Below are 56,372 nucleotides of genomic sequence, written 5' to 3'. Positions count from 1 at the left end.
GGGAGCGGGATGAATCGCGGCTCCTTGCCGACCCGGTATGGGCCGAGGAGGCCACGGAGGCCGAGGCCCGCGCCCTCGACCAGCTTCTTGCCGAGCGGGAACCGGCAGCTCTGGCGCTCGCCGTGCTCCGCCTGTGGCAGGGGCAGCGCTCAGCGCCCGAGGAACTGCTCTCCGTGATGCCGCGCAACCCGCAAGGCCAGAGCTTCGGCCCGAGCCGCTGGTTCCGCCTGTCCATCGGACGGGATCGCAACGCCAATCCGAAGTGGTTGATGCCGAAAATCTGCGATGCGGGGGGCGTGACCCGCAAGGAGATCGGCGCCATCCGCATCGGTGACGAGGAAACCTTCGTGGAGATCGCTCTGGAGGCGGTCGAACACTTCCTTGCCACCCTCGGCCCCGATCGCGAGATCGCCGACGGGATCATCCTGGAAGCGACGGATGGTGTGCCGGATATGCCCGCGCCGCGTCCGCGGACCTTCGCCGGCAAGCCGGGCCGTCAGGGCGACAAGCCCTACGCCAAGGACCGCCCGTATAACGACGAGCGCCCGCGGGGTGAAAGCGACAAACCCTACGGCAAAAAGCCCTTCCCGCGGGAGCGCAGCTTCAACGATGAGGGCACGGGCGAGCGCAAGTTCAGCAAGAAGCCTGCCGGCGAAGACCGCGGGCCGCGCAGCTTCGCCAAGCCCCGCTTCGCCGATAAGGATCGCCCCGAAAAACCCTACGGCGGCAAATCCTTCGGGGGGCAATCCTACAGCGACAAACCCCTGAGCGACGGTGAGGTGCGCAAGCCCCGCAGCGCTGCACCCAGTGATCGGGAGCGTCCGCGCGGTGAGGCGAAATACACCCCGAAGCGCGCCAAGCCGGCCTATGGTGCGCCAAAGGGCAAGCAGCGGAACGGCTGATTTGATGACGGGAGGGCCTTCGGGCCCTCCTTCTTCTTTTGGGGTGCTGTCAGGCGCCAGCGACCCGCCAGATGACGTTGCCCACGTCATCGGCCAGCAGCAGGGACTTCCCATCCGGTCCGATGGCGACGCCGACGGGACGCCCGAAGGAGAACTTTTCGTCCTGCGACAGAAATCCCGTCAGCAGATCGCGCGGTTCGCCGCTGGGTTTTCCGTTCTCAAATGGCACGAAGATCAGTCTGTAACCACTTAATTTTGCGCGATTCCATGAGCCGTGCTGCCCAATAACCATTCCGGCGGAAAATCCCGGCAAGGTCCCCTTCGGCACCCAACAGAGCCCGAGCGAGGCCGTATGGCCGCCGAGCGCGTAATCCGGCCGGATGGCCCGGGCGACCGCAGCCGCATCCTGCGGCACGCGATCGTCCACAACCTGCCCCCAATAGCAGTAGGGCCAGCCATAGAAGCCGCCTTCCCGAACGGAGGTGAGGTAATCGGGCGGTGTCTCATCTCCCAATCCGTCACGCTCGTTCACCACTGTCCAGAGCGCGCCCGTCTCCGGCTCCCACGCCATCCCCACGGGGTTACGGAGACCGGAGGCAAAGACCCGCGCGCTGCCGCTGGCAAGGTCAACTTCCCAGATCGCCGCGCGGCCCTCCTCCACCGCCATTCCTTCGTCGCCGATGTTGGAGAGGGAGCCGACACCGCAGTAGAGCTGCTTGCCGTCGGCGGAGAGCAGGAGGCTCCGCGTCCAGTGACCGCCCGGCTTGAACTCCACAATGCGCCGCCCGGCGCCTTCCAGCCGCCGCTGACCGCGCTGATAGGGAAAGGCAACGATCCCATCGGTATTCCCGAGGTAGAAGGTGTCCTCTGTCGCCGCCATGCCGAAGGGCTGTCGCTGTCCTTCGACAAAGACCTCCCGCACCTCCGCCACGCCATCGCCGTCCTCATCCCGCCAAAGGCTGATGCGGTTCGCGCTCCTTCCCACCGCGCCCGCACGGTGCATCGTGGCCTGCATCGCCCGGTCCATCAAGCCTTGCGGGGCGCGCGGTTCCTGCAACGCTTCGGCTACCAGCACATCGCCATTGGGCAACACCTCGATCCACCGGGGGTGGGCAAGACCGGTGGCAAAGGCATTGACCGCGAGCCCTGCTGCGGGCGTCGGCGTCCCGCCCGGTTCCCATCCTTTGGCCGTCGGCATCTTCAGGGTCATCAATCCCTGTTTCCGGGCGGTGGGGATGCGGGGGGCAGTACCCGTCGCCTGTGTTTCGGGTGTGTCGCGGCGCCGCGCCCAGACCATCGCGCCGCCGACTGCGGCGACCAGCCGTGCCATCATGTCCATCATCGTCCCCCGGTTCTTCAGTCTCGGCGACCCTAGCCGCACCGCCCGCGTCAAGGCCAGTCGCATTTGTCATGATCCCGCGTGGCCCACGACATATCGCTGTCGTGTGTGGACGGAATGCTGCGGATGCATGGTGATTGCCCGCGACAGGCCCGCGCCTGTCTGCTAGGAGACCGCGGCAGCACACCGGACAGAGATCCGGCGCATGGGGACAGAGCATGACCGACCATTCGTATCTCCATGGGCGGGTCGCCAGGGAGCGACCCGCGAAGCGAGCGCTGCGCGCCGCGGCTGTCACCGCCCTCCTCGCCTTAACAGGCACGAGCGGCTGGCTCTGGATGAGCGGACTTGGCGGCGTCGCTTTCCAGCTTCTCGGACAGAGGGGGGCGGAGGAGACGGAAGGGTCGATCTGGCTTCCCGCCTACAGTGCCGCGGTGCAGGGTGTTCAGGTTGCCGGTCTCCGGGACAACCTCTCCGGCCTGACCTTCAACGTTGAGACGGGAACGCTCTTCGGTGTGGTAAACCGCCCGGCTGAGGTGGTGGAGCTGTCACGCACAGGGGCGCTTTTGCGCCGCATACCTCTGAAAGGCATCGATGACCCGGAGGGTATCGCGTATATCGAGGGCACGCGGTTCGCACTGGCGGAGGAAGCCCGGCAGCGGATCGTGTTGTTTGACCTTCCCGCAGAGGCCACCGAACTCGACCTGTCGGGCGCAGCAGGAACCGTGCTGAACCTCGGCCTTTTCGGAAACATGGGGATCGAAGGGCTTCACTGGGATGCGGTGAACCGGCGCCTGCTGGTGACACAGGAAATGCTGCCCGTGCGGGTGCTGGAAATCACCGGGCTGGAGCAGGCGGCCGCAGGCGAAGCGCTGGCTGTCGATATCCGGGAGTGGAAGCCCGGCCACAGCTTTGGCCATGCGGCAGGCGATCTCTCATCGATCACGCAGGACGAGAGGACCGGCAATCTACTCCTGCTGAGCGAGATGAGCGGCACGCTCTCCGAATACCGGCGGGATGGAACGCCGGTCTCCGTCATGCCGCTGTGGAAGGGCTGGCACGGTCTCGCAGAAACCATCCCGCAGGCGGAAGGCGTCGCCGTAGGGCCGGAGGGGGAGATTTACCTCACCTCCGAACCCAACCTGTTCTATCGCTTCGACCGCGGCCCCCGCCAGACGCAGGTCGCGGCCCGGGAGGATTAGGCGCTCACTCTGCCGGCACGTCCAGCCAGACTTCCGGGTTCAGGGCGGTGGCAGGACGCTTGCCCCGAAGCGCTGTGATCACATGGCGGGCGGCGCCTTCCGCGACGCGCCGCAGCGCCTCCTCCGTCGTCGCACCCAGATGCGGGGTGAAGATGACGTTCGGAAAGGCCGCAAGAGGTCCGGTCGGCGCGCCATGCTCATAGACGTCAAGCGCCGCCGCACCAAGGTGCCCGGAGGCCAGCGCCGCCGTCAGCGCCACCTCATCTACCAGCCCCGCCCGCCCCGTGTTCACAAGAATCGCGCCGGACTTCACCAGCGCCAGCCGCTCCGCATTCATCAGATGCCGCGTCTCCGGGCGAAGGGGCGTGTGCAGCGAGATGGCATCCGCAAGCGGCAGCGCATCCTCCAGCCGCTCCACCCGTTCGAACGGAGGCTGAACATCCCCGCGCGGCGAATAGACCATCACCCGCATCCCGAAGGCCGTGGCCAGCATCTGCCCGAGCCCGCTACCGATCGCCCCCCAGCCGACGATCAGCGCAGTCTTGCCGGACAGTTCGCTGAACGACGCGGACTCCCGGAAACCTGTCACCCCGGCCCGCTCGGAGCGATCCGCCGCCGGGATGCGCCGCGCCGCCGCGAGCAGCAGGCCAAGCGCCAGTTCCGATACGGAGCGCGCATTTTCGCCCGGCGTATTGCAGACCAGAACGGATTGCGCCGCCGCTGCCGCCTTGTCTACCGCGTCATGTCCCGTGCCGTGGACGACAACCACGCGAAGCCGCTGCCCGCCCGCGAACGCCGCCGCCGACAGGCCATGGTCACGGGTAATGACGGCATCGCAATCGGAGATGAGCGGCAGGATCGTCGCCAGCCGGGTGTCCGGCGCAAGAACCGGCGTGATGCCCTCCTCCACAAGAAGGCGTTGGCCCGCGGCGTGGATCGGCTGAAGGATCAGGCATTTCATGGGGAATATCCCGCTCAAGGTTTCGCTAGGCCAGCGCGGGTGACCGGCGCGGCCACCCTCCTTTCCCGGAGAGCGGCGCGAATGGCAAGAGGGCGTGCGGTCAGTTGAAGCAGGTCATCTCCGCCTCGGCCTGCGCCCGTCGCAACTCTGCCACAAGCGAGGTCGTCGGTGCATTGCCGCGAAACACCGCGGCACGCTCCCCCGTGGTCTGACGCATGCGCAACACGGTTTCCGCCTCCACATAACGGTCATAGGGAACGATCTGGGCAATCTCGTCGATGGAGCAGGAGCACTTCTCCAGCGCTACCTGCGTCTGACCGTTCGTTGCCATGCAGGCGAAGACATACTCCGCCCGGGCATTGGTCGGGTAATCATTCACGACCGGCGCCGCTCCGGCCGTCAAAGCCAGCGCGAGCGGCGCGAGAATAAAGGACGGGCGCATCTGTCACTCCCCCATGAGATGCATCGTGTCATGATAACCCTCATCCCCATCCGGTGTATCCGCCGAAAGGCTGAGAAGCCGCGTCGGCGCATCGCTCGGATAGGTGATGGTCAGCGTCAGATCCCCGAAGCTGCCCATATGCGCGCGGTTGGGGTCGCTGGCGAAAGGAGTGACGACGGCGGTGACGCGACCATCCACGACCTCTCCCGCAGGGGCCGCGACCAGCGCGTCCCGTATCCGGTTGCGGATATAGAAGGGACTGCCTCCCGTCGCCTCAGCCATCGCATGCACCACGCCTTCCAGATAGTAGAGCAGCACCGGGTTCGCTCCCTGCGCCGGAAAGGCCGCGATGGGCCGGGTCTTGCCGTCCCTCTCTTCGAACAGCGACAGCACGGGGCCATGCTCCCCCGGATCGGACTGCAGCCAGACATGCGTGTCGGTCAGGTTGTTCTTCGGCGCGCTCGGCGGCAGGGTCCGGCTGTGGCTGTAGTTGAGCAACACACCACTCTGTGCCCCCGCGAAGCCTCCCGGCGCCATGACGGCATCCGACAGGACGCCAGCCTGCAATGGCAACGAAAGAACGGCTGCGGCAACGGCGCCGGCAACCATACGGGCGATTGTTTGCACGAGACAGAGCCTCATTCATCCTCCAGCGTCAGCACGAATCCCCGCCCCCGCATCGTCCGAAGCGCGAGTCCGTATTCGGTGAAATTTCCCAGTTTTCGTCTCAGATATCCCAGATAGACATCCACGACATTCTCCGTCGAACCGCCCAACGGCGCCCAGAGCGCGTCGAAGATCTCCGCCCTTTTCAGCACGTCGCCGGGGCGGGCCAGCAGATAGGCCAGCAACTCCCCCTCCCGCTCCGTCAGCAGCACGGAGCGGGCAGCCCCGGTCACGGTGCGCGTGGCACCGTCATAGGACAGTCCCGCGAGGCGCATCGGCTCCACCCGCGGCGCGGCCCGGACAAGCTGCACTTCCAGCCGCGCCAGCAGCTCACTCATCTGGAACGGCTTCACCACGTAATCCTGCGCGCCGGCGGACAGCCCTTCCGCCCGCTCTTCCACACGCGAAAGTGCAGAGAGCATGATGGCTGGCAGCCGGTGACCGCGCGCCCGCATGTCGCTCAGCAGCGCGGCACCGCTGTCATGGCCGAGCATCATGTCGATGATCGCCGCGTCGTAATCCGCCCCACCGAGCCTGTCCATCGCGGCCTCCGGCGTTTCCGCCCAGTCGGTGGCATGACCCGCGGCGCCCAGCCCGCGCGCCAGCAGCGAAGCGATATCGGCATCGTCCTCGACGATCAGGATGCGCGTCATGTCTCCTCCTTCCAGAGCGGCAGGGTCAGGCAGAGACGCGTCCCTTGCTCCTCCGTCGCGGGCAGGAGTTCGAGCCCGCCGCCCTGAGCCTCTGCCACCCAGGCTGCAAGTGCAAGCCCCACACCGAAGCCGGGCGCTTCGCCCGCGCGCGCGAAACGGTCAAAAAGGTGCGCCCGCATCTGTGGCGGCATACCGGGCCCGTCGTCGGTCAGGGTGAGCGCCGCCATCTGCCCCGCCTCCGCCCCGCGGATCGTCAGCGTCGCCCCACGTCCGGCATATTTCACAGCGTTTTCCACGATGCCGGAGATGACCTGCCGCAGCCAATCCGGGTCGGCGGTAACGACAAGGGACGGGACATCGGTGACGATCGCCAACCCTCCCCGTTGCGCCAGAGGCTGAAGATCGGCAACAGCCATCGCCACCACGCGAGACAGATCAACCTGCTCCTGTCGCAGCTCAAGCTGACCGCTCTCCGAACGCGCGATCCGAAGCAGATCCTCGATCCGGCGGAAAAGACGCAACGCCCGGGCTTCTATCGTGGCAAAGGCGGCGCGGGTCTCCGCATCGCCCCGCTGCGCGCCCAGTTCCGCCTCCCCCAGAATGACGGTGAGCGGCGTGCGCAGCTCATGGCTCACGTCGGTAAAGAAACGCCGGCGCTGCCGGTCAGCCGCCTCAAGCCGCTCATTGGCGCGGGAAAGCTCGGCCGTCCGTTCCTCCACCAGCTGGCCAAGCCGCTCCCGGTCGCGCAGGAGGGCGCCGCGCCGCCGGTCAAGCCGCGCGGCCATCTGCCGAAGCCGCGCGAACAGCAGGCCCAGCTCGTCATGGCCGTAACCTTCGCCGACCGCCCCGCCGGCCACCAGCCGCTCCGCCGCGCGGCTGGCGCTCTGCAGCCGACTGAACAGCGGCCGGAGGATGGCGAGATAAAGCACACCGAGCACCAGAGGGGCCGCGATGCCGATGGCGATGGCGGCCCGCCGCATCCCCCGCCGTGCGGCCTCCATCTGGGTGAGGGCCTCGTCGCGACGCTCCGCCTCCCGCACGATCTGCTGGCCGATGATCGCGGGGGCCGAGGCCGCGTAAAGCTGGGCCGCCGTTACGCTGGCCGCACCGCTGGCAGATGACGTCATGCTCCGCGACAACTGTCCGAATTGCGCACGGAGCCGCGCGGGCACATGGCCCTGCGTCCGCTCCGCGGCTTCGGCCTCCGATTGCGCCGCCGCGATGTCCTCCTCCGTCAGCCGGTCAAGCGCATCGAGCGAGGCGATGACCCCCGCATCACCGGCCGGAGCGCCGGATATCAACGACAGCGTCCACTCGTTCACCCGGCCGGAATAGGTCGCATAGGCCTCAAGTCGCCGCTGTGCCGCCATGGCCTCCGCCGCAAGCCGCGCCGTCCGGTCCAGACCATAGAGCGCGACCCCCGCCGCGGCGACAGTGAGCAGTGCGAGCGTTGCAGCAGCAAGCGCCAACCGCGAAGACAGGTTGAGTCGGTAACGGCGCGGCAGGCGTTTCACTCCGGCAGGTGGGCCGCGATGAGTCGGCCGAGCGCAAAGGCCCGCTGCTCGAGGATGACAGGCGTCTCACAGACATAGGTCAGGGATTGCTGCCGGTCACGAAAAACCCGCGTCGCCCAGTCGATCTGGGTCTCCAGCGCGTCGAGCCGGTCGAAATCCTTGGGTTCCGCGGCATTTACGGTGTCGAACTCATTGCGCCGGGCGTTGATCTCGCGATCCAGATCCTCCTGCTTGTGGGCATAGCGGGTGATACCGCTCATCACACGGTCCCGCGTGGTGTCGATATCCCGGAACGTGGCCACCATGAGTGCCGTCAAATCCGTCGCCGAGCGGCCCGGGGCAAAGCTGTCTATCGCCTCGCCTGCCTCCTTCAGATCGGTCCGGCGCAAAGAAATGACCCGGGCGAGATCCCGGATCTCCGCGCTCTGTGACCGTTCCGTCGCCGCGGCATCCGGCACCGGGCCGGACCAGACCTGGCCGAGCGACAGATGCGGCACCCGGCGCTGGATGCAAGGCCAATCCGGGTCCACCGGTCCCGCGGCCAGCGCGGGCGTGCCCGCAAGACAGATGACGGTGGCGATCCAGCGGATCATGCTCCCCCCTTTCCCCGGCCACGCCAAAGACCTTTGGCCGGATCATACATGAAAACGGTCGCGCCGAAGAACGCCGCGAAGCAGCCCAGCACCACCCAGAAAGACAGCGGGTCGAACCGGCCGTAAAGCGCAAATCGGATCAGTTCGACGGCATGGCTGAACGGGTTCAGCGCGCAGATATCGTGCAGCAGAACACTCGCATCCCGCATCCGCCAAAGCGGGTAAAGCGCGGTCGAAGCGAAGAACATGGGGAAGATAACGAAGTTCATCACACCCGCGAAATTCTCCAACTGCCGGATGGTGGATGAGATGAGCAACCCCAGAGATCCCAGCATCAGACCTGCAAGGATCAGCGCGGGAAACACCGCGACATAACCCCACACCGGCGGTTCGATCCCCCAGAACCAGGCAATGAGCAGAAAGGCATAGACCTGAAGCGTCGCCACAAGGACCGAGGCGAAAAGTTTCGATCCGAGCAGGAACCACCGCGGATAGGGGCTGACCAGCAGCGTCCGCATCGCCCCCGTTTCCCGGTCATACACCATGGAAAGCGACGACTGCATCCCGGCGAACAGAAGGATCATTCCGCAAAGACCCGGCGTGACGTATTCCTCATAAAGAACATAGGTCTGGTAGGGCGGCGTGATGGAGAGCCCGAGCACCGACCGGAAGCCCGCCGCAAAGATGAACAGCCAGACCAGCGGGCGCACCAGCGCGGCAAAGAACCGCTCGCGTTGATGGAAGAAGCGCAGGAACTCCCGCCGCGCGATACCACGGAAAGCGACGCCCGAACCGGGGCGGAGAAGGCGCGGTCTCCGCATCCGCCGCGATGGGGCATGGCGCTCCTCAACCGTGGTCATGCCGCTGATCCTTGGTTGGCGTTCACGCCGTCTCTCCCGTGAGGGCAAGGAACGCCGGTGTCAGCCCGCCCTCGCCGATACGCCCTGCAAGACCGTCGGCCAGCACGCGCCCCTTGTGGAGAATGACCACGTGATCCTCCGGCGCGATCTCCTCGAACACATGGGTGGCCCACAGGGTCGAAACCCCCTCCTCCCGGATCAGCCGCCGCACCAGCGCGAGAACCTCCGCGCGGGAGCGGACATCCAGCCCCGCCGTCGCCTCATCCAGAAGCAGCAGCTCGGGCCCGTGCAGCAGCGCACGCGCGATTTCCGCCCGTCGCTGCTGACCTCCCGAGAGTGTGCCCGCCCGCTGCCCCTCCTTGTCCTGCAGAACGACAAGGCGCAACACATCGGCGATCCGCGCCGCAGCGGTCTTCCCGCCCATCCCGTGCAAAGCGGCGTGATAGGTGAGGTTTTGCCGCAGCGTCAGATCAAGGTCGAGCGCCCGGCTCTGAAACACCACGCCCAGCCGCGCCAGCGCCTCTCCCGCATCGCGGCGCGCATCATGGCCAGCCACTTCGATCACGCCGGAGTTTGAATCGTAAAGCCTTGTTATAAGCGAGAAAAGCGTGGTCTTTCCCGCGCCGTTCACCCCCAGAAGGGCCGTGAAACTCCCACGGGGCACGGTAAAGCTCACATCCTCCAGCGCGACCACTCTGCCGAAGCGATGGCTTACCCCCCGGATGGAAAGCGCGGGCGGCAGGCCGGTCGCGCCACTTTGCACCCTGCCGCCCACACCCTTACTCCTTCCGGCGGTTCGTCACGTTGTAGGACGCGTCGAGCTTGATGTCATACTGCCCGTCCGCGCACATGACGTCGTCGAGATCGAAGATCCCGTTTTCCACCTCGACGTTGTCATGATCCACCTCACAGCTCATCGACTTCAATACCTCGTCGATGCGGGTGAGCTGCTCCGGCGTCGCCTTGTCATCGGCCAGCGCGGGGCCCGCCATCATCAGGATGCCGGCTGCAATCAGGATAGGTTTCATTGTCATACTCCTCCCTCAAAAAAAACTCAGCGAATAGTAAATACGGCTTTTTGCGACTCTCCGGTCGATCCCGGAATATGCAGTTCGTACTTGCCCGGAAGCACCGCGATGAAGGACACTTCCGCAGTGCCCGCCTTGTCGAACTCGATGGAATGAACGCCCATCGGCCGAATTTCGATGCCGTTGATGACGATCTCGTTGATCCAGATCGCGCGGAAGAAATCTCCTCCCGACAGCGCCAATTCCTGCGATCCGTCGGCGTTGATCTTCATCTTGTAGTAGCCGCCCGATTTCAGTTCGATCGGCCCCTCGGCCACCGGTTTGCCCGCGGCCAGCGTCAGATCGGGAAGCTGCGACCGGTTGGCCTTGCCCATCAGGCCGGCGAAACCATAGTCGAACTGCTGCGCTGCGACGGGCGCCCCGAGCACCGCAGCGATGAGCGCCGCACCGGCGATCCATTGTTTCATTGCATCCTCCCTTACTACTCAGATTTGACTGCCACGACACCCCAGGGCTGTTCGCCCACCTGCACCGATTTCACCACCTTGCGGTTGGCGACATCGATGACCGAGATGTCGTTGGAATTACCGTTCGTGCTGTAGAGCCATTTGTGGTCGGGCGAGAACCCAAGCTGCCAGACCCGTTGACCGACCAGCAGATAGTCCTCCACCTCCCATGTCTCACCGTTCACCACCGCCACCCGGTTGGCGGGGCCAAGAGCGACGAAGATGGTCTTGTCGTCTGGGGTGAGGCGCAGGCCGACGGGTTGCAGGGCTTCCGGCAGCACGCCCGGCACGGCGAAGGTGATCGTATGGACAACCTCCGACTTCGCCGGGTCAATGACGCTTACCGTGCCGCCGATCTCTGCGGTGACGTAGAGCATCGAGCCATCCGAATTGAACTGTGCGAAACGCGGACGGCTGTCCACCAGCACGTTCTCATAAATCTCGAACGTTTCGGTGTTGATGAAATGCGCCATGTTGGTGGTTTCGGAGGTGTTGACCACCGTCTTGCCATCCGGCGATACGCCCATACCCTCCGGCTCGACGCCGACCGGAACCTCCGCCAGCACCTGCCGCGTATGGACATCGACCACGGTGACGATGTTGTCATCCTCATTGGCGATGTAGAGCGGGTTGCCGGAGGGGTGCAGCACGAACAGTTCCGGATCCGGCCCGGAGGGCAGCGAGGGTAGTTCCTCATAGGTCGTGGCGTCATAGACGCGCACCAGATCATCGTCGGAAGCGCAGACATAGATGATCTTGCCATCCGGGCTTGCGGTGATGCCGCGCGGGCGTTGCATGCCCGTTATGGTATGGATGACCTCCAGACTGTCGGCATCGAGCACGCTGATCGAATTGCCCTTTTCATTGGAGACGAAAATCTTGTCCGCGAAAGCCGGCCCTCCGGCGAGCGCGGCTGTGCAGAGCAGCAAGGCCAATCGTGTCATCATTCCCCCCTCAGCGTTTGCATTGCGTCTCTGGCCGGTCGATCCCCAGCGTGTCGAGCTGGCTGACCTGATGCAGGAACTCCGCCTGCGGCGAGACCGTGGCCACAACCGGCCCTGCGACCAGCAGGATGGGCTGGCGCAACTGCCCGTCCCAGTCGCGGAAGGTGAGCTTCTGGCCCTTGAAGGCTGCAAGCTCCATCTTCCCGCTGGCGATGTAGTCGCGCAGCGTGGCAAAATCCTCGGACTTGGTGCGGGTCGCGGCCTCTCCCAGCGTTCTCAGCGCCATCCAGACCTGATAATCCTCCGGGCGCGCGGGGCGGTTGGAGATTTTCTCGAACCGGCTCTGGAACTGCATCCCGGCCCAGGCCTCATGCGCGGGCGACCAGCTTTCCGGCTCAAGACCGGCGGACCCGGTCACCGGGCGCGGCTCCCAGGTATGGTAGGGCAGGTAATCCGCGAAATAGCCACTGTGATCGGCGACGACGACGACGTCATGTTCCGCGGCGCGCTGGGTGAAGGCGGGCATTTCCTGCTGACCGGGCACCTGGCCGGAATCCGTCCGCCGCGCGCCGCCACGATCCTCATAGACGCGCTCCTCGACGATGCGTGCGCCGAATTTCTTCGCCGCGCGCTTGTAGGATTCGGCAAGCGCCTTGTCCTCTGGGTGGCTGCCCTCGATCAGGAACCAGCGCGTCCAGCGTTTCCACGCAAGGAACTGCGCCAATGCATCCGTCAGCATCGCGTCCGAAGGCGCGGTGTGGAGCAGGTTCGCGCGGCAATCCGCGCCCCGGAGCCTGTCGCCCGTAGCCGAGGCGTTGATGACCACAACGCCGTCTCCGGCCGCATCGGCCAGCTTCAGCGTCATGTCCTCGTCGGCCATGGTGACGATGAATCGAATACCCTCGGCGATCAGGCGTTTCATCTCCGCCTCCGCCGTCTCCGGCGTGGCAACGACCGTCTCCGTGGTAAAGGTCTGCTTCATGAAGCTGCCGGTCGTCATGTTGTCGGACGTGGCCAGCGCCGCCCCGGCCAACCCCAGGTCCGGGGGCGGCAGGTCAAGGCGCGAGATCGGCAACGGTTTCGGCGCATCGACCCGGAGCACAGCCGCACGGTATTCGCTCTGTGCGGCGACGGATGTCGCGCAGAGCAGGCTGGTGCCCAGACATAGCGCCAGAGTACGCGCAAGCGGCGCGGCATCTGTCCAACGCTCAGGTATCATCCCAAGTCCTCCCCGCCCTTATCGGACAGCAAAGTACGGGGTCCGCAAAGCAATTTTTCATGATAAGTAAATTATAAGAATGCCTTAGCGGGGTTTCCATACTTTTGTATGATAGCCCGTCCCTCAGCCTGCCGGCTTCAGGCCCTTGCCGTAATCGTCCAGAATCGGCACACCGGCGTCCCTGAGGATCGCGTCGATATCGGACTGATTGCGGCGGATAAGGCTGTTGAGCTCCCGCTTCCAGTTATCCTCACCGGCACGAACGCCCATGGTGATCCGGTAGAAAAGTCGCGGCGTCCCTTCATCTTTCAGCAGGGGCGTGACCTTGAGCGCAGGATCACCCTTCGCAAGCGGACCACCGATCGGACCCCAGAGGACAGCGGCATCTGTCTTGCCGCTCTTGACGTCCTCCAGCATCTGACCCGCGGGGTTCTCGACCCGCCGGTCCACCATCAGCGCATAGGGCTCCGCGTCCTTCATCAGCCCTGCGCGGGCGATATGGGTGGTGGCGGGGGCACCTACGACCACCCCGATCCGATGCCCTCTCAAACGGGGATCGAAGAGGCTGTCCACGGCGGCGAGTTCGCTGTCCGCACGGGTCACAAGGACGTGTGTGGAAGTGTAATAATGATTGGTGTTGAGCACGAGATCATCGCCCTGCGCAAAGCCGATCACCACATCACACTTGCCGGCTCCCAACGTATTCCGCACGAATCCGGTGACCTGCGGAAACCACGTATAGTGCAAGGGAACACCAAGGCGCTCCGCGAGCAGGGCCGCTATACGGTTCTCGAAACCGGAGCCATCCTCCGCCGAGAGCGGCTTGTTGGCCGGGTCGGCGCAGACCCGAAAGCTGTCGCGGTCCACCAGGTCGGCAACCTGAGCGCCAGCCGCTCCCGCGCCGCAGAACGCCGCGCAGAGCAGGCCGATTATCATGGAGCGGGTCATTACTGCTCCATGCAGGCTTTTTCGGCGGCGGCATAGCCTTCGCTCTTGTCTTCGCGCTTGGCGGGACGGCCACGCGGGATCGTCTCGGTGCCGCGGGCGAGCAGGTAGGTATAGATATCGTCGGCATAGCACATGACGTTCGGGTTCGTCGCGAAAGCCGGCATCACCTGGTTTTCCGTGTTGCCCACCTTCTGCCGACCGCTGGCGATGGTGCCGACGAAATCGTAGTAATCCATCTTCAGGGCCGAATTCTTGAGTGCGGGCGCATAGGTCGAGCCCTCCCCATCCGGCCCGTGGCAGACGTGACATTCCGCGTGATACCGGCGATAGCCCGAGAAGGTCGGCCAATCGACGACGCCGTCCTCCACCTTGAAGGTCGGGTTGCCTTCAGCGTTTCTGTAGCGTGTGCCATCAAATTCTGCGACGGCGGTGTCCGGGGCAGCCTGAGCGATAACAGGCAGGCTGATGACGGACGCGACAAGGGTCGTGGCGAGCGCAAGGGGGCGCATTGCTGACAGCATAATCTCTCCTCCCAAAGAGCTGGGTCGAGGCTACCGCAGTGCCTTCCCCATCGGAATCAGACTTTAGTTTCGGTATGAAGTTTCGCCGCGAAACGGTCATGACAACGCCGCCGAAAGATATCCGGCGGCGTCGACTGACGTTTGTCAGATTTTAGTTCGGGACCTCGAACACGGTAAGCTGGCCGCCGAGTACGGTGTAGTCGTGCAGCGCAGCATAGCCGCCCACCGCCCCCAGGCCTTCGTTGGCATTGGTCAGCCCGGCCGCAAGACCGATACCCGCCCAGCCCCCGACGCCGGAAAGCACACCGACATACTGCTTGCCAGCGCTTTCATAGGTGAAGACGTTGCCGATGATGCCGGACGGCGTCTTGAACTTGTAAAGCTCCTCACCCGTCTTGGCGTCCACGGCCTTCAGATAGCCCTCAAGCGTACCGTAGAAGACAACGTCGCCGGCCGTCGCCAAAGCACCGGACCAGACCGAGAACTGCTCCGGCAGCGACCAGACGATCTTGCCCTGCACCGCGTCCCAGGCGACGAAGTTGCCCATGCCGCCATGGCTGTTCGGCGCGGGATACATCGACAGCGTGGCGCCGACATAGGGCTGGCCTGCGGAATAGCTCACCCGGAAGGGCTCGTAATCCATGCAGACGTGGTTGGTCGGCACATAGAAAAGACCGGTCTTGGGCGAATAGGCGGAGGGCTGCTGGTCTTTCGTCCCGAGCGCGGCCGGGCAGATGCCGGTCGTGTTCACATCCTCGCCGTTCTGAGAGGTCGAATATTCCGCGACGACGAGCGGGCGCCCATAGGTCGCGGAATTCTTGTCCATGTCCACTTTCGTGGCCCAGTTGACGGCGGGATCGTATTTTTCGGCCACGAGCAGCTCGCCGGAGGCCCGATCGAGCGTATAGGCAAACCCGTTCCGGTCGAAGGTGACCAGCAGCTTGCGCATCTGGCCGTCCATCTCCTTGTCAACCAGCAGGTTCTCGTTCACCCCGTCATAGTCCCATTCGTCATGCGGGGTCTTCTGGTAGAACCATTTCGCCATGCCCGTATCAGGGTCGCGGGCCATGATGGTCATCGACCATTTGTTGTCACCGGGCCGCTGCGAGGGGTTCCAGGTGGAGGGGTTGCCGGTGCCGTAGTAAATGAGGTTCAGATCGGGATCATAGGTCGTCCAGCCCCAGGTGGTGCCGCCGCCGATCTTCCACTGATCGCCTTCCCACGACTTGAGCGAGCTGTCCTTGCCGATGGGCTTGCCCAGCACCGTCGTGTGCTCGGGGTCCACGAGCATTTCCGCATCCGGGCCGGTGGAATAGGCGCGCCAGGCGAGCGATCCGTCCTTGATGTTATAGGCGGTCATGGAGCCGCGCACACCGAACTCGCCGCCCGAAATGCCGGTCAGCACCTTGTCTTTGACCACCAGCACGGTGGCGGTGGAGGTCTCACCCTTGGAGGGGTCGCCGTTCTTGACGCTCCATTTCACCTGGCCGGTCTTGGCGTCCAGAGCGACGAGCGTCGTATCGGCCTGATTGAGGAAGATCATCCCGTCCGCATAGGCGAGCCCGCGATACACCGTATCGCAGCACATCACGCCGATCACGTCCGGGTTCTGTTCCGGGTGATAGCGCCAGAGGATCTTGCCCTCGTTCTTCAGGTCGAGCGCATAGACGATGTTCGGGAAGGGCGTGTGCACATACATCACATCGCCGATCACAAGGGGGGAGCCTTCATGGCCCCTCAGCACGCCGGTGGAGAACATCCAGGAGACGCGCATATCCTTGACGTTCTTCGCGTTGATCTGGTCAAGCTCGGAATACCGGATCCCGGCATAATTCCCGAGCTGTGTTCCCCATTGCTTCGGGTCCTTGGTGATCTGCATGAGGGAATCGTTGGCAAGCGCCGGCATCCCCACGGATGCGAGCAGCAAAGCCAGCCCTGCCATTTTCATAGTCATCGCGACCTCCTCCCTTGAGTGCGATTCCGCTGACTGCCTGCTCTGCCCGCATGGGCATCCTCCGATCAGGCTATCGTCTTATGAAATTATTATAAAACTCCCCACGCGGCCAGTAAAATATAAGTTCCTCGGTCTCCTCCCTAAGTATGAAGGGTCATGAGATCCGGTTGCTGTCGCGGCAGAGGAAGCACAACTCGCTGTTGGCGGGCGCAGTGACCGAGGCGAAGATCACCGCTCCGTCGTAGGGCGCAACGATGGCGCGCCCGTCGGCGCGCGTGCCGAGCACGTCGCCCTCGCGGATCACTTCGCCCGCGGCAAAGCGGCGAGAGAGGCGGTCGGCCGGCGATTCCGCAAGGATGGCGTCCGCGATCTCGATCACGCGCGGGCGGGGTCTGGTCGCCGCAGGGCCAGCGATCAGACCCAGATGGACAAGTCCGTTGACCGTCACGTCATAGGCAATGGCCGGCCCGTCCGCCTGCAGGTGCTGCCCGCATTCGACGGTCACGCCATAGCCGCCGACCGCCCGCATATATTCCGTCGTGCCAACGCCGGTGAGAGGGGAAAGGCCAATGACGCCCTCCCGCTCCTTCATCGCGATTGCCTTCTGATGTGCCGGGAGCCAGCCGTGCACGAGCAGCGGCAACCCGAGCGCGGCGGCCAGAGCCTCCTCCTCCGCAGCGTGCCGGAAGGGTTCCAGCGGGCCATCGTTGTTGGATGGCCCGAAGCAGGCGAACGGCTCCCCCTCGGACCCGAAGCTGTGCAGGTCGATCAGCACATCGTTGTCGCGCAGCAGCGGGCAGAGGGCGTTTGCCACCCGGTCCTCGTTGTCCTGCGGAATGGCGCTTTCGGCCAGCAGGCGGTTCAGGTTCCGATCTCCGCTCCGGGTGTTCCTGGCAAAGGCGAGAGGGTTGGTCACCGGGAGGAAGGTCAGCCGCCCGCGAAGCAGCCTGCGCCTGCCGGAGCGGAACTCCTCTATCAACCGGCGGATGGCCATGGGGCCGGAGGGCTCGTTGCCGTGAACGGCCCCGGTCACGATCACACGCGGCCCCCGCTCCAGCCCGTGGAACGTCACAGTCTCCAGCGCGCGGGCGTCGTCACTGTCGTGAGGCGGCGCGGCATCGACGGGTGCGATGTCGATATGCATGCCGGGCAGCAGGCGACGGGCGAACTCTGCAAGCTGGTCATGCGCGATGACGACACAGCCCGCCGTGGCGCTGAAATCCTCCCGTGCGGCGTGGAAGAAGATGGCGGAACCGCCCCCCGCCCGGACTTCCGCATCGTTGAAGCCGATGGGAACGATGAGGTCGAACAACCGCTGACCCCGGCGCTTGGGGCGGGCGATATCGGTCTCAAACACCAGCCGGTTGTAGAACGGGGAGGCCGGATCCTCCTCCCAGTAATAGGTGTCGGGCTTTTCGATGAAGGGAAAGGCGAGGCCCCGCACTTCCGGCCCGAAAACCTCCGGGTCATACATGCCGTAGCGGAGCGGGAAGCGGCCGATCGGGGTCGCGCCGTCACCCTCGCGCTTTTCGGTCGGCCAGCGAAGCCCGCCGCGGCCCGTGGCGCAGGGCACCGTCCATTCCCCGATGGAGAGTGTTCCCATATGCGGGCGGGCCGGATCGTGGCCGACACGAACGATGACGACGTTCTGCATGAGGGTTCCGTGGTGATGCTGGCTCATCTCATGATCCTTGGTGAAGCAGGTGACAGCGCGCGCGATGCATGTCGCTGCCCGGTGCGGAAATTGTGGTGAAGGCGGGAATCTCTCCCGTCCGGCACGGCCCGAACGCCCTCGGACAGCGGGGATGGAAGGCGCAGCCCGGCGGCGGAGCAAGGGCGGACGGCGCCTCTCCTGTCATGCGGTTTTCCAGAAACGCGGGCGACAGCGGATCGGGAATGGAGGCGATCAGCGCCTGTGTGTAGGGATGCGCGGGACGGGTGAAGATGTCCGACCAGGGCCCCTCCTCCACGATGCGGCCCAGATACATGACGGCGATCCGGTCGGACATGTGTTCCACCACCCCCAGATCGTGGGAGATGAACAGCAGCGCCACGCCGGTTTCGTTCTTCAGTTCCAGCAGCAGGTTGATGATCTGCGCCCGGATGGAGACGTCGAGCGCAGAGACAGGCTCATCGCAGACAAGGAGCCGCGGCTCCACGATCAGGGCGCGGGCGATGCAGATGCGCTGCCGCTGACCGCCGGAGAATTCATGCGGGCGCCGCCCTGCCCCGTCCGGCTTGATGCCGACCCGGTCCAGCATCGCGATGACGCGGTGTTCGATTTCCGCCGCATCGCGAAGCCCGTGAAGCCGCAACGGCTCGGCCAGCGCCTGACGGATGGTCTTGCGCGGGTTGAGCGAGGCGAAGGGATCCTGAAACACCATCTGCACACGCCGCGCCTGCGCCAGCGGGTCGGCGCGCATCGCCTCGCCGACATCCTGCCCCGCAACGGTGACCGAGCCTTCGGTGATCCGGGTCAGCCCCATGATCGCCCCGGCGAGGGTGGATTTGCCGCAACCGGACTCCCCCACCAACCCGAGGCATTCCCCCGCGCGGAGCGTGAGGTCGAGGCCATTCACCGCCTTCAACTGGCGATGTGAGAAGCCTTCGCGGACCGGATAATGCACCTTGAGACCCGAGACGCGCAGAACCTCGTCGCTCTCGGGCGTTGCGGGATCAGTCATGATGGTAACACCTGATGAGGCCGCCTTCCGCGAGCCGCTCCACCGGGGGCGGCGTCGTCCGGCAGAGGTCGGTCGCGAGCGGGCAGCGCGGGGCGAAACCGCAGGCCGCCACCCGCTCGGAAAGCGGCGGCACGATGCCCGGTATCTCCGCCAGCGGACGCTGCCCCTCCGCCAGACGCCGCCCCATCCGGGGGAGCGAGGCGATCAGGCCGCGGGTATAGGGATGGCGCGGGTCCAGAAACACCTCCCGCGCGGGGCGCTGCTCGATGAGATCGCCCGCATACATGACGGCGACCCGGTCACAGATCCGTGCGACGAGGCCAAGGTCGTGGGAGATCATCAGCACCGCCGTCCCCCGCTCCCGGCAGAGGTCGAGGATGAGCTGCACGATCTCTGCCTGGATCGTCACATCGAGCGCGGTCGTCGGCTCATCCGCGATCAGCAGGTCGGGGTTGCAGGCGAGAGCGATGGCGATCATCACCCGCTGCCGCATCCCGCCGGACAACTGGTGCGGATAGTCGCGCACGCGCCGCTCCGGGCTTGGCACCTGAACCTGCTCCAACGCCTCCACCGCCCGGCGGCGGGCCGCACGCGCGCTCAGCCCCTCATGCAGCACGAACATCTCGCCGATCTGGTCGCCGATGGTCATCAGCGGGTTCAGGGCGGTCATCGGTTCCTGAAAGATCATGGCGACGCGATTGCCGCGAAGCTGACGCAGGCTGCGGTTCGACAGCCGCGCGATATCGGCTCCGTCAAAGGACACGCTGCCACCCGTGACATGCAGCGGCGGTCGGAGGAGGCCCGCGATGGTCAGCGCGCAGATGGACTTGCCGCAACCGGACTCCCCCACCAACCCGAAGACCTCGCCCCGGTCGATGGAGAAGCTCACGCCATTGACCGCCTGATACTCCACCCCGTCCGCGCGGAGGGCGAGGCGAAGGTCGCTTACGTCGAGGATCGGCCCGCTCATGCCCGGCGCGCCTTGCCATGCGGATCGAGCAGGTCGCGCAGACCATCCCCCAGCAGGTTGAACCCCAGAACCGTGACGAACAGCGCCAGACCCGGAAAGATCGCGACCCAGGGCGTTGTCATCAACTGCTCCCGTGCGCGCGACAGCATGGACCCCCACGACGGATCGGGCGGCACCACGCCGAGACCGAGGAAGGAGAGCGCCGCCTCTGCCATGATTGCGGAGCCGATACCCATGGTCGCCACGACGACGAGCGGCCCGGCGATATTCGGCAGGATCTCCCGGAACATGATGTGCCCGCGCCCGAAGCCCATCGTGCGTGCCGCCTGCACATAGTTCTGCCCCTTGTGGCTGAGAACCTGTGCGCGGGAGATGCGGCAGGAATAGGCCCAGTCCGTCAGGCCGAGCGCGATCAGCAGCGACAGGATCCCCGGCCCGAGGATGGTCATCAGGGCGAGCGCGAAAACCACCGTCGGGATGGAGAGCATGAGGTTGGTCAACCCCTGGACCACCTCGTCCCACCAACCGCCGAGATAGCCCGCGGAAAGGCCGAGACAGACCCCGATCACCGTGTTCATGAGCTGGACCGCCAACCCGATGGTCAGCGAAATGCGCGCGCCATAGACGATGCGGGAGAAGATGTCCCGCCCCTGCTCGTCCGTCCCGAACCAGAACCGGGCGGAGGGAGGCTCCTCGGAGAACATGAGGTTGCTGTCCGCCACCGGATCGAATGGCGCGATGATCGGCGCGAAAACCGCGAGGATCAGCACGATGAAAAAGATCGTCAGGCCGATCAGCAGATTGGGTGACAGCTTCATCCCGGCCCCTCAGCGATAGCGGATGCGCGGGTCGATCATCAGATAGGCGATATCGACCAGCGTGTTGATGACGAGGAAGAAGCCGACGATGGGCAGGATACAGCCCTGCACCGTAGGAATGTCGCGCACAGCGACCGACTGGGTGAGAAGCGACCCGATACCCGGCCAGGCGAACAGGTTCTCGATAACCACCGAGCCGCCCAGCATGGAGCCGAACTGCAGCCCGATGGTGGTGAGCACCAGCACGAAGGCATTCCGCGCCATGTGGCGTGTGATCACACGCCGCTCCGGGTTGCCCTTGGAGCGCGCGGTGCGGATGAAATCGGCATTCATCGTTTCCAGAACGGCGGCGCGGGTGGTGCGGGCCAGCAGGGCCATCGGGGCGATCCCCAGCGTCACGGCAGGCAGGATGAGGTTCCTGAACGCGCCGTTGCCATAACCGAAGGTCGGCAGCAGCCCGAGTTGGACCGAGAAGAAATACATCGCCAGCAGCCCGAACCAGAAGGCGGGAACAGACAGACCGGAAACCGCGAATGTCATTGCCAGCGTATCCACCCATGTGCCCTGCCGGACAGCCGCGATGAAGCCGAGCGGCAGGCCCACCGCCACGGCAAACAGGATCGCTGCCACGGCGAGCGAAAGCGACGCGCCGATCCGGCCCGCAAGAACGTCGGTCACCGGGCGCTGGGTGGCGAAGGACGTGCCGAGATCACCCCGGACCAGCCCTGCCACGTAGCCTCCGAAACGCTCATGCACCGGCTGGTTCAGCCCGAGCTGCGTCTCGATACGCTCCAGCACGCGGGGATCCACATCCGTCTTGTCGCCCAGAAGTGCCGAGGTGAACGACCCCGGTATCACGCTGAACAGCAGGAAGACGAGCGTCACCACCGCGCAGATGGTCACGAGGGATTGCAGCAGTCGCCTGCCGATCACCGGTAGCATGGCATGTCCTTGCTCTGGCTGGGATGCCGGCGACCCTTTCGGGTCGCCCTGCGGTCAGCGGTTGGGCTTGTTCTCGTCCACCCAGATGCTGTCCACCTCAAGGATCGCGGCCTCGGTCACATTCGCATCGACACCGTGTATCCAGGGCTGCGTGGCAAGCACCGCCTTGTTGTAGTTATGAAACCACACCGGCGCATCGTTGAACACGATGCCTTCGGCCTCACGGATGAGCGCCACGCGCTTGTCGTGATCGACCTCGGCGGCGGCAGCATCCAGTACCTTGTCGAATTCGAGGTTCTTGTAGGCCGAGCGGTTGCCCGCGGCACGGGAGACACGGCTGTCGAAATAGCGCAGCGCCGCGATATCGTCCGGCCCTGTCCCCGTGGAGCGGAACCAGGCCAGGGCCGTCCCGTCGGTCATCGCATCGACCAGAACGTTCTGTTCCACCACACGCGGTTTGGCAGTAATGCCGATCTCCCGAAGATAAGGCATCATCGCCTGCAGAACGCCGAGCGATTGGGTGCTGTCCACCACCATCACCTCGATCTCGACGCCATCCGCATAACCGGCCTCCGCCATGAGAGCCTTGGCCTTGGCCGGGTCGTAGGGATAGGGGGCGCGCGTCTCGTCAAACGCGGCGGAGGTCGCGGGCAACCAGCCGTTGGCCTTGAACGCCTTTTCCTTCAGAAGCTTCTGGATGATGAGATCGCGGTCCACCGCATAGTTGATCGCCTGACGGACGCGAGCATCGTCAAAGGGCTTCTTCTCCGTGTTCATCCCCATGTGGCGGGTAAAGACCTCGGAAACCTCGATCAGACCTTTCGAAAGCTCCGGGTCCGCCTTGTACTGCGTATAGACATTCTCCGACAGCACCGTCGCGTCGATCTCGCCGGCTCGGAAAGCCATATCCATCGCGGAATAATCGGAGGTGATGACATAGCTCACCCGATCCGCATAGGGCTTCCCTTCCTTGAAGTATCTATCGAACTTCGTGCCGGAAATAGCTGATCCTTCGACGTGTTTATCAAACACAAAAGGACCCAGGCCCACGGGATGGGACAGGAACTCCGGTGTGTCGGCAACCTCTTTGGGCAGGATCGCGGTGATCGCTTCGAACAGCAGGTTACCCGGCTCCACATGCTCGGCAAAGGTAATGGAGAAGGTGAGGTCGTCGATCTTCTTCAACCCGGCCACATGCGCCGCCTCGCCCCGCGCATACTCCCGGGCACCGACGATGGGTTCCAGCTTGACCGACCCCGGAAATGCCTTTTCCGGGTTGAGGATGCGCTCATAGGACCAGATGACATCGTCCGCCGTCATCTGTCGCCCGTTGTGGAAATAGATGTCGTCGAACAGCGTATAGGTATAGGTAAGCCCGCCCTCCGAAACCGCGACCTCGGACGCGAGATCGAGCGCCGGGGCATTCGCAGCGGAATCCCATGTATAAAGCGCCCGGTGGAATGCCTTGGACACAGCCATATCCTGCGAGGCATAGGTCGCGTGCGGATCGAGAGACTTCAGCGCCGAGCCATAAGGCGCCACGAGGCTCAATGTCCCGCCTGCCACCTGCGCCAGCGCGAAGTTGGAGGTGGTCGCAAGAGCCAGCGCACCTGCGCCGAGCGCGATCTTCCAGCGATTGTTCATGGTTGTTCTCCCTGTTGTTATCGTTGCTTCAGCAAAAGACCCTGCTATGGAAGACCCGCGCGAACTCCGTCAGCAGCGTCTCATCCGCAGCGGCCCGCGATCCTTCCGTCATGATCGCGATGAGAAGCGAACGCCCGTCGGGCCGCTCGCCATACAGCAGGTCGTGGCGCGCGGTAGAGGTGTTTCCCGCCTTCGACCAGCAGCGCATTTCATCCGGGAGGCCACCCGCGAGATAGGTCGCCGCCTGATCGCCCTCATGCGGTCCGTCCCGCCGCTGGAAATCGCGGGACAACAGCTCCTGCATCCATTCTGCTCCGGGCAGAGCGCCCCGCATCACGTCGTGCATGAGCGTCGCCGCCGCGAGTGCGGTCAGACGATTGGCGTTCTGCGGGGCGCGAACCTGAAACGCGCGGCCATACGGGCTGTCTTCGTACGTCCCGTGAAGAATATTTATCCCTTTGAATTCAGGTAATTCGATGCGTTCATAAAAGTTTCGCATGAACTGTCTTCGCGCGAACCAATCCTCCAGTTCGGCGCCATAGAGCGGCCCGCCATCTTCGGCACCCGTCATCCGCCCGATGAGATAGACCGTCGCCTCATTGGAGGAAATGCCAATCATCGCCCGTGCAGCCCGGTCGTCCTCAGGATCGTATTCGATCTCTCCCGTGGCGCGGAGCGTCGCCAGCATGTTCAGCACGAAAAGTTTCATCACCGAGGCCGGATAGCGCGCCTGACGGGGAAGATGGCTCATCACCTCTCCATCAGCGAAGCGCCCCGCGGCGCCCGCGCGCAATGGGCGGTCGTAGAGGCGGATGGCAAAGCTCACATCCGCTGGTTCGATACCCGCGCGACGGGACAACACCTCATGAAGTGCTGCGTGGGCAGGAGACGCGGCTGGGTCGAACTGTTCCATGAACGGGCCTTGCTTTGGTCAGGCAAGGGATAGCGATCCCTCCGATTTTCGATACAGAAAATGCGATGCAAGTTCATGCACTGGTGATATGAACCTGCAACACTCCAGAAGGTCCACCCATGATCCAGCCCGATACTCCCCTCACCCTTCGCGAGATCGAGGTTTTTCGCGCGATGATGCGCTTCCATACCGTCACTGCGGCGGCGCATGCCCTCGGTTCATCGCAACCCACGATCACGCGGGAACTTCATCGGCTGGAGAAACATATCGGATTTGCATTATTCGAACGAAAGCGGCAGCGCCTGTTTCCGACCTTGCGCGCGCTGCGGCTGTGGGAGGAGGTCGATGCGGCCTATGCCGGTTTGGCGCGGATCAACGCCACGGTCGAGCGGTTGCGGGCCGCGGATACCGGCACGATGACGATCGCAGCGCTGCCCGCCCTTGCGCAGACCTTGCTCCCCGATGCGATCCTTCGCCTTCTGGAGCGGCAGCCGGGCATGACCGTGGACGTAGCGACCCAGGATCCGCGGAACGACTCCGTGCTGACCGGCTTCAACTTCGACCTCGGGCTGACGGAGAGCTTTCACGCGCAGCGGAGGGTGGAGGTGGTGCCGCTCGGTGTTTTCGACATGGTGGTGGTCATGGCCCCGGGTCATCCCCTGTCGGAGCGTGCAGTCTGCACACCGCAGGATTTCGCCGGGATCGACTATATCTCGTTTCCCGTCCACGATCCCTATCGGGCCGGATTGGACCGGATGTTCGATGCGGCCGGGGTCTCGCGGCGGATCCGCGTGACAGCGCAATCGGCGGCCGCTGTCTCCGAACTGGTGTTGCGGGGCCTCGGGGTGGCGATCCTGAACCCGCTGACCGGTCTTGCTCTCGCGGAACGCGGCGCGGTCATCCGGCCATTCAGCCCCGGGCAGAAGTTCATCGTCTCGGCCGTCCGACCGGAGGATCGTCCTGCTTCCGATGCGGTGGATGTGCTGGTCACGATCCTGCGGACAATCTGCACCGAGACCCATGGCCGGATCGCGGCGGCGGTCCGTGCCGCACCTGCATAAGCACTAGCGGGGAGCGGTGACCAGCGCGGCGATCCGATCTGCCAGACCCGGGATCGCTTCCGGGCGCAGGCAATCGACCTGCACATCCTGCACGCCTCCGCCAGTCCGGGCGCGGTGCCGGTTGTAGCGCGGATCGTAGTGATGGAGCATCAATTCAGCCGCCAGTTCGCGCCATGCGCCCCGCAGGACGAGCGCCTGCCACTCTTCCACCCTTGCCGCAGGATGGAGAGGGCGGAGGCTTTCGACAATGGCCGCGAGCCTGCCCGGATCGGCCAGCAGATCACCATAGGCCCGGAGGAGATAGTCGGCACGCGCCGCCGCCGGCGCGACAATGGCGATGCGCGGCGCGGCCTTCATCGCGCGCCAGAGCGTCGGAGGCAGCAGGCAATTTCCGATACGCGAACTCTCGGCTTCCACCAGCACCGGCCTTGCAGGGTCCAGCGATGCGAGGGCTACGGCCAGCCGCCCCTCGAACGCGCGCTGCGAGGGCTGCGGCCCCTGCCCTCCGAAAAGCGAGCCGCGGTGGTTGGCCATCCCCTCGAGATCGAGCACCTGCACCCCGCGTTCGGGCAGGAGGCGGAGCACTTCGGTCTTGGCCGAACCCGTGTTGCCGTCGAGCAGGATGACCGGGGCCGGAAAGGGCCGGTCATGCAGGCAGGTGATGACCTGCCGGCGCCATGCCTTATAGCCGCCCTCCAGCCGCGCGACGCGCCAGCCGACTTCGGAAAGGATGAGAGAGATTGAACCCGACCGCTGCCCGCCCCGCCAGCAATAGATCAGCGGCCGCCAGCCTCCCGGCATTTCAGCAAGCGCCGTCTCCAGATGATGCGCCGCGTTCCGCGCCACCAGTGCGGCGCCGAGCTTGCGCGCCATGAAGGGCGAAACCTGCTTGTAGAGCGTGCCGACACGCGCACGTTCCGCATCGTCGAGGGCAGGCAGATTTATGGCGCCGGGCAGATGGTCTTCGGAATATTCCGAAGGGGAGCGCACGTCGATGATCGTGTCAAAGCCCATCTCCGCCAGATCGGTGAGCGCTGTGAGGCGGAAAGTCATGGAAGCGTAGTCCTCCGGGGCTGGACGCGGCATGATGGAGCGTGCACAGAAACCGGACCGCCCCAGGCAGGAGAAAGACCGATGACGCGTCCCATGCAAGCCCAAAACCCGCTTCGGGAGACGATCACCCTGCCGCCACCCCTCTCCGGCCCCGCGCGGGAAATCGCCGTGCTGCGTTTCGGCACTCCGGGCGCACGTCCCAAGGCCTATCTTCAGGCAGGGTTGCATGCGGATGAGTTCCCCGGAATGCTAACGTTGCACGAGCTTGTCCCCTTGCTTGCCGAGGCTGGCAACCAGGGACGGATCGTGGGCGAGATCGTCGTGGTTCCGGTCTGCAACCCGGTGGGGCTGTCGCAGGCGGTGCATGGCGCGGTACGCGGGCGTTACGAAACGACGGGGGGCGAGAATTTCAACCGCGGCTGGCCGGATCTGGCAGAGGATGTGGCCGGGCGCGTGGCGGGCCGGCTGGGAGGCGATGCCGCCGCCAATGTCGCGATCATCCGGCAGGCGATGGGAGACCTCGTTGCTGCGATGCCGCGGGAGACGGAGATCACGGCGCTGCGTCAGGCCCTGATGACGCTCGCGCATGATGCGGACTATGTGCTCGACCTGCATGCCGACAGCGAAGCGGAAGTGCATCTCTATATCGGGACGCCGCTGTGGCCGGATGCTGCCGATCTTGCGCAGGAGATCGGTGCGCGGGCCGTGCTGCTGGAGGAGGTGTCCGGCGGAAATCCGTTCGACGAGGCCTGCTCTGGCCCGTGGTGGTCGCTGGCGCGCCGCTTTCCCGGGCAGCCTGTGCCCCCCGCATGCCTTTCCGCCACCGTGGAACTGCGCTCCAACAATCAGGTGGATGAGACGCTGGCCCGTAAGGACGCCGCCGCGCTTCTCTCCTTTCTGGTCCGGCGCGGCGTGGTGCAGGGCGAGGCAGGGCCACTGCCCGAGCCGCTCTGCGATGCCACGCCACTCGACGGGATGCAGCAGCTCACCGCGCCCGTCGCAGGGCTGATCCTCTACCGGGCGGATCTTGGAGAGCGGGTGCGGGCGGGGCAGGTCGTCGCCGAGATTGTTGACCCGCTCGGCACGACGACACCGGTCGTCGCCGTGACCGACGGTGTGCTCTTCGCCCGGCTGGAGCAGCGTTTCGCCTGGGAGGGCCGGATTATCGGCAAGATTGCCGGCGCCGAACCACTCGCCTCCCGTATCGGCACGACGCTTCTCCCGGCCTGACGCACGCTCAAGACCGGACTGATTTGCAAGCGCCCCCGCTCTCTGCGAGGGGCGCTTTTGTTTTTGGTGTAGCAGTCAAGCTTTTTTATCGAGCATCCAGAACAATAAAATACATCTCAATCTTAGAGATTGATCTTGAAATCCCTGTGAGCGGTCCACGTGGAATAACGACCTCCAAGCGGGTGTAATCGCGACAAGGCCGGCATCGGCCTTGCTCGACCGGAAGTTTCCTCAATGCCACGGGCAGGGAGTTTTCGCGTGAAATTCAAGTTTCCAACCGCCTTCACCATTCTGTTCTGTCTCATCGTCGTTGTAGCAATCCTGACGTGGTTCGTACCTGCCGGCGAATATACACGCCAGATGAGCGAAACGCTGGGTCAGGAGGTGCCGGTTCCCGGCACCTACCATGCCGTCACCCAGAACCCTCAGGGGTGGTGGGATGTGCTGCTCGCCCCCATCGCCGGGTTCTATGACCCGGAGTCGGGAATGGCGCGCGCCATTGATGTAGCTCTCTTCGTTCTCATCATCGGCGGTTTCCTTGCTGTCATCACGCGGACGGGGGCCATCGACGCCGGGATCGGCGGGCTGATGAACGCTCTCAAGGGCAAGGAAGTCTGGCTGATCCCCATCCTGATGACAGCCTTTGCCCTCGGCGGCACAAGTTATGGGATGGCAGAGGAAAGCCTTGCGTTCTACGCCATCGTCATTCCGGTGATGTTACGCGCGGGCTATGACTCGCTTACCGGCGTGGCCACCATCCTGCTGGGCTGCGGCATCGGCACGATGGGCTCGACCTTCAACGCCTTTGCCACGGTGATCGCCTCCAACGCGGCCGGAGTACCCTTTACAGACGGGCTGACGCTGCGTGTGGTGATCCTTGTGGTCAGCCTGCTGGCCGGCATCACCTTCGTGATGCGCTATGCCCAGCGGGTAAAGAACGACCCGTCCAAATCCATAGTCGCCGACATGCGCGAGGAAAACATCCAGCGCTTCCTGAAGTCGGAAGACGGAGATTCGGCGACCCTTCCCGAATTCACCACGATGCGCGCCATCCTCCTGTCGCTCTTCGGGCTGACCTTCGTCATCATGCTGTGGGGGGTCATCAGTCAGGGCTGGTGGATGGCCGAGATGTCGGCGCTGTTCCTGGGCATGGCGATCCTCACTTGGCTGGTTGGCAAGTTCGCGCCCGAGACCAGGTTCGATGAGGGGACCTTCGTCGAGACGTTCGTCAACGGGGCGCGCGACCTGCTGGGCGTGGCGCTCATCATAGGCGTGGCGCGCGGGATCGTCGTGGTGATGGACGCGGGCAAGATCACCGATACGATCCTTCACTCTCTTGAAGGTCTCTTCGGTGGGCTGGGCCAGGTCATGTTCATCAACACCATCCTGGTGGTGGAGACGATCCTTTCCTTCCTCGTTCCTTCGTCCTCCGGTCTGGCAGTGCTCAGCATGCCGATCCTTGCACCGCTGGCGGACTTTGCGGGAGTGACACGGGACCTGGTGGTGACGGCCTATCAATCCGCCAATGGCTGGGTGAACCTTTTCAACCCGACCTTCGCAGTGGTCATGGGTGGTCTCGCGATCGGGCAGGTTTCGTATGACCGGTGGTTGAAGTTCGTCTGGCCGCTGCTTGTCATCCTCGCCATCATCATCATGGTGGTGCTCAGCGTCGGCGCGCTTGGCGGGGCGTGATGTCCGTGACGAACGGTGTGTCGCTCATCGGCGAGGCAGCAGGAAGCCAGCAGCCGGGCCTCGGTCTTGTCGCCTGCACGGCGCTTGTCGTGGGCAACATGATCGGATCGGGCATCTTCCTGCTTCCCGCGTCGCTTGCGCGGATCGGGCCGATCTCTCTCGTGGGCTGGGTGCTTACGTCGCTCGGCGCGCTGGTTCTTGCGCTGATCTTCGGCCGGCTATCCCGGCTCGTGACCAAGACGGGTGGTCCCTACGCCTATGCAGAAACCGCCTTCGGCGAATTCATGGGGTTCCTCATCGCATGGGGCTACTGGATTGCGCTCTGGACGGGGAATGCGGGAGTGGCGGTCGCGCTGGCGGGCTATGTGGGATTTCTGTTTCCCGCTGTGGCGGAAAGCGCCACCTACAGCCTTGCGGTGGCGCTCGTCAGCATCTGGGTGCTCACCCTCGTCAACATTCGGGGGGTGCAGGAAGCGGGCTTTGTCCAGATCGTCACGACTGTACTTAAGCTGGTGCCGCTTGTCCTTATCGGGGTGCTGGGGCTGTTCTGGATCGACGGGCGCAATTTCGCTCCGGTGAATGTGAGCGACCAGTCCAATATCGCAGCCATATCGGCGGCGGCGGCACTGACACTCTGGGCCTATCTCGGGCTGGAATCGGCGACCGTACCGTCCGGCAATGTCCGCAACCCCGAGAAGACGATACCGCGGGCCACCGTCGCGGGCGTGCTGATCGCGGCCATTGTCTATATCTCTGTCACGACAGTCGCGATCGGCGTGATCCCTTCCGACGAACTCGCGGCATCTTCAGCGCCGCTGGCCGACGTCGCCCGCTCCATGTGGGGCGTGACGGGGGGGCTGCTTGTCGCGATCGGCGCCGTCATCTCCTCTTTCGGAACATTGAACGGCTTCACCCTGCTCACCGGCCAGGTGCCTTACGGCGCCGCGCAAGACAGGGTCTTTCCCGCCGTTTTCGGAGAGCTTTCGCGCTTCGGCACACCGGCCAATGCTTTGGTGCTGTCCAACGTCCTCGCTTCCATCCTCGTCACGATCAACTTCGGACAGGGGTTGGTGGACGCTTTCAATACGATCGTTCTGCTCGCCGTCATGTCGAGCCTTCTGCCTTACTGCGTCTGTTCCCTCGCCGAAGTGGCAATCCTCATCTCGCGGGGAGAATTGCGCGCGCGGAAGCTGTTCAGTGCAACCATTCTCGGGGGGCTGGGGTTCCTCTACTCGATGTGGGCGCTCTACGGCTCGGGAGCAGAGACGGTGTTTCTAGGCTTTCTTCTCCTGATCGCGGGGATTCCTGTTCATGTGGCCATACGCTGGCGCAATGCACGGGTCGCCGCGATCGCAACCGGATCGCAATTCCAAAAGGAGGTCTGATCCTATGCAACTCGGTGTTCATTCCGAAATCGGCAAATTGAGGAAGGTGCTGGTCTCCCGCCCCTCCCTCGCCCATGAGCGGCTGACCCCAGGAAACGCCGCGGACCTTCTGTTCGACGACGTCATCTGGGTTTCCAAGGCCCGTGCCGACCACGCCGACTTCGTCCTGAAGATGAAGTCGCGCGGTATCGAGGTCTATGATCTTCAGGACCTGCTGGCCGAGACCTTCGAGAAAGTGCCAGAATCGCGCGCCTTCGTCCTCGACCGTCGGATCAACGACAATTACGTCGGCCCGACGCTGGTGCCGATCCTCCGGCCCTGGCTCGACTCGCTGGCACCTGCCGCGCTCGCGAGACACCTGATGGGGGGTATCGTCCGCGATGACCTGCCGAAGGAAATGGTCACGTCCCTGATGACCGATATCCTGTCGTCCAGCGAATTTCTTGTCCGCCCGATCCCCAACGCGCTTTTCCAGCGCGACCCGTCCTGCTGGGTATATGGCGGCGTGACGCTGAACCCGATGTTCTGGCCTGCCCGCAAACCGGAGACGCTCTATCAGCGCGTCGTTTACAAGTTCCATCCGATGTTCACGGAAAACGAGTTCGATATCTGGCTCGGCGATTCCGATGAGGATTGGGGGAATACCTCTATCGAGGGCGGCGACGTGATGGCCGTGGGCAAGGGCATCGTCCTGTGCGGCGTCAGCGAGCGGACTAGCCGTCAGGGCGTCGACAAGCTCGCCCGCGCCCTCTTCGCGAAGGGTGCGGCGGAAAAGGTCATCGCCTGCGTGATGCCGAAATCGCGTTCGGCCATGCACCTCGATACGGTTTTCACCTGCGTGGACCACGACAAGGTGACGGCTTTCGGCGAGGTGATCGAGGAAATCCGGCCGTTCAGTCTCGTTCCTCATGACAAGTGGGGCATCGAGATCATCGAAGAAAAGACCGACCTTCTTGAAACATACAAGAAGGCCATGGGCCTCAACGACCTGCACACGATCTATACCGGCGGAAACGAGTTCCAGGCCGAGCGCGAGCAGTGGGACGACGGCAACAACGTCGTCGCGCTGGAGCCGGGTGTCGTCATCGGTTACGAGCGCAACACCCACACCAACACGCTCCTCCGCAAGGCTGGGATCGAGGTCATTACCATCAACGGCAGCGAGCTGGGACGGGGCCGGGGCGGCGGTCACTGCATGACCTGCCCGATCCTGCGCGATCCCGCGTATTGAGCCGACACCGCAAGGGGGTGCGAGAGCACCCCCTCCTCCAGACGATTTCGACCAGTCACAAAGGAGTCCACCATGGGTCTCAATCTTCGCGGTCGCAGCTATCTGAAGATCGCCGACTTTTCCCAGCGGGAAATGCTCTATCTGCTTGATCTTGCGCGCGATCTGAAACGGGCGAAATACTCCCATTCGGAGCAGCCGGCGCTGTCGGGCAAGAATATCTGCCTGATCTTCGAGAAAACCTCCACCCGCACACGCTGTGCCTTTGAGGTGGCGGCTCATGATCAGGGGGCGCATATCACCTATCTCGATCCATCGGGCAGCCAGATCGGCCACAAGGAATCCATGAAGGATACCGCGCGCGTGCTGGGCCGGATGTTTGACGCCATCGAATTCCGGGGCGCCGGACAGGGCATGGTGGAAGAGCTGGCACAATACTCCGGCGTTCCGGTCTACAACGGGCTGACAGACGACTGGCACCCCACCCAGATGCTCGCCGACTTCCTCACCATGACGGAATATGCCGACAAGCCACGGCAGCAGATCAAATATGCGTTCGTCGGCGACGCGCGCAACAACATGGGCAATTCGCTTCTGATGCTCGGTGCCATCATGGGGTGCGATGTGCGCATCATTGCGCCGAAGAGCCTTTGGAACCATGACGACGTCGTCGAGATGGCAAAAAAGCGTGCCGAGGAAACCGGTGCCAGAATCACGATTACCGACAATATCGACGAAGGCGTGAAGGGGGTGGACTTCGTCCATACGGATGTCTGGGTGTCGATGGGCGAAGCGGCGGACGTCTGGGGGGAGCGGATCAAACTGCTGAGCCCCTATCAGGTCAACAAGGCGATGCTGAACAAGACCGGTAATCCCAATGTCAAGTTCATGCACTGCCTGCCCGCCTTCCACAACACCGATACCAAGGTCGGCAAGCAGATCTTCGACCAGTTCGGCATCACCGAGATGGAGGTGACGGAGGAGGTGTTCGAGAGCCACCAAAACATCGCCTTCGAGCAGGCCGAGAACCGGATGCACACGATCAAGGCGATTCTGGTCGCCACGCTGGCGGGGTGATCCATGGGAACCGTGGTCATTGCCCTTGGCGGTAACGCCCTGCTCAAGCGGGGCGAGCCGATGACCGAGGAAAACCAGCGCCGGAATGCCCGGCTGGCGGCCGAGGCCCTTGCGCCGCTCTGCCTTGAACACACCGCGGTGGTCACCCATGGCAACGGCCCGCAGGTCGGGCTGCTCGCCCTCCAGCAGGAGGGGTCCGACACACCCGCGACGCTGGATGTCCTGGGCGCGCAGACCGAGGGCGCGATCGGCTACATGATCGAGCAGGAGTTGGGCAATGTGCTGCCCTTCGACAAGCCCATCGCAACGATCCTCACGATGACGGAGGTCGATCTGGACGACCCCGCCTTCAAGAACCCGACCAAGTTCATCGGCAAGGTCTATTCGGAGGAGGAGGCCAAGAAGGAAGCCGACGCGAAGGGCTGGGTCGTCAAGCAGGACGGAAAATACTGGCGTCGCGTCGTCGCGTCGCCGGAGCCGAAGCGCATTTTTCAGCTTCACCCCATCCAATGGCTGCTGGAGAAGGGAACGACAGTGGTTGCGGCGGGCGGAGGCGGTATTCCTACGGCGTATGACCCCAATGCCGAGCGGCAGCTCATCGGCGTGGAATGCGTTATCGACAAGGATAACGCCTCCTCTCTGCTGGCGCGGGATCTGAAGGCCGATTTCTTCGTGGTCGCCACGGATGCAGACGCGGTCTATCTCGATTGGGGCAAACCCGAGCAGAAGGCCATCCGCTCCGCGACCCCTGACGGGATGGATGCCTATGACTTCCCTGCTGGCTCCATGGGGCCGAAGGTGAAGGCTGCGCAGGATTTTGCCCGCGCCACCGGCAACCGTGCGGTCATCTGCTCGCTTGCGGATATTCCACAGGCGGTCAAAGGCGAAAAAGGCACCACGATTTTCGCGGGTGCAGGCGAAACGGCATTCTATTAAGCCCGGCTCCGGGCAGGTGTTCCCGCCCGGAGCCTTTCACAGGTCTCGTACGAGCTTGGCGAAGGCTCTTGCCTCCGCCGGTGCAGTTCCAAGCCCCCCGGCCGCACTGAGATCCAAGTTGGGGAAATCGCGCGCCACAAGCTTACCCAAGGCTACATGGGTCAGCTGAGCCTCCTTGCACAGCGCCTTGATCTTCGCCTGCGCATCGGGCCGCGGAATATGGCGCGCGAGGGCAAAGGTATAGGCTTCCGCATGGATAAGGCCCGTACCGTCATCGAGACCATGCGCCATCGCCTCGGAATCCGGGCTGATCGCGCCCGCGATCTCCACGGAAAGCGCCAACGCCCGGCCCGTGGAAACACAGATCTGCGGGAGCGTGAGCCATTCCACGAACCAGGCCGACCCATCGCGCTGCTGCCGATGTATGCCCGCGCCCTCCAACGTCGCGGCGAGTGCCCCGATCTGCCGCGCCAGAGCAACCAGCACCGATGGGCCGACCGGGTTCTGCTTCTGAGGCATGGTGGAGGACCCCCCTGCTCCCGCGATGCGGATCTCGCCAATGCCGGACTGCGCCATCAACACGAGGTCATCGCCCATCTTGCCAAGGCTCGCGGCAAGGCCTGCCATCCAGCCTGCGAAAGCGCCAATCCGGTCACGCTCCGAATGCCACGAGGCCCCGGGATCGCGGAGTCCGAGCGCCCGCGCCAGACCGGCTCGCACTTCCGGCCCTTCCGGTCCCATGGCGGAAAGGGTACCTGCCGCACCACCAAGCGAAACGGTGGCAAGATCTGCCGATACCTCATGAAGCCGATGCCGGTGCCGCAGGATCGGTCGCCCCCAACCCGCGACGACAGAGCCGAAGCTGGTCGGCGTCGCCACCTGACCATAGGTCCGGGCCGCCATGGGAAGGTCGGCATAGTCACCCGCCATGCGACCGAGTGCCGTCAGCAGAGCCGCAAGACGTGCATCCCAAAGCTCCACCACGCGCCGGAGCCTGAGCGCGAGGCCGGTATCAATGATATCCTGACTTGTCGCGCCCCAGTGAAGATACTGCGCGTGATCCGGCGCAGCCATTGCCTTGCGAAACGCCGAGACGAGAGCAGGCACCGGCACCGCGTTCACTGCCGTCTCCGCCGCCAGGGCGGACGGGTCGATCAGCACTTCCCGGCTGGACCTGTCGATAAAGGCGGCGGCGGTTTCCGGGATGATCCCGAGCGCGCCCTGCACGCGGGCAAGGGCCCCTTCCACCAGCAGCATGGCACGTATCTCGGCGCTGTCGGTGAAGAAGGCTGCGGTTTCATCGTCTCCGAAAAGCCCGCGGTAAAGGGCGCTGTCGGCAGGGGCGGCAGGCATGGTCGATCTTTCGTCTGGGCAGATTACGGGCGGAAGAAAGCGCGTTACCGCGCCGCGTGCAAGCCCTGGCCCGGCATACGCAGGCCGAGAATGTCGCGGGCCTGCTGCCAGGTGGCCACAGGACGCTCGTACCGGTCGCACAGCTCAACCGCGCGACGCACCAGCGCCGCATTGGACGGCGCAAGCGTTTCCCGGTCGATCCGCACGTTATCCTCCATCCCGGTTCGGGTATGACCGCCCTTGAGTATGGCCCATTCGTTCAGAACGATCTGCTGCGGCCCGATCCCCGCCGCACACCACGAGGCATCGGGGGCAAGCCGGTGGAGCGTTTCTATATAGAAGTCGATCACGCGCTCATCCGCAGGCATGGCATTCTTCACGCCCATGACGAACTGCACATAGAGCGGGCCTTTCAGGCGTCCGTCTGCCTGCATCCGAGTCGCCTGAATAATATGACTTAGATCAAAAGCTTCTATCTCTGGCTTGATGTCATATGTGAGCATCTCTCCCGCCAGCCAGTCCACCAGGTCGGGCGGATTCTCATATACCCGCGTGGGGAAGTTGTTCGAGCCCACGGACAGGGAGGCCATGTCCGGCCGCAGGGGCAGCATCCCGCCGCGTGCTTGACCCGCACCGCTTCTGCCCCCCGTCGAAAGCTGGATGATGAGGCCGGGGCAATGGGTTTCCAGCCCCTCCTTCAGCCGCGCGAACCGCTCCGGGTCGGAGGTCGGCAGCCCCTCATCGTCCCGCACGTCGCAATGGGCGATGCTGGCCCCCGCCTCGAACGCTTGCTGGGTCGATTCGATCTGTTCGGATATCGAGATCGGCACCGCCGGGTTATTCGCCTTTGTCGGCAGGGATCCGGTGATGGCAACGCAGATGATGCAGGGGCCGGCCATTTTACCTCACATGTCGAAGAAGACGGTCTCGTTCTCGCCTTGCAGGATGATGTCGAAGCGGTATGCGCCCTCGCCCGTCTTTCTGGCGATGAGCGTGTTCACCCGCTCCCGGAACTCGATACGCTGAAGCACCGGGCAGGAGTCGTTATCCTCTCCCTCGAAGTAGATCCGGGTCTGGAGGCCCAGGTTGATCCCCCGCGCCACGACCCAGAGCGCGATGTGCGGCGCCATCAGACGCCCATCCGGGAAGGGAACGCGCCCCGGTTTGATCGTCTTCAACGTCCATTCACCGCTGTCGAAATCTGCGATAATCCGCGCCCAGCCGGAGACGTTGGGATCTGCGGCTCCACGGGGATCGTTGCCCGGGTAGATACCGTCCGCATCCGCCTGCCAGCTTTCGATGAGCGCGTCGCGCAGGATCATGCCTGCCCCATCGCGCACGGTGCCGGTGATGGTGATCTGTTCGCCCTTGGCGCCGTCGCTGATCGGGCTTTCCCCGAGATCGACCGGATAGATGCCGGGGATACCGAGCTTGTTCGGGGTCAGACCGATATGAACGTAAGGTCCGGCCGTCTGGGAGGTCGTTTCCTTCAGATAGTCGAGTTCCTGCATCACAGGCCCTCCTTCCGGTTTTCGAAGAAGCTCTGACGGCGACCACGGAGCACGACATCGAACTTGTATGCAAGACAGTCCATCGGGATGGCGCGGTTCATGTCAAGCGGCGCGACGAGCACGTCGATCGCCTTCTGCTGGCCAATGGTTTTCACGATGGGACACCGCTGGATCAGCGGATCGCCCTCGAAATACATCTGGGTGATAAGCCGTTGACCAAAGCCAGAGCCGAAGATCGACAGGTGGATGTGCATGGGCCGCCAGTCGTTGACGCGGTTCGGCCAGGGATACGCGCCGGGGCGCACCGTGAGGAACTCATAGGATCCGTCGGGCCGCGTGATGGTGCGCCCGCAGCCACCGAAGTTCGGATCGAGCGGCGCGGCGTAGCTGTCCTTCTTGTGACGGTAGCGGCCCCCCGCATTGGCCTGCCAGATCTCCACCAGAACGCCCGGTATCCCGCGCCCATTCTCGTCCATAACCTTGCCGTGGACGATGATCCGCTCGCCGATTGCCGGATCGCCGGTGAAGTTGAGGATGAGGTTGTTGTCCAGCTCGCCCAGCATGGACTGCCCGAACGCCGGCCCCGTCTCCTCCGAGAGTGTGGAGCCGAGCGCGACCAGCGGCCGGAACGGCGCACGGGTCATCGATGTCTTGTAGCCCGGCGTATAGGCTGGCGGGTGCCAGTCCCGATCCCGGAAGTAAAGCGGCCCACGATCGATGGTGTTGCTGAGAGTCATTGCGCTGCCTCCATTTCTGCGAATGTCTCCTTGGCTATCTTGATGGCGTGATTGGCACGCGGCACGCCGGCATAGATCGCCACGTGCAAAAGCGCCTCCATCACGTCCTCCTGGTTCGCGCCGGTATTGGCGGTGGCGCGGATGTGCATGGCAAGCTCATGGTCGTTCCCCAGCCCCGCAAGGAGCGCGATCGTCAGCATCGAGCGCTCCCGGAGAGAGATCGTGTCGCGCGACCAGACGCGGCCCCATGCAGCATCGGTGATGAGCTCCTGAAAGGGCTGATCGAGCGGGCTCTTGGCGGCTTCCGCCCGGTCCACATGCGCATCGCCGAGAACACGGCGACGGGTCGCCATTCCCTGTTCAAGAATATCCGTCACTGGCATGTCTCCCTCAGAAATGTTGTCAATATGTCCGCGTAAGCCTTTGCATCTTCTACACATGGTATATGCGCGACCCCCTCCATCCGATGAAGGACCGCGCCGTCAACAAGGGCAGCCGTCCCTGCAACGAGATCGGGAGGTGTCGCGCCATCCTCGCTGCCCGCGATAACGATCACCGGCACCTTGATCTGACGCGTCGTTTCCGTCAGATCGGCGGCGGCAATGGCTTTGCAGGCGGCGATATAGCCTTCTGCCGGGGTACGGACGAGCATGTTGCGCCACAGCGCAAGCTCGGGCCGCGTCCGATAGGCCTCGGCGAACCAACGCTCCATCACCGCGTCAGCAATGCTCTCCAAGCCATTGTCTTTAATGGCATCAACGCGAGAAAGCCAGCTTTCCGCTGTCCCGATCCTCGCCGCCGTATTGGAGAGGACGAGCCCCCGGATCAACTCCGGGCGGGTAGCGGTCAGCGCCTGCCCGATAAGGCCGCCGATGGACAGCCCGACGAACACCACCGGCCCTCCCACAGCTTCGATAAGCGCTGCCGCATCGTCCGCCAGTTCGGAGATGCTGGTTTCCGCGATATCGGACAGGCCGTGTCCGGGTTTGTCATAGCGAATGAAGCGAAAACCCTCCGGCAGATGCGGCAGGAGCGCATCCCACAGGTGCATATCGGTCCCAAGTGAATTCGCAAAGACGACAGCCGGCCCGCTGTCCGCCCCATCCACACGGTAATGCATCGCCCCCCAGGGGCGCGTCAGAACTTGCATGATCTCCTCCACGTTCCCATAATCTGCCACAAGGGAAAACCGATGGATAATGCAAAAAGCGCGCATATGGATAACTCGGAGAGCATACATCCAGCGGTGAAGCTTCGGCACATTCGGACCTTTCTGGATATTGCGAGCGAGGGGAATCTTTCTGCTGTCGCGCGGCGGCAGGGCATTACCCAACCCGCCCTGTCGCGCACGCTGGCCGAGCTGGAGACGCTTCTCGGTCAGCCGCTGTTTCTGCGTCAGGGTAGGCGGCTCGTGCTGACTGAGGGGGGCGCCCTGTTTCGGCGGCATGCGACGGCTTCCCTGCAATCGCTGGAGGCGGGCGCCGCGGCCCTTCGCCCGCGCGCGGGAGGCACGCTGCGGGTCGGTGTCCTTCCGACGGTGGCAAGCTGGTTCTTTCCCCGCGTCGCGCTCCGCTTCCGCGAGATACGGCCGGAGATGGTGCTGGCGGTGGAGACGGGTCCGCATTTCCACCTGATGCGCCAGTTGCGGGAAGGCGGTATCGACCTGATGATCGGCCGGCTGCCGGAGGCGCGGGACATGGCGGGGCTGAGCTTCGAGCACCTGTATGAGGAAGATATCGTGCTGGCCGCCCGCCAGGATCACCCCCTGCTCGACCTTCCGCCTGCCGAGGCGCTGGCGCGGTCGCCGCTCATCCTGCCACCTGTCACGGCGATCATCCGGCGGCCCGTGGACGACTATCTGGCGTCTGTCGGCCTGCCCAATCTGCGACCGGCGGTGGAGACCGTTTCGCTCGCCATCGGGCGCGCGATCTGCCGCGGGTCCGATGCCCTGTGGTTCATCTCTCGCGGCGTCATCGCGGAGGAACTGGAGCGGGGAGAGATGGCGCTGCTGCCGGTGAATGCGCGCTTCCTTGCCGGAGCGGTGGGCACCACCCGGCGCCAGACGCATGAAGCACCGGGGCTGGAGACGCTGGAAGAAATCGCTCGAGACATTGCGCGGACGGTGCCATCGACCGGCGGTTGAGACATCACTTCGGGGTGAACCTCCGGGACGCGGCAAAACCGCAGCTTAAATGGCGCTGATGGATCGCCGTCTTTTCCTTGCTCTCGCCGCTGCGACACCCCTGTTCCCTCTCGCGGCTCATGCCTGCGTGGCGCTTCAGCCGCTGGTGGAGGAGGCGGAAAGTCTCCAGCCGCTCGAAACCCTGCTCGTGGCGCAGCGGGGCACCGTCATCGCGGCGCAGGGATATCGCGGGCACGCGCCCGACCAGCCGAAGAATATCAAGTCGGCGTCCAAATCGGTGATCTCCGCCATGGTCGGAATGGCCATCGAGCGGGGGATGCTGGACGGCGTGGACCAGCGGATCGCTCCCCTGCTCCGCAGCGATCTTCCGCAGGACCCCGATCCCCTGATGGAGGAGATCACCATCGGGCATCTGCTGTCCATGCAGGCGGGGCTGGGACGGACATCCGGGCCGAACTACGGTCGCTGGGTCTCCAGCGGCAACTGGGTCCGCGCGGCCCTTGCCATGCCGTTCGAAGCGCGACCGGGCGAAGGGATGCTCTATTCCACCGGATCCACCCATCTGCTGTCCGCGATCCTCACGCGGGCGGGCGGGCGGTCGAGCCTTTCGCTGGCGCGGGACTGGTTCGGCCCGCTGGAAGGCTTCGCCATCACCGGCTGGGACCGCGATCCGCAGGGCGTCTATCTGGGCGGCAACCAGATGGCCATGACACCCCGTTCGCTGCTGTCCTTCGGCGAGCTTTACCGGCGCGACGGCCTGAACGCGGCCGGCGAGCGCCTGCTCCCCGCCCGCTGGATTGCCGAGTCGTGGACGCCCCGCACGCGCTCCCGCTTCAACGGCGACGGATATGGCTACGGCTGGTTCCTCCGCCGCATCGGGGGCGAGGAGGTCCGTTACGGTTGGGGCTATGGCGGCCAGATGGTCTATGTCGTGCCCGGACGGGAGATGACCGTGGTCATGACCTCCGACGATAGCATCCCCTCCGCCCGGACCGGTCACCGGAGCGACCTCCACGACCTGCTCGCCCGCATCCTTGCCGCATGTTGACTCACGCGGCCTGCTTCGCCCGGCTCCAGTCGATCAGCCGCTCCATGAACCGGTCGCAGAGCTGAAGCTGCGCCTCACTGATGTATTCGTCAGGCTTGTGCGCATCGCCGATGGAGCCCGGCCCGCAGATGATCGTCGGCACACCCAGCGTTTCGGAAAAGCGGCCCCCCTCCGTGCCATAGGCAACGCTGGAGGTTCCATTGGCCGCGGCAAGCGACAGGCCCCTCACCGTCGCCTGCGACTCCGGTGGCGTGGCAAGGCCGGGGAATGCGGCATAGACATCAAGGTCGATCCCGGTCTCCGGCGCGCGCGCCTTCATCTCTCCATCCAGCGTGCCGATATAATCGCTCAGCTCCGCGACCAGCGCGTCCGGATCCTCTCCCGGCAGCACGCGGAACTCCCCAAGGATCACCGCTTCATCCGGCACGATGTTCAGCGCGGTTCCGCCGTGGAACGTGCCCACATGCGCCGTGGAGTGAGGCACGTCATAGGCCGGGTTCTGCCTGTCGGACGCCGCAAGCCGCCCCGCGATCTCCCGCATCTTCGCCACGATCAAGGCGCCGTATTCGACCGCATTCACCCCATCCGGCGCAAGCGAGGAATGGCATGACCGACCGCGAACGGTGATTCGCATGGAGCGCTTTGCCTTGTGTCCCACCACGAGGGACATCATCGTCGGCTCTCCCACCACACAGAAATCGGGTTTCACAGGCTGCGCAGCCAGCCAGTCGATCAGTCCGATCACGCCGATGCACCCCACTTCCTCGTCATAGGAGAAGGCGAGATGGATCGGTCGGGCGAGCGGCGCTGCAAGCATCCTGGGCACCGCCGCGAGGGCGCAGGCAAGAAACCCCTTCATGTCGCAAGCACCGCGTGCATAGAGATTGCCCCCCCGCGGCGTGAGGGTGAAGGGATCGCTCGTCCACACCTGTCCCGCAACAGGCACGGTGTCGGTATGCCCCGACAGGATCGTTCCCGGCACGTCGGCAGGCCCGATCGTCGCCCAAAGGTTCGCCTTTTCTCCGGTCGCGTCGAATATGCGGTGGCTCTCGATACCAAGCTCCGCAAGATAGTCCGCGACGTAGTCGATCAGCGGCAGGTTCGAATTGCAGCTCGTCGTGTCGAAGGCGACAAGACGGGACAGAACCTCCGCACTGGTCGGGGTGGGCATGGTCATCTCCTTTGGGTAAGCGCGCCAGGGCTGAAGCGATCGACGAGTTCGGCGCGCACCATTTGGATGAAATCGGCGGCAGCAGGGCTGATCGGCTGGCTGGAAGGCGTGAGAAATGAGGTGCGATAGGGCACTGCGGGCGTGAAAGGCCGGATCACCACCCCGGGAGCAAGGCGGTGGGCGATCGGAAAGGGGTTCAGCAGGGCTACGCCCAGCCCTTCCGCAACGAATTCCGCGGCAGAGACGGCTGTCGCGGTCTCAACTACGATGGACGGTGTGACGCCCGCCCGCTCCAGCACCCTGTCGATGGCGATGCGGCCCGAATGGCGGCGCGTCAATGCGACGAACGGCTCTCCCGTCAGGTCGGCCGGTTCAATGACCTCCTTCGCCGCCAGCCGGTGGCGGGAGGGCAGCGCGCACACCGCCTCGCTCGCCAGCACGACCTCGGTTCGCACGGCCGGGTGAGACGGCACCGTATCCGTCAGCGCGACTTCGTAACGCCCCTCCGCCACTCCGGTGATGAGCGCGTCGGATGCAACCACCTCGAACGTCACCTCCAGATCCGGGTTCATCTTGATGAAACGGGCAACGCGGGAAGGCAGGAAGCGGTGTGCGATGGTCGGCGGAGCGGCGACGACCATCCGCCCCGTATGCCCCCGTCCCTTCTGCCGCGGCGCCTCGGGGCGGGAAATACGTTCCAGCGCCGCGAACACCGGTCCCAGCTCCTCGTTTATAATGAGACAATCCGTCGTCGGCACCAGCCTGCCACCCGACCGGTCAAACAAGGTCCGTCCCAACGCCTCCTCAAGCTGTGCCAAAGCCCGGCTGATTGCCGGCTGCGTAAGACCGAGCCTGCGGGCCGCCGTCGTCGCGGTCCCTGCCTCCACCAGAGCGCGGAGCACCTCCAGCTCTCGCAGGGTCAGGTTGAACCGGCGCTCCCCCCCGCGACCATCATCTGCTGCGCTCACATCCGCTTCCCTATAACCATTTTGCATGATTTATGGACTTGGATATTTCAATAACTCATACTACGCTGAACTCCAAGGGGCATGGTCCGGCTTTTCCGCGGGGCCTGCCGCTTCACTAAGAAACATAAGAAAACGACCAACTGACAGGGTGATCAACATGCAAGCGACCTGGCGAACCCTCGCCTTAGCCACGCTTTTTTCGTCCACCGCGCTCGTTTCGGCGGTTTCGGCGCAGAACCTTCGCATCGGCCTTGCGTCGGAGCCGACTTCGATGGATCCGCAGTTCCACAACCTCGCAACCAATACGCAGGTTCGGTTGAGCATCTTCGAGTCACTGCTCGATCAGGATGCCGTGCAGGCCCTGCAACCCAAGCTCGCCACCGAATGGGAGGCGCTGGACGAGACCACATGGCGGTTCCGGCTGCGCGAGGATGTCGCCTTCCACAACGGCACCCCCTTTACCGCGCGTGACGTGATCTACAGCGTCTGCCGCATTCCGATGGTGGAGAACTCGCCCTCCTCCTTCTCCATCTACACGAAATCCGTGGCAGGCATGGAGGCGGAGAACGACCACTCCGTCATCATCCGCACTGACGGCCCCAACCCCCTCCTGCCCGTGGAAAGCTCGACCTGGGCAATCATGTCGGCAGATGCCAGCGGTGCCACGGACGACCTCGCCTTCAAGAAGGGCGGTTGCGAGGGGATGGGGGAGGTGCCGCAGCAGGCAGCCTTCAACTCCCCGGCTCTCGTCGTCGGCACAGGACCCTACAAGCTCAAGGAATTCACCCGCGGGTCGCAGATCGTGCTGACACGGGCGGAGGATTACTGGGGCGACAAGTCGGAATGGGAGACGATCACGCTCCGCCCCATCAGCAGCGCCGGTCCGCGCGTCGCGGCCCTTCTGGCGGGTGACGTTGATCTGATCGAGGCCCCGCCCGTGCAGGACCTGCCGCGCATCAAGAACGCCGGCTTCAACGTGGTGGATGCGCTTTCCAACCGTGTGATCTATATCGCGCTGTTCCAGGACGGCGCTCACAAGGGCATCGCCGGAGCAGACGGGAAAAACCCGCTGGAGGACTCCCGCGTGCGGGAGGCCATGTCCCTCGCCATCAACCGCGAAGCAATCGTGGACCGGATCATGAGCGGCTACGCTACCCCTGCGGGCGAGCTTCTGCCGCCGCCGATGTTCGGCACTTCCGGGCGCCCGGCCGATGGTTATGATCCCGAGAAGGCCAAACAGCTCATGGCGGAGGCCGGCTACCCGAACGGCTTCGAACTGACGCTCGGCACGCCGAACGACCGGTACATCAATGATGAACAGGTGGCGCAGGCGGTGGCGCAGATGCTGAGCCGGATCGGCATCCGCACCAAGGTTGACGCGACGACGGCGAGCCAGTTCTTCTCCCGCCGGAACGCACTCGACTATCCGGCCTTCCTGGCAGGCTGGGGCGCGGCATCGGGCGAGATGTCGTCTCCGCTGAAGTCGCTGGTGGCGACCTACAACCCCGACGCGGGGCTGGGCGTGACCAATGCCGGGCGCTACACCAATCCGGAGATGGATGCTCTGCTGGAAAAGGCGATGGTCACGATCGATGATGACGAACGCTCCGAACTGCTCCAGCAGGCAGAGAACATCGTTCTGAACGAGCACGGCATCCTGCCGCTTCACTACGAGCGCTCGGCCTGGGCGATGTCGCCCAAGGTGAACTATGAGCCGCGCGTCGATCAGTACACGCTTGCCCACACCGTGACGCAAGCCACCGACTGACGACCGCGCGACGCGTCGGGCCAATCCGGCCCGGCGCCTTGCCCGAACGCCAGAGTTCCCTCTCATGATCGTCTATCTGCTGCGCCGCATCGGCCAGAGCATTCTCGCCGTCGTCGTGATGGCTGTTCTCGTCTTTCTCGGCGTCTATGCCATCGGCAACCCCGTCGATATCCTTATCAGCCCGGACGCCACTCAGGCGGAGATCCGGGCCACCATTGCGCGTCTGGGCCTCGACCAGCCGCTCTGGCAACAGTTTCTCACCTTTGCGGGCAATGCGCTCAGGGGCGACTTGGGCATATCCTTCGTGTACGGACGCCCCGCCCTGCAGATCATTCTGGAGCGGATGCCGGCCACGTTCGAGTTGGCCTTTGTGGCGCTGTTCATCTCTGTCCTGCTTGGAATTCCGCTCGGCATCTATGCGGGGTTGAAGCCCGAAAGCATCGGCGGACGCTCCGTGATGGCCGGCTCGATCATGGGATTCTCGCTGCCCAACTTCTGGCAGGGGATGATCCTGATCCTTGTCTTCGCGGTCTATCTCGGCTGGCTGCCCGCAGGCGGCCGTGGCCCGACCGTTTCCGTGCTGGGCGTGCCGGTGAGCTTCCTCACGCCGCAGGGCTGGGTCTATCTCCTGCTTCCGGCAATGAACCTCGCGCTGTTCAAGATGGCGCTGGTCATCCGCCTTGCCCGCGCCAACACGCGAGAGGTGAGCCTGCAGGACTACATCAAGTTCGCCCGCGCCAAGGGCTTGTCGCGCAACCGGATCGTCACCGTGCATGTCCTCAAGAACATCATGATCCCGCTCGTCACCGTACTGGGGCTGGAGCTCGGCTCAATGGTCGCCTTTGCGATCGTCACGGAGACGGTCTTTGCGTGGCCGGGCATGGGCAAGCTGCTGATCGACTCCATCAACCTGCTCGATCGTCCGGTGATCGTTGCCTACCTGATGCTGACAGTGGTCATCATCGTTACCATCAACCTCGTGGTGGACGTGCTCTATACGGTGCTCGACCCCCGCGTCCGGCTGTCGGAGGTGAAAGGATGACCGATACGGTTGAAACCACGGCCTCCGCCCCGCGCAAACCCCGGATGCAGTCGCCGCTGTGGCGGATCCTGCGGGGCTTTGCAGAAGACCGGCTGGCGCTCATCGGGTTTCTGGTATTCGCCGCCGTCGTTCTGCTGGCAATCGCGGCACCCCTGATCGCCCCGCAGAACCCCTATGACCTTGCGCAGCTTGACATCATGGACGGTGGCCTTGCACCCGGCGAGACCAGCTTTTCCGGCATGACCTATTGGCTGGGCACCGATCCGCAGGGGCGCGACATGCTTTCCGCCATCCTTTACGGGTTGCGGATTTCGCTGCTCGTCGCGCTGGTCTCCCTCGGCTGCGCCATCGTGATCGGCGTGATCGCGGGCACGGCCTCCGCCTATTTCGGGGGGCGGGTGGACACGTTCATCATGCGCATCGTGGATCTGCAGTTGTCATTTCCCTCCATTCTCGTGGCACTGATACTGCTCGCGCTGTTCGGGCGGGGGGTGGACAAGGTCATCCTCGCCCTCATCATCGTGCAGTGGGCCTATTATGCCCGCACGGTGCGCTCCTCCGCCATCGTGGAGCGGCGGAAGGACTATATCGACGCCGCACGCTGTCTTGCGCTGTCGCATCGCCGGATCATGTTCCGCCACCTGCTGCCGAACTGCCTGCCGCCGCTGATCGTTGTCGGCACGGTGCAGATCGCGCAGGCCATCGCGCTGGAGGCCACGCTTTCCTTCCTGGGCGTCGGCGTGCCGATCACGGAACCCTCGCTCGGCCTGCTGATCTCCAACGGCTACGACTATCTCCTGTCGGGCCGCTACTGGGTGAGCGTGTTTCCGGGGATCGCCCTGCTCGTCACGATCGTCTCCATCAACCTCGTCGGGGACAGGCTCCGCGACGTGCTGAACCCGAGGCTGCAGAAATGACCGCGCTTCTCGATGTCCGCGACCTCAAGACACATTTCATGACGCGTGACGGGGTCGCAAAGGCGGTGGACGGGGTAAGCTTCACCTTGAACCGGGGCGAGATACTCGGTCTGGTGGGTGAATCCGGCTCCGGCAAGTCTGTCACCGGGTTCTCGCTTCTCGGTCTTGTCGATCCACCGGGGCGTGTCGTGGGGGGGCAGGTTCTGTTCAACGGCGATGATCTCGCCCGGATGGACGAAAAGCGTCTGCAAGGGCTCCGCGGCAAGCGCATAGCGATGATCTTTCAGGATCCCATGATGACCCTGAACCCGGTTCTGCGCATCGACACGCAGATGGTGGAGACGGTGCTTGCGCATGACAAGGTGTCCCGCGCCGAGGCGATGGAGCGCGCGCGCGCGGCGCTGGTGCAGGTAGGGATCTCGGCGCCCGAGGAGCGGCTGAGAAGCTATCCTCACCAATTCTCCGGGGGCATGCGGCAGCGGGTGGCCATCGCCATCGCGCTTCTGCACAAGCCGGACCTTATTATCGCCGACGAACCCACGACCGCGCTTGACGTAACGATCCAGGCGCAGATCCTTGCCGAAGTGCAGAAGCTCTGCCGGGAGACTGGAACGGCCCTCATCTGGATCACGCACGACCTTGCCGTGGTCTCCGGCCTCGCGGACCGGCTGGTGGTCATGTATGCGGGCCGCATCGTCGAGGAGGGCGAGACGTCGGAGGTCATCACCCGCCCCGTCCATCCCTATACCCGCGGCCTGATCGACTCCGTCCCCCATGGCAAACCCCACCGCTCGGAGCTGCGGCAGATCCCCGGGATGACGCCGTCGCTCATGAACCTGCCCGAAGGGTGCCGTTTCCGCCCCAGGTGTCCGCGCGCCGATGCCGCCTGTCTGGCGGAACCGGCGCTCCGCGAAGCCGGGGCGGGCCGCAAGGTGCGCTGCTTCCACCCCCATCTCGAACTGGAGGGGCTGATCCCGTGACATCCGCACCCGTTCTCGAAATCGCCGGCGTCTCCAAACGCTTCACCCGCAATCTCGACTTTGCCGAACGCACCGCGAAACGGCTGGGTGCACCGATCGACGCGCCCACCGTCCACGCGGTCGATGGTGTGGATCTTGCCGTGCGGACCGGCGAAGTCCTCGGGCTCGTGGGCGAATCCGGTTGCGGCAAGTCCACCCTGGGGCGGATGGTGGCCGGGCTGCTGCCGCCGAGCGAGGGGCAGATCCGCTTCCGCGGCCGTGACGTCGCCAGCCTGAAGGGCAAGGAGGCGCGGGAGGCGGCGCTGAAGATCCAGCTTGTCTTTCAGGATCCGATGGCTTCGCTGAACCCCCGCCTTCGCGTGGACGCTCTGGTTGGCGAGGCCCCCCGCGTCCACGGCCTCGTCTCCCGGGCGGAGGCGGAAGGCTATGTCGAAACGATGTTGGAGCGCGTGGGTCTCGACCCGACGACCAGGCGGCGCTATCCGCACCAGTTCTCCGGCGGACAACGGGCGCGGATCGGCATCGCCCGCGCGCTCGCCGTGCAGCCGGACTTCATCGTCTGCGACGAATCCGTCGCGGCGCTGGACGTGTCCATTCAGGCGCAGATCCTCAATCTGTTCATGAAGCTGCGGGAGGAGCTAAACCTCACCTACATGTTCATCAGCCATGACCTCGGCGTCGTCGAACATATCTCGGACCGGATTGCGGTGATGTATCTTGGCCGGATGATCGAGCTGGGCGAAGCGCAGGATCTGTTTGCCCGTCCGAACCATCCCTACACGCAGGCGCTTATTTCCGAAATCCCGACGTTCGAAGCAAAGCGGCGGAGCTATTCCACGATCAAGGGGGAAATCCCCTCGCCGCTCAATCCGCCGCCCGGCTGTCATTTCCACCCGCGCTGTCCGCACGCCATGGAGCGGTGCAGGGTTGAACGGCCCTTGCTGAAGCCGGTGGCCCCCGGCAGGCTCTCCGCCTGCCATCTGAACGACCAGAACTGACCCCGACGACGCGTCAGAAAACCGACAGAGAGAAGCCATGCAGAACACCGACCTGATCTGGAACCTGATCGACGCGCGTCGTGAGGAGTACACCGCGCTCAGCGACCGTATCTGGGAAATGCCGGAACTGGCCTATGGAGAGTTCCGCTCCGTCGCCGAACATCGCTCCATGCTGGAGGCAGAGGGCTTCAGCATTACCGATGCCCCGGCCGGGATCCCCACCGCCGTCATCGGCGAGGCCGGGAGCGGCGGGCCGGTCATCGCGTTTCTGGGGGAATACGACGCTCTTCCGGGCCTGTCGCAGGAGGCGGGCGCTGCGGAACACAGGCCGCTTGCCGGCACCGGCTACGGCCATGGCTGCGGGCACAACATGCTGGGCTCAGCGGCACTTCTGGCGGCTTCGGCGATGAAGACCTATCTGGAGCAGACGGGCCTGCCCGGCCGCGTGCGTTACTACGGCTGTCCCGCGGAAGAAGGCGGCGCGGCCAAGGCCTTCATGGTGCGGGATGGCTTGTTCGCCGACGTGGATGCGGCGATCACATGGCATCCTGCGTCGATCACGCGCGTGGATGACGCAAAGAGCCTCGCCAATACGCGCATCGACTTCACCTTCCATGGGCGCGCCTCCCACGCCGCTGCCGCGCCCGACCTTGGCCGATCCGCGCTGGATGCGGTGGAACTGATGAACGTCGGCGTCAACTACATGCGGGAGCATGTCCCCGAAGGCACGCGCATCCACTATGCCATCATAGACGCGGGAGGCATCGCCCCGAACGTGGTACAGGCGAAGGCGACGGTGCGTTATGCCATCCGGTCCCGCGATGTTCAGGGCATGGTCGCCCTCAATCCCCGCGTCGTGAAGGTCGCGGAAGGCGCGGCGCTGATGACGGAGACCCGTGTCACCAGCCGCGTGCTTTCCGCCGTGTCGAACCTCCTTGGCAACACACCGATGGAGGAAATCATGTTCGCCAACATGCAGCGCCTCGGCCCCGTACCGTTCGACGAGGCAGACCACGTCTACGCCCGCAGCATTCAGGCCACGGTGGGCGATGAGGCGATAGAGAAGGACTACCGCCGCGCCGGCGTCCCGCTCCGGGAGGAGACGCCTCTTTGCGATTTCATCGTCCCGCTGGAGGCCGTGGGTGAGCCGATGATCGGTTCCACCGACGTGGGCGATGTCTCCTGGGCGGTGCCCACCGTGCAGGCCCGCGTTGCCACCCATGCCATCGGATCCCCCGGTCATTCCTGGCAGATCACCGCGCAGGGCAAGGCGGGGGCGGCGCACAAGGGGCTGATCTACGCCGCAAAGGTGATGGCAGGAACCGGTGTCGACCTGCTGACCGACCCTGCCAAGCTCGCGCGTGCCAAGGCAGATCACAAGGCACGGCTCGACAGGACGCCCTACACCAGCCCGATCCCGGCTGATGTCAGCGCGCCAATCCTTCCCCGGCCCGTGGACCTCTGAGCCACCTCAACGGACCACCTTTTCCGAGCGGGATACGATCCGGCGGAAGGACGTGGTCGCTGCATGGTGGTGAGCACTCTGGCGGCAGGGATTCTCTGCCGCCATTTTCGCGCCGCCGGAGAACAGCACGCAGACGAGCATTGCATCTCTGATACGTTTGACCTGGCCCGCCGAGACGCCCTCCCAATGCACCATGGGGCGCAATGAACCGTCCCCCTCCGCCCCCTTCCTCCTTCTTATGTCATTCTTAAGTAGCAGCTATTGAGGAGTGGCGCAGGCGCGTGCGCTCTGTCACTGTGGACCGACACGTTCGATCTTGGGGAGGAGCGGCGTGACGATACAGGACAGTGGAATGAACGCGGCCTTTGCGCCGGTGGCGATGCTCGGCCATGAGATGGTCGAAGGTCTGATCGGCCATGAGCATCTGGTTGAGCGGCTGATGATCGCTTTGGTCGCGGGTGGCCACGTGCTCATTGAAGGCCCGCCCGGCCTTGCCAAGACGCGCGCGGTGAAGCGGCTGGCGGAGGGGCTGGCGGGCAACTTTGCGCGCATCCAGTGCACCCCGGACCTCATGCCTTCCGATATGACGGGCACGCAGGTGTTCCGGCCGGATACGGGACGGTTCGATTTCCTGCCGGGCCCCTTGTTTCATGAGCTCGTGCTCGTCGATGAAATCAACCGCGCGCCCCCGAAGGTGCAGTCGGCGCTGCTGGAAGCGATGGCCGAACGCCAGGTGACGGCGGGAGGCACGACGCGGGCGCTTCCCGATCCGTTCATGGTGGTCGCCACGCAGAACTCCATCGAGCACGAAGGCACTTTCCCACTGCCGGAGGCGCAGCTGGACCGCTTCCTTCTGCATGTCGACCTGGTCCTGCCGGGCGCGGAGGCGGAGCGTCGGATTCTCGATCTGGTGGAGGGGGAATTGCGCGCGCCACCCCCCGGCACGCAGTCGCGGCTGGGAGCCGATACCATCCATGCCGCAGCCCGGGCGGCGAACAATGTGCTGCTGGCCCCTGCCCTCAAGGACTATATCGTCCGCCTTGTCATCGCCACACGGGAGACGGGGGAGGGACCGCTCGCGGGGCTGGTCGAACATGCCGTCTCTCCCCGCGGAACACTGGCGCTCGCGGCCTGTACGCGGGCGCGGGCAGGATTGCTCGGGAGGGATCACGGGCTTCCCGAAGACGTGGAGCTGCTGGCGCCGGACGTGCTGGCGCACCGTCTGGTCCCGAGCTGGCGTGCCACGTCAGAGGGGCTGGGCCCGCGCGATCTGGTCCGGCGGCTCATCGATCATGTCAGGCCTTGGTGAGTCAGGCGCAGGCGTCGGCGAGGTGACGGCAAGCCGTCTGCTCGCCCTCGCCCCGCTCGTCCTCCGGCGCGGCAAGGAGGAGCGGCTGGCGGAGCGTCCCGGCCTCACACCTGTCCGTCAACGCGGCAGTGGACAGGCGCTCCGCGAGATCCGCCCCTTCGCCGACGGTGATGACCCCCGGCATCTGGACGCTGCGGCGACCGCCCGAACCGGGGTGCCGCAGGTCAGAACCTTTCATGAGGAGCGGGAGCGGACCCTGCTGCTCATCGCGGACTTTCGCCGCCCGATGCTCTGGGCGACGCGCGGGCGCTTCCGTTCGGTCGTGGGGGCGGAGCAGCTGGCGATGGAAGGGTGGCGGGAGGCTGCGGAGCGCGGCTCCATCGGGGTCGCCGCGATCACGGATACCGGGATTTTTGGAGAGCGCCCTGCCCCCGGCGCGCGCGGGATGGCCCGTGTCGCGGGTTGCCTCGCACGTGCCCATGCCGCGGCGCGGGAAGCGGTGATGGCAAATCTGCCCACACCCCCGCTTGACGTCGAGCTGCGCCGCGCCGCACGTTTCGCGCCGCGGGGGGCCGGCCTTGTGATAGCCACGGGTCTCGACCTGCCCGGCGCTGCATGGGAAGAGACGCTTGCCGCGCTTTCCACCCGTGGTCCCCTGCGCTTCCTGCTCATCGAAGATGTTTTCGAGCGCGCGCCCGCTGGGGGCCCGCTGCCGATTGTCGATAATGCCAAACACGTTCTCCGCCGTGGGTTCTCCGGCCTTGCTGCCACGACGGCGGCGCGTGTCGAAACCCTGCATCGCCCCGGCATCGCTGCGGAACGCATCGGCCCGGGCATGGAGGACTCCCGATGAACGGCGACCTTGTCCAAACCCTCAATCCGCCCCGGCTGCCAGCGGAGTTCGTGCGCACGGGCGCAGCGGACATCCTTGCGGCTTTCGGTATCGGACTGCTCATCGCGGCGGCGCTGGTCTTTGTCCTTGCGCCACTGCTCCGGCGGCGCCCCGCCCGGCGACGTGCTGCGGATGCGCTTGGCGAGCTTCGCGCCCTGCCCGCTTCCGAGCGGCTGGTTGCCGGAGCACGGCTCCTGGCCGAACGCGGCGTCGCCCTGCCAGACAGCTATCGCGACGCGCTTTATGTGGGGACGTCCTACGACCCGGCGGATCTGGAGCGACTGGTTGCAGAGGCCTGGGGAGAGCGACGGAATGGCTGACCTGCAATTTTCCCACCCCTTCGCCTTTCTTCTTTTGCCGCTGCCCGTGATCCTGTTCTATCTGCTGCGCCCGCGCGAGAACCGGACGGAAGCGCTGCACCTTCCGGAAGCCATCGCGGCGGCGGGGGTTCCGGTGGCGGAAGGACCTCTGCGGGATGGCTCCCTGCCGCTGCGGCTTGCGCTCTGGCTGTGCCTCACGCTTGCCCTCGCGGGACCGGAGTGGTTGCGGCCCACGCCCGACAGGACGGCGACCGGGCGGGACATCATGCTTGCGCTCGATCTGTCCGGCAGCATGGAAACGCCGGATTTCACGCTCGACGGACAAACCGCGAGCAGGCTCGCCGCTGTCAAGCGCGTGGCCGCCCGCTTTGTCTCAGAGCGGGAGGGCGACAGGATCGGGCTGGTGATCTTCGCCGATCAGGCCTATGTCGCCGCGCCGCTTACACACGATCTTCCTGCTGTCGTGCGCGCCATAGACGCCGCTGAAATCGGGATCACGGGGCGCTCGACCGCGATCGCAGACGGATTGGGGCTGGCATTGAAACGCGTGACGGCCGAGCCTGCGACATCCCGCGTGATCGTGCTGCTCTCGGACGGGCGCGACACCTCCGACCGGCTGGACGCCCGCGACGTGGGGCGGCTTGCTGCAACGATGGGGGTCCGGGTTCACACCATTGCTCTCGGCCCGGAGGATTTGGAGACGCGCCCCGCCGCCCGGGATGCCGTTGATATCGCCGCGCTCCGTGACATTGCGGAGGCCAGCGGCGGGCGCTCCTGGCGGGTGCGCAATATGGCGGACCTCGTGCAGATGGCCGCCGATCTGGACAGGCTGGAGCCGAACCCCTCCACCCGTCCCCCAGTGATCGTGGCAGAGGCCCTGTGGGTCTGGCCAGCCGCGCTTGCCCTGCTGCTGGCCCTCGGCGTGGCGGTGGTGGAGGCGACGGACCTTTTCACCCGCCGTTCGGGGCGAGCAGCATGACGCCCTTCGCCCTTGGCGCCGGTCTGGTGCTGTTGCGTCCGCTCTGGCTTCTGGCCCTGCTGCCGCTTGCCGCGCTGGCGGTCTGGCTTCGCGCGCAACGGGGGCGAAGCCCCTGGACGACGCTCATCGACCCAGCCATCCGGCGCGAATTGCTGGCGCTGGGACAGATCCTGCCAGCCCGAGCCGACAGGGCGGCGCTGCTGCCCCTCCTCATCGCGGGCACTCTCATCCTCGGCCTTGCGGGGCCTGCGGTTCTGCGACCGGGGGGGGTTGAGTACCGCGCGCTCGATCCGATGCTGCTGCTGCTCGACCTTTCCCCTTCCGTCGCGGCGGGCCCGGCGCTTCCCGACCTTCAGGCGGCGGCGGCCTTCCTGCTCAATCAATCCGAAGGTCGGCCGGTAGGCATCATGGTCTATGCCGCGGATGCCTATATCGCCTCCGCTCCGACAAGCGACGCGGCCAGTCTTCAGAGCATCATCGCGGTGCTGGCGGCCGATACCATGCCGGTCACCGGCAGCCGTCCCGACATCGCGCTCGCCGAGAGCCGAAACCTCGTGGCCGGAAAGGATGGCCCGGGCATCGCTGGCGCGGACCTCGTCCTCATCTCCGATGGCGGCGGGGTGGGCCCCCCGGCCCTGACGGAAGCGCGGCGGCTTCAGGCGGAGGGGGCGCGTGTCTGGGCTCTCTCCCTCCCCCGCGCGGCAGAGGGAGCGCCCACGCCGGACCGGGGCGCCCTTGTGCAGCTTGCGGCGGCAGGCGGCGGGAAGGAGTTTCCGGCAGCGACTCCGCGCCCCCTTCTGGCCGAGATCGCAGCCGCGCGGACGGCCCGCCTCGCAAGGAGCGGGGAGGCGACGCGGGTCTTTCGCGACCTCGGACCGTGGTGCGTGGGACTGGCGATGCTGCTTGCTCTGCCGCTCTACCGGAGGCGCGCATGACCCCGGCCCGTATCGCGGCGCTGATCGCCCTTGCAGGCGTGGCGGCTGTGCTTCTTGCCGGTCGGGAGGCGGGGGGGCGGCTGTTGCTCATGGCCGGGCAGCCGGGACTGGCTTCATCGCTTCTGGATGATCCTGCCATCGCGGGCGTCGCATTCTATCAGGCAGGACATTACGCGGAAGCGGACGCGGCCTTTGCCCGTGCGGGGCGGTCCTCCACCTACAACCGTGGCCTCTCGCTCGCCGCGACAGGGAATTACCCCCTCTCCCGCGCTTACTTCGACGCGGTGCTGTTCGCAAACCCCGCTGACAGTGCCGCGCGGGAGAACCGCAACCTGGTGAACGCGCTCATACCGCCGCAGATGGGCGAGGGTAACGAAGCGGGGCGGATCGCTGTCGTCGCCATAGCCACGCCGGGCGGGTCGCCGCTTGACGAGGTGAAGCGGCTCGGGCGCCCGCTCGACGCGGGCAGACGGGTAGCCGACCGGGAGTGGCTGGCGACGGTTCCCGACGATCCCGGCGCGTTCCTGCGGCTCAGGCTCGCCGCCGAGAACGACCGCCGCCTTTCGATGGGACTGACGGCGCCGCAGGAGGGCGATCCATGGTGAGATGGCTGCTTCTCTTCCTCACGCTGCTCGCCTCGCCCGCGGGAGCGGAAAGCCTTACGCTCACGATCCGGCCCGAGCCGAGACACAAGGACCTGATCGCCGGGGAAATGCTCCCCGTTACCATCCGCGCCGTCTATGACCGCAAGGTGGCGAACGAGAAGCTGGAGATCGCACCCAGCGAGAGTTTCGACTGGATCCAGACTGCCCCCGACAGCTGGCGGCAGGAGATCATCGATGGGCTGCCATGGCAGGTGATGGAGCGGCATCTGGCGCTTTTCCCCCGACGGCCGGGAGTGCTGCACTTCGGCCCGGTGTTTCACCACCTGACCATCATTGACGAAGCGAGCCAGCGCCAGCCGCGGGAGGTGAAGGCCCAGCCGGTGGAAATCCCCGTGGGCCCATTCCCGGCGGATCGCGGCTGGAAGCTGGCGGCAGAGCGGCTGACACTTCGACAGGAACTCTCCACCGATCCCGCACATCTGGCCGACGGCGAAACCGTCACGCGTCGCATCACCCTGACGGCGGAAGGCGCGCTGCCGGAGATGTTGCCGCCCCGGCCCGTGGTCTCGGAGAACTGGCTCATCACCTTCGCCGCGCCGGTCGAGCGCAAGCTGACCCTTACCGCCGAAGGTCCGGTGGCGGAGGTGGTCTGGACATGGCAGTTCCGCCCGGAAACCGGGGAGCCGGGGGTCATCGAACCCGTCACCATCCCCTATTTCGACAGCAACACCCGCCGGATGGAGAGTGTGGAAATCCCGCCTCTCTCCATTGGTTATGCCAGTTTCGCAGCGAACCGGGCGACGACGGGACGTTTCGGAATGTGGGAGGATGCACTCTCCGGCGCCGCGATCATCGCGGGTATGGGTGCTGGCACGGGGGTGATGCTTTGGCGCAGCGTGCCCGCCTCGGGGCGCGCAGGCTGGAAGCGGCTTCGGCGGCGCTGGTCGCCCCTGCCGCGACTTGCGCTCCGGCGTGCCGCCCGGTCGGGCGATCCCCTTGCGCTTCGCCGCGCGGCGGAGGCGTATCTGGATGGCCGAACATCGCCGGCGATAAGATCGCTGCTCGCGGGGCTGGATCGCAGGATCTACGGGCCCGAGCAACATGCGTTCCAACCCGGAGCCTTTGTCCGCGATCTGCGCCAGGCGGCTGGACGGAGCGAGGTTTAGCCGGGAGCGGGCGGCAATCGTCGTTCCCGCTTTGCCCGTGACATGAGGCCATGTCGTCGCATCGCGGTGCTACCGCCGACGGAAACCCTCGATCTGCGTCGCGACGATCTGGTCGGCAAGGCTGTGACGGCTCTCCTGCGTCTCCTCCGGCAGCGGGCGATACCACACCGACATCCAGTT

General features: G+C 64.9%; 57 protein-coding genes (2 of these 57 cut by a window edge). 24 read left to right on the top strand and 33 right to left on the bottom strand.

The window, feature by feature from the left end; all coding sequences use genetic code 11:
- Positions 1-902, top strand: the end of a protein-coding gene (locus RT513_RS05620) for a DEAD/DEAH box helicase (protein ID WP_290687833.1). 1,117 nt of this gene lie to the left of the window's left edge; 902 of the gene's 2,019 nt are visible here — the last part of the coding sequence; its start codon lies beyond the left edge, outside the window; the stop codon is at positions 900-902.
- Between the two features lie 49 nt (positions 903-951).
- Here RT513_RS05620 and RT513_RS05615 read toward each other — a convergent pair whose 3' ends face one another.
- A complete protein-coding gene (locus RT513_RS05615) occupies positions 952-2,241 on the bottom strand; it encodes a sorbosone dehydrogenase family protein (protein WP_290687846.1) in 1,290 nt (429 codons plus the stop codon).
- A 218-nt stretch (positions 2,242-2,459) separates the two neighbouring features.
- On the opposite strand from RT513_RS05615, the gene RT513_RS05610 reads away from it, so the two are divergent.
- A complete protein-coding gene (locus RT513_RS05610; RefSeq protein WP_290687831.1) occupies positions 2,460-3,443 on the top strand; it encodes an SdiA-regulated domain-containing protein in 984 nt (327 codons plus the stop codon).
- A 4-nt stretch (positions 3,444-3,447) separates the two neighbouring features.
- Here the strand turns inward: RT513_RS05610 and RT513_RS05605 are convergent, their stop codons facing one another.
- The 22 genes from RT513_RS05605 to RT513_RS05500 all read right to left on the bottom strand — a co-directional run bounded on the left by RT513_RS05605 (position 3,448) and on the right by RT513_RS05500 (position 24,223).
- A complete protein-coding gene (locus RT513_RS05605) occupies positions 3,448-4,404 on the bottom strand; it encodes an NAD(P)-dependent oxidoreductase (protein WP_290687829.1) in 957 nt (318 codons plus the stop codon).
- A gap of 100 nt (positions 4,405-4,504) precedes the next feature.
- On the bottom strand, positions 4,505-4,846 hold the full coding sequence (locus tag RT513_RS05600) for a hypothetical protein (RefSeq protein WP_088214064.1): 342 nt from the start codon (positions 4,844-4,846) through the stop codon (positions 4,505-4,507).
- 3 nt (positions 4,847-4,849) lie between these two features.
- Entirely contained in the window at positions 4,850-5,488 is a 639-nt protein-coding gene (locus tag RT513_RS05595; protein WP_290687827.1) for a hypothetical protein, read from the bottom strand.
- Positions 5,485-6,165, bottom strand: coding sequence for a response regulator transcription factor (locus RT513_RS05590; protein WP_088214066.1), 681 nt, complete (start codon positions 6,163-6,165; stop codon positions 5,485-5,487). Before RT513_RS05590 ends, RT513_RS05595 begins: the two co-directional genes overlap by 4 nt.
- Positions 6,162-7,679 (bottom strand): HAMP domain-containing sensor histidine kinase, encoded by a 1,518-nt coding sequence (locus tag RT513_RS05585; protein ID WP_290687824.1) that lies wholly within the window; start codon positions 7,677-7,679, stop codon positions 6,162-6,164. Before RT513_RS05585 ends, RT513_RS05590 begins: the two co-directional genes overlap by 4 nt.
- On the bottom strand, positions 7,676-8,272 hold the full coding sequence (locus RT513_RS05580) for a hypothetical protein (RefSeq protein ID WP_290687822.1): 597 nt from the start codon (positions 8,270-8,272) through the stop codon (positions 7,676-7,678). The genes RT513_RS05585 and RT513_RS05580 overlap by 4 nt, the downstream gene beginning before the upstream one ends.
- Positions 8,269-9,093 (bottom strand): ABC transporter permease, encoded by an 825-nt coding sequence (locus RT513_RS05575; protein WP_256947224.1) that lies wholly within the window; start codon positions 9,091-9,093, stop codon positions 8,269-8,271. Before RT513_RS05575 ends, RT513_RS05580 begins: the two co-directional genes overlap by 4 nt.
- A 61-nt stretch (positions 9,094-9,154) precedes the next feature.
- Complete coding sequence (locus RT513_RS05570) at positions 9,155-9,907, bottom strand: ATP-binding cassette domain-containing protein (RefSeq protein WP_290687820.1); 753 nt, start codon at positions 9,905-9,907, stop codon at positions 9,155-9,157.
- A 4-nt stretch (positions 9,908-9,911) separates the two neighbouring features.
- Positions 9,912-10,160, bottom strand: a complete 249-nt coding sequence (locus tag RT513_RS05565) for a PepSY domain-containing protein (protein ID WP_256947209.1) — start codon at positions 10,158-10,160, stop codon at positions 9,912-9,914.
- Positions 10,161-10,186: 26 nt separating this feature from the next.
- A complete protein-coding gene (locus RT513_RS05560; RefSeq protein ID WP_088214071.1) occupies positions 10,187-10,627 on the bottom strand; it encodes a hypothetical protein in 441 nt (146 codons plus the stop codon).
- Positions 10,628-10,641: 14 nt separating this feature from the next.
- Complete coding sequence (locus RT513_RS05555; RefSeq protein ID WP_373447780.1) at positions 10,642-11,610, bottom strand: YVTN family beta-propeller repeat protein; 969 nt, start codon at positions 11,608-11,610, stop codon at positions 10,642-10,644.
- Between the two features lie 10 nt (positions 11,611-11,620).
- Entirely contained in the window at positions 11,621-12,829 is a 1,209-nt protein-coding gene (locus RT513_RS05550; protein ID WP_290687818.1) for an ABC transporter substrate-binding protein, read from the bottom strand.
- 123 nt (positions 12,830-12,952) lie between these two features.
- Positions 12,953-13,777 (bottom strand): substrate-binding domain-containing protein, encoded by an 825-nt coding sequence (locus RT513_RS05545; RefSeq protein ID WP_088214074.1) that lies wholly within the window; start codon positions 13,775-13,777, stop codon positions 12,953-12,955.
- A complete protein-coding gene (locus RT513_RS05540) occupies positions 13,777-14,298 on the bottom strand; it encodes a c-type cytochrome, methanol metabolism-related (protein ID WP_290687815.1) in 522 nt (173 codons plus the stop codon). The genes RT513_RS05545 and RT513_RS05540 overlap by 1 nt, the downstream gene beginning before the upstream one ends.
- Before the next feature lie 151 nt (positions 14,299-14,449).
- Positions 14,450-16,252 (bottom strand): methanol/ethanol family PQQ-dependent dehydrogenase, encoded by a 1,803-nt coding sequence (locus RT513_RS05535; RefSeq protein WP_290687810.1) that lies wholly within the window; start codon positions 16,250-16,252, stop codon positions 14,450-14,452.
- 154 nt (positions 16,253-16,406) lie between these two features.
- Positions 16,407-17,933, bottom strand: coding sequence for a succinylglutamate desuccinylase/aspartoacylase family protein (locus RT513_RS05530; protein WP_290687808.1), 1,527 nt, complete (start codon positions 17,931-17,933; stop codon positions 16,407-16,409).
- 1 nt (position 17,934) lies between these two features.
- Positions 17,935-18,936: an ABC transporter ATP-binding protein gene (locus RT513_RS05525; RefSeq protein WP_290687806.1), complete on the bottom strand. Its 1,002-nt coding sequence runs from the start codon at positions 18,934-18,936 to the stop codon at positions 17,935-17,937.
- The gene (locus RT513_RS05520) at positions 18,929-19,906 is read right to left on the bottom strand and encodes an ABC transporter ATP-binding protein (protein ID WP_290687804.1); all 978 of its coding nucleotides are present in this window, start codon (positions 19,904-19,906) and stop codon (positions 18,929-18,931) included. Before RT513_RS05520 ends, RT513_RS05525 begins: the two co-directional genes overlap by 8 nt.
- Positions 19,903-20,724, bottom strand: a complete 822-nt coding sequence (locus RT513_RS05515) for an ABC transporter permease (RefSeq protein WP_035747025.1) — start codon at positions 20,722-20,724, stop codon at positions 19,903-19,905. The genes RT513_RS05520 and RT513_RS05515 overlap by 4 nt, the downstream gene beginning before the upstream one ends.
- A gap of 9 nt (positions 20,725-20,733) precedes the next feature.
- On the bottom strand, positions 20,734-21,666 hold the full coding sequence (locus RT513_RS05510; RefSeq protein ID WP_290687800.1) for an ABC transporter permease: 933 nt from the start codon (positions 21,664-21,666) through the stop codon (positions 20,734-20,736).
- 54 nt (positions 21,667-21,720) lie between these two features.
- Positions 21,721-23,310 carry an ABC transporter substrate-binding protein gene (locus tag RT513_RS05505; protein ID WP_290687798.1) on the bottom strand — a complete coding sequence of 530 codons (1,590 nt, stop codon included), beginning with the start codon at positions 23,308-23,310 and terminating at the stop codon, positions 21,721-21,723.
- 28 nt (positions 23,311-23,338) lie between these two features.
- Positions 23,339-24,223 (bottom strand): serine hydrolase, encoded by an 885-nt coding sequence (locus tag RT513_RS05500; protein ID WP_290687796.1) that lies wholly within the window; start codon positions 24,221-24,223, stop codon positions 23,339-23,341.
- Positions 24,224-24,342: 119 nt separating this feature from the next.
- Between RT513_RS05500 and RT513_RS05495 the strand changes: the two genes are divergently transcribed.
- On the top strand, positions 24,343-25,284 hold the full coding sequence (locus tag RT513_RS05495) for a LysR family transcriptional regulator (RefSeq protein WP_290687794.1): 942 nt from the start codon (positions 24,343-24,345) through the stop codon (positions 25,282-25,284).
- A gap of 3 nt (positions 25,285-25,287) precedes the next feature.
- Here RT513_RS05495 and mnmH read toward each other — a convergent pair whose 3' ends face one another.
- Positions 25,288-26,337, bottom strand: a complete 1,050-nt coding sequence (mnmH, locus tag RT513_RS05490) for a tRNA 2-selenouridine(34) synthase MnmH (RefSeq protein ID WP_290687792.1) — start codon at positions 26,335-26,337, stop codon at positions 25,288-25,290.
- A gap of 81 nt (positions 26,338-26,418) precedes the next feature.
- Here mnmH and RT513_RS05485 point away from each other — a divergent pair, with 81 nt between their 5' ends.
- From RT513_RS05485 to arcC, 6 genes are all read left to right on the top strand, one after another.
- Complete coding sequence (locus RT513_RS05485; protein WP_290687790.1) at positions 26,419-27,567, top strand: succinylglutamate desuccinylase/aspartoacylase family protein; 1,149 nt, start codon at positions 26,419-26,421, stop codon at positions 27,565-27,567.
- Positions 27,568-27,825: 258 nt separating this feature from the next.
- Positions 27,826-29,259, top strand: coding sequence for a YfcC family protein (locus RT513_RS05480; protein ID WP_256947210.1), 1,434 nt, complete (start codon positions 27,826-27,828; stop codon positions 29,257-29,259).
- Positions 29,259-30,644, top strand: a complete 1,386-nt coding sequence (locus RT513_RS05475) for an amino acid permease (RefSeq protein ID WP_290687787.1) — start codon at positions 29,259-29,261, stop codon at positions 30,642-30,644. The genes RT513_RS05480 and RT513_RS05475 overlap by 1 nt, the downstream gene beginning before the upstream one ends.
- Before the next feature lie 4 nt (positions 30,645-30,648).
- Entirely contained in the window at positions 30,649-31,875 is a 1,227-nt protein-coding gene (arcA, locus tag RT513_RS05470; RefSeq protein ID WP_088214087.1) for an arginine deiminase, read from the top strand.
- Positions 31,876-31,947: 72 nt separating this feature from the next.
- Positions 31,948-32,949, top strand: a complete 1,002-nt coding sequence (locus tag RT513_RS05465; RefSeq protein ID WP_088214088.1) for an ornithine carbamoyltransferase — start codon at positions 31,948-31,950, stop codon at positions 32,947-32,949.
- A 3-nt stretch (positions 32,950-32,952) separates the two neighbouring features.
- Complete coding sequence (arcC, locus tag RT513_RS05460) at positions 32,953-33,885, top strand: carbamate kinase (RefSeq protein WP_088214089.1); 933 nt, start codon at positions 32,953-32,955, stop codon at positions 33,883-33,885.
- A 36-nt stretch (positions 33,886-33,921) separates the two neighbouring features.
- Here the strand turns inward: arcC and RT513_RS05455 are convergent, their stop codons facing one another.
- The 6 genes from RT513_RS05455 to pcaD are packed head-to-tail and all read right to left on the bottom strand — an operon-like array spanning position 33,922 to position 38,636.
- The gene (locus RT513_RS05455) at positions 33,922-35,238 is read right to left on the bottom strand and encodes an adenylosuccinate lyase family protein (RefSeq protein WP_290687782.1); all 1,317 of its coding nucleotides are present in this window, start codon (positions 35,236-35,238) and stop codon (positions 33,922-33,924) included.
- A gap of 44 nt (positions 35,239-35,282) precedes the next feature.
- Positions 35,283-36,137, bottom strand: coding sequence for a 3-keto-5-aminohexanoate cleavage protein (locus RT513_RS05450; RefSeq protein WP_290687780.1), 855 nt, complete (start codon positions 36,135-36,137; stop codon positions 35,283-35,285).
- Positions 36,138-36,143: 6 nt separating this feature from the next.
- Positions 36,144-36,749, bottom strand: a complete 606-nt coding sequence (gene pcaG / locus RT513_RS05445; RefSeq protein ID WP_290687777.1) for a protocatechuate 3,4-dioxygenase subunit alpha — start codon at positions 36,747-36,749, stop codon at positions 36,144-36,146.
- Positions 36,749-37,486, bottom strand: coding sequence for a protocatechuate 3,4-dioxygenase subunit beta (gene pcaH / locus RT513_RS05440; protein ID WP_088214093.1), 738 nt, complete (start codon positions 37,484-37,486; stop codon positions 36,749-36,751). The genes pcaG and pcaH overlap by 1 nt, the downstream gene beginning before the upstream one ends.
- Positions 37,483-37,863 (bottom strand): 4-carboxymuconolactone decarboxylase, encoded by a 381-nt coding sequence (gene pcaC, locus RT513_RS05435; RefSeq protein WP_409518397.1) that lies wholly within the window; start codon positions 37,861-37,863, stop codon positions 37,483-37,485. Before pcaC ends, pcaH begins: the two co-directional genes overlap by 4 nt.
- Positions 37,860-38,636, bottom strand: coding sequence for a 3-oxoadipate enol-lactonase (gene pcaD / locus RT513_RS05430; protein WP_290687771.1), 777 nt, complete (start codon positions 38,634-38,636; stop codon positions 37,860-37,862). The genes pcaC and pcaD overlap by 4 nt, the downstream gene beginning before the upstream one ends.
- Positions 38,637-38,732: 96 nt before the next feature.
- Here pcaD and RT513_RS05425 point away from each other — a divergent pair, with 96 nt between their 5' ends.
- Positions 38,733-39,629 (top strand): LysR substrate-binding domain-containing protein, encoded by an 897-nt coding sequence (locus tag RT513_RS05425; protein ID WP_313533704.1) that lies wholly within the window; start codon positions 38,733-38,735, stop codon positions 39,627-39,629.
- Between the two features lie 58 nt (positions 39,630-39,687).
- Positions 39,688-40,677: a serine hydrolase gene (locus RT513_RS05420; protein ID WP_313533703.1), complete on the top strand. Its 990-nt coding sequence runs from the start codon at positions 39,688-39,690 to the stop codon at positions 40,675-40,677.
- A gap of 1 nt (position 40,678) precedes the next feature.
- Here the strand turns inward: RT513_RS05420 and argE are convergent, their stop codons facing one another.
- Positions 40,679-41,848, bottom strand: a complete 1,170-nt coding sequence (gene argE / locus RT513_RS05415) for an acetylornithine deacetylase (RefSeq protein WP_290687765.1) — start codon at positions 41,846-41,848, stop codon at positions 40,679-40,681.
- A 2-nt stretch (positions 41,849-41,850) separates the two neighbouring features.
- Entirely contained in the window at positions 41,851-42,816 is a 966-nt protein-coding gene (locus tag RT513_RS05410) for a LysR substrate-binding domain-containing protein (RefSeq protein WP_290687763.1), read from the bottom strand.
- A gap of 157 nt (positions 42,817-42,973) precedes the next feature.
- Between RT513_RS05410 and RT513_RS05405 the strand changes: the two genes are divergently transcribed.
- The 13 genes from RT513_RS05405 (at position 42,974) to RT513_RS05345 (ending at position 56,192) form a co-directional block, all read left to right on the top strand.
- Positions 42,974-44,584 carry an ABC transporter substrate-binding protein gene (locus RT513_RS05405; RefSeq protein ID WP_290687761.1) on the top strand — a complete coding sequence of 537 codons (1,611 nt, stop codon included), beginning with the start codon at positions 42,974-42,976 and terminating at the stop codon, positions 44,582-44,584.
- A 64-nt stretch (positions 44,585-44,648) separates the two neighbouring features.
- Positions 44,649-45,626: an ABC transporter permease gene (locus tag RT513_RS05400; protein WP_290687759.1), complete on the top strand. Its 978-nt coding sequence runs from the start codon at positions 44,649-44,651 to the stop codon at positions 45,624-45,626.
- Positions 45,623-46,543: an ABC transporter permease gene (locus RT513_RS05395; RefSeq protein WP_290687757.1), complete on the top strand. Its 921-nt coding sequence runs from the start codon at positions 45,623-45,625 to the stop codon at positions 46,541-46,543. The genes RT513_RS05400 and RT513_RS05395 overlap by 4 nt, the downstream gene beginning before the upstream one ends.
- Positions 46,540-47,523, top strand: coding sequence for an ABC transporter ATP-binding protein (locus tag RT513_RS05390; RefSeq protein WP_290687755.1), 984 nt, complete (start codon positions 46,540-46,542; stop codon positions 47,521-47,523). Before RT513_RS05395 ends, RT513_RS05390 begins: the two co-directional genes overlap by 4 nt.
- Complete coding sequence (locus tag RT513_RS05385) at positions 47,520-48,521, top strand: ABC transporter ATP-binding protein (RefSeq protein WP_290687753.1); 1,002 nt, start codon at positions 47,520-47,522, stop codon at positions 48,519-48,521. Before RT513_RS05390 ends, RT513_RS05385 begins: the two co-directional genes overlap by 4 nt.
- Before the next feature lie 37 nt (positions 48,522-48,558).
- The gene (locus RT513_RS05380) at positions 48,559-49,986 is read left to right on the top strand and encodes a M20 family metallopeptidase (protein ID WP_290687751.1); all 1,428 of its coding nucleotides are present in this window, start codon (positions 48,559-48,561) and stop codon (positions 49,984-49,986) included.
- 352 nt (positions 49,987-50,338) lie between these two features.
- The gene (locus RT513_RS05375; RefSeq protein ID WP_290687749.1) at positions 50,339-51,295 is read left to right on the top strand and encodes a MoxR family ATPase; all 957 of its coding nucleotides are present in this window, start codon (positions 50,339-50,341) and stop codon (positions 51,293-51,295) included.
- Entirely contained in the window at positions 51,279-52,148 is an 870-nt protein-coding gene (locus RT513_RS05370; protein ID WP_290687747.1) for a DUF58 domain-containing protein, read from the top strand. Before RT513_RS05375 ends, RT513_RS05370 begins: the two co-directional genes overlap by 17 nt.
- Entirely contained in the window at positions 52,145-52,507 is a 363-nt protein-coding gene (locus tag RT513_RS05365) for a hypothetical protein (protein ID WP_290687745.1), read from the top strand. The genes RT513_RS05370 and RT513_RS05365 overlap by 4 nt, the downstream gene beginning before the upstream one ends.
- Complete coding sequence (locus RT513_RS05360; RefSeq protein ID WP_290687743.1) at positions 52,500-53,486, top strand: VWA domain-containing protein; 987 nt, start codon at positions 52,500-52,502, stop codon at positions 53,484-53,486. The genes RT513_RS05365 and RT513_RS05360 overlap by 8 nt, the downstream gene beginning before the upstream one ends.
- Entirely contained in the window at positions 53,483-54,421 is a 939-nt protein-coding gene (locus RT513_RS05355; protein WP_088214107.1) for a VWA domain-containing protein, read from the top strand. The genes RT513_RS05360 and RT513_RS05355 overlap by 4 nt, the downstream gene beginning before the upstream one ends.
- The gene (locus RT513_RS05350) at positions 54,418-55,026 is read left to right on the top strand and encodes a hypothetical protein (protein WP_088214108.1); all 609 of its coding nucleotides are present in this window, start codon (positions 54,418-54,420) and stop codon (positions 55,024-55,026) included. The genes RT513_RS05355 and RT513_RS05350 overlap by 4 nt, the downstream gene beginning before the upstream one ends.
- Positions 55,020-56,192 carry a hypothetical protein gene (locus tag RT513_RS05345; protein ID WP_290687739.1) on the top strand — a complete coding sequence of 391 codons (1,173 nt, stop codon included), beginning with the start codon at positions 55,020-55,022 and terminating at the stop codon, positions 56,190-56,192. The genes RT513_RS05350 and RT513_RS05345 overlap by 7 nt, the downstream gene beginning before the upstream one ends.
- 69 nt (positions 56,193-56,261) lie before the next feature.
- On the opposite strand, the gene RT513_RS05340 is transcribed toward RT513_RS05345, so the two are convergent.
- Positions 56,262-56,372, bottom strand: the end of a protein-coding gene (locus tag RT513_RS05340; protein ID WP_290687737.1) for a TetR/AcrR family transcriptional regulator. Its footprint extends 522 nt past the window's final position; only the last 111 of its 633 coding nucleotides appear in the window; the start codon falls outside the window, past its right edge — the gene reads right to left on this strand; the stop codon is at positions 56,262-56,264.

Source organism: Haematobacter sp., assembly GCF_032102465.1.
Classification (GTDB): domain Bacteria; phylum Pseudomonadota; class Alphaproteobacteria; order Rhodobacterales; family Rhodobacteraceae; genus Haematobacter.
The sequence above is the reverse complement of the archived record's forward strand: the minus strand, read 5'-3'. Positions and strand labels throughout refer to the sequence as shown.

Excerpts from the sequence above, each read along its gene's own strand:
- RT513_RS05615 (WP_290687846.1), bottom strand. The coding sequence starts at position 2,241 with ATGGACATGATGGCACGGCTGGTCGCCGCAGTCGGCGGCGCGATGGTC.
- RT513_RS05610 (WP_290687831.1), top strand. The coding sequence starts at position 2,460 with ATGACCGACCATTCGTATCTCCATGGGCGGGTCGCCAGGGAGCGACCC.
- RT513_RS05605 (WP_290687829.1), bottom strand. The coding sequence starts at position 4,404 with ATGAAATGCCTGATCCTTCAGCCGATCCACGCCGCGGGCCAACGCCTT.
- RT513_RS05600 (WP_088214064.1), bottom strand. The coding sequence starts at position 4,846 with ATGCGCCCGTCCTTTATTCTCGCGCCGCTCGCGCTGGCTTTGACGGCC.
- RT513_RS05595 (WP_290687827.1), bottom strand. The coding sequence starts at position 5,488 with ATGAGGCTCTGTCTCGTGCAAACAATCGCCCGTATGGTTGCCGGCGCC.
- RT513_RS05590 (WP_088214066.1), bottom strand. The coding sequence starts at position 6,165 with ATGACGCGCATCCTGATCGTCGAGGACGATGCCGATATCGCTTCGCTG.
- RT513_RS05580 (WP_290687822.1), bottom strand. The coding sequence starts at position 8,272 with ATGATCCGCTGGATCGCCACCGTCATCTGTCTTGCGGGCACGCCCGCG.
- RT513_RS05575 (WP_256947224.1), bottom strand. The coding sequence starts at position 9,093 with ATGCGGAGACCGCGCCTTCTCCGCCCCGGTTCGGGCGTCGCTTTCCGT.
- RT513_RS05565 (WP_256947209.1), bottom strand. The coding sequence starts at position 10,160 with ATGAAACCTATCCTGATTGCAGCCGGCATCCTGATGATGGCGGGCCCC.
- RT513_RS05560 (WP_088214071.1), bottom strand. The coding sequence starts at position 10,627 with ATGAAACAATGGATCGCCGGTGCGGCGCTCATCGCTGCGGTGCTCGGG.
- RT513_RS05555 (WP_373447780.1), bottom strand. The coding sequence starts at position 11,610 with ATGACACGATTGGCCTTGCTGCTCTGCACAGCCGCGCTCGCCGGAGGG.
- RT513_RS05550 (WP_290687818.1), bottom strand. The coding sequence starts at position 12,829 with ATGATACCTGAGCGTTGGACAGATGCCGCGCCGCTTGCGCGTACTCTG.
- RT513_RS05545 (WP_088214074.1), bottom strand. The coding sequence starts at position 13,777 with ATGACCCGCTCCATGATAATCGGCCTGCTCTGCGCGGCGTTCTGCGGC.
- RT513_RS05540 (WP_290687815.1), bottom strand. The coding sequence starts at position 14,298 with ATGCTGTCAGCAATGCGCCCCCTTGCGCTCGCCACGACCCTTGTCGCG.
- RT513_RS05535 (WP_290687810.1), bottom strand. The coding sequence starts at position 16,252 with ATGACTATGAAAATGGCAGGGCTGGCTTTGCTGCTCGCATCCGTGGGG.
- RT513_RS05530 (WP_290687808.1), bottom strand. The coding sequence starts at position 17,933 with ATGAGCCAGCATCACCACGGAACCCTCATGCAGAACGTCGTCATCGTT.
- RT513_RS05525 (WP_290687806.1), bottom strand. The coding sequence starts at position 18,936 with ATGACTGATCCCGCAACGCCCGAGAGCGACGAGGTTCTGCGCGTCTCG.
- RT513_RS05520 (WP_290687804.1), bottom strand. The coding sequence starts at position 19,906 with ATGAGCGGGCCGATCCTCGACGTAAGCGACCTTCGCCTCGCCCTCCGC.
- RT513_RS05515 (WP_035747025.1), bottom strand. The coding sequence starts at position 20,724 with ATGAAGCTGTCACCCAATCTGCTGATCGGCCTGACGATCTTTTTCATC.
- RT513_RS05510 (WP_290687800.1), bottom strand. The coding sequence starts at position 21,666 with ATGCTACCGGTGATCGGCAGGCGACTGCTGCAATCCCTCGTGACCATC.
- RT513_RS05505 (WP_290687798.1), bottom strand. The coding sequence starts at position 23,310 with ATGAACAATCGCTGGAAGATCGCGCTCGGCGCAGGTGCGCTGGCTCTT.
- RT513_RS05500 (WP_290687796.1), bottom strand. The coding sequence starts at position 24,223 with ATGGAACAGTTCGACCCAGCCGCGTCTCCTGCCCACGCAGCACTTCAT.
- RT513_RS05495 (WP_290687794.1), top strand. The coding sequence starts at position 24,343 with ATGATCCAGCCCGATACTCCCCTCACCCTTCGCGAGATCGAGGTTTTT.
- mnmH (WP_290687792.1), bottom strand. The coding sequence starts at position 26,337 with ATGACTTTCCGCCTCACAGCGCTCACCGATCTGGCGGAGATGGGCTTT.
- RT513_RS05485 (WP_290687790.1), top strand. The coding sequence starts at position 26,419 with ATGACGCGTCCCATGCAAGCCCAAAACCCGCTTCGGGAGACGATCACC.
- RT513_RS05475 (WP_290687787.1), top strand. The coding sequence starts at position 29,259 with ATGTCCGTGACGAACGGTGTGTCGCTCATCGGCGAGGCAGCAGGAAGC.
- arcA (WP_088214087.1), top strand. The coding sequence starts at position 30,649 with ATGCAACTCGGTGTTCATTCCGAAATCGGCAAATTGAGGAAGGTGCTG.
- RT513_RS05465 (WP_088214088.1), top strand. The coding sequence starts at position 31,948 with ATGGGTCTCAATCTTCGCGGTCGCAGCTATCTGAAGATCGCCGACTTT.
- arcC (WP_088214089.1), top strand. The coding sequence starts at position 32,953 with ATGGGAACCGTGGTCATTGCCCTTGGCGGTAACGCCCTGCTCAAGCGG.
- RT513_RS05455 (WP_290687782.1), bottom strand. The coding sequence starts at position 35,238 with ATGCCTGCCGCCCCTGCCGACAGCGCCCTTTACCGCGGGCTTTTCGGA.
- RT513_RS05450 (WP_290687780.1), bottom strand. The coding sequence starts at position 36,137 with ATGGCCGGCCCCTGCATCATCTGCGTTGCCATCACCGGATCCCTGCCG.
- pcaG (WP_290687777.1), bottom strand. The coding sequence starts at position 36,749 with ATGCAGGAACTCGACTATCTGAAGGAAACGACCTCCCAGACGGCCGGA.
- pcaH (WP_088214093.1), bottom strand. The coding sequence starts at position 37,486 with ATGACTCTCAGCAACACCATCGATCGTGGGCCGCTTTACTTCCGGGAT.
- pcaD (WP_290687771.1), bottom strand. The coding sequence starts at position 38,636 with ATGCAAGTTCTGACGCGCCCCTGGGGGGCGATGCATTACCGTGTGGAT.
- RT513_RS05420 (WP_313533703.1), top strand. The coding sequence starts at position 39,688 with ATGGATCGCCGTCTTTTCCTTGCTCTCGCCGCTGCGACACCCCTGTTC.
- argE (WP_290687765.1), bottom strand. The coding sequence starts at position 41,848 with ATGCCCACCCCGACCAGTGCGGAGGTTCTGTCCCGTCTTGTCGCCTTC.
- RT513_RS05405 (WP_290687761.1), top strand. The coding sequence starts at position 42,974 with ATGCAAGCGACCTGGCGAACCCTCGCCTTAGCCACGCTTTTTTCGTCC.
- RT513_RS05400 (WP_290687759.1), top strand. The coding sequence starts at position 44,649 with ATGATCGTCTATCTGCTGCGCCGCATCGGCCAGAGCATTCTCGCCGTC.
- RT513_RS05395 (WP_290687757.1), top strand. The coding sequence starts at position 45,623 with ATGACCGATACGGTTGAAACCACGGCCTCCGCCCCGCGCAAACCCCGG.
- RT513_RS05390 (WP_290687755.1), top strand. The coding sequence starts at position 46,540 with ATGACCGCGCTTCTCGATGTCCGCGACCTCAAGACACATTTCATGACG.
- RT513_RS05380 (WP_290687751.1), top strand. The coding sequence starts at position 48,559 with ATGCAGAACACCGACCTGATCTGGAACCTGATCGACGCGCGTCGTGAG.
- RT513_RS05375 (WP_290687749.1), top strand. The coding sequence starts at position 50,339 with ATGAACGCGGCCTTTGCGCCGGTGGCGATGCTCGGCCATGAGATGGTC.
- RT513_RS05370 (WP_290687747.1), top strand. The coding sequence starts at position 51,279 with ATGTCAGGCCTTGGTGAGTCAGGCGCAGGCGTCGGCGAGGTGACGGCA.
- RT513_RS05365 (WP_290687745.1), top strand. The coding sequence starts at position 52,145 with ATGAACGGCGACCTTGTCCAAACCCTCAATCCGCCCCGGCTGCCAGCG.
- RT513_RS05360 (WP_290687743.1), top strand. The coding sequence starts at position 52,500 with ATGGCTGACCTGCAATTTTCCCACCCCTTCGCCTTTCTTCTTTTGCCG.
- RT513_RS05355 (WP_088214107.1), top strand. The coding sequence starts at position 53,483 with ATGACGCCCTTCGCCCTTGGCGCCGGTCTGGTGCTGTTGCGTCCGCTC.
- RT513_RS05350 (WP_088214108.1), top strand. The coding sequence starts at position 54,418 with ATGACCCCGGCCCGTATCGCGGCGCTGATCGCCCTTGCAGGCGTGGCG.
- RT513_RS05345 (WP_290687739.1), top strand. The coding sequence starts at position 55,020 with ATGGTGAGATGGCTGCTTCTCTTCCTCACGCTGCTCGCCTCGCCCGCG.